The sequence below is a fragment of the Enterococcus sp. R12 genome (assembly GCF_058135755.1).
Genome location: NZ_CM176874.1, coordinates 288357 through 346027 on the forward strand (window position 1 = coordinate 288357; position 57671 = coordinate 346027).

General features: G+C 44.6%; 51 protein-coding genes (2 of these 51 cut by a window edge). 43 read left to right on the forward strand and 8 right to left on the reverse strand.

Going from position 1 to position 57671, the window contains the following annotated elements; genetic code table 11:
• The 7 genes from opp4B to ftsY all read left to right on the forward strand — a co-directional run.
• Positions 1-271 carry the final stretch of an oligopeptide ABC transporter permease gene (opp4B, locus tag ACTW1R_RS01415; protein ID WP_005227132.1) on the forward strand. Its footprint begins 686 nt before the window's first position, so the window shows 271 of its 957 coding nt (coding positions 687-957); its start codon lies off the left edge, out of view; its stop codon occupies positions 269-271.
• A gap of 63 nt (positions 272-334) precedes the next feature.
• The gene (locus ACTW1R_RS01420; RefSeq protein ID WP_376716971.1) at positions 335-1204 is read left to right on the forward strand and encodes an ABC transporter permease; all 870 of its coding nucleotides are present in this window, start codon (positions 335-337) and stop codon (positions 1202-1204) included.
• 16 nt (positions 1205-1220) lie between these two features.
• Positions 1221-3008: an oligopeptide ABC transporter substrate-binding protein gene (locus ACTW1R_RS01425; protein WP_087626784.1), complete on the forward strand. Its 1788-nt coding sequence runs from the start codon at positions 1221-1223 to the stop codon at positions 3006-3008.
• 213 nt (positions 3009-3221) lie between these two features.
• Positions 3222-3914: a ribonuclease III gene (rnc, locus tag ACTW1R_RS01430; RefSeq protein WP_005227136.1), complete on the forward strand. Its 693-nt coding sequence runs from the start codon at positions 3222-3224 to the stop codon at positions 3912-3914.
• A gap of 15 nt (positions 3915-3929) precedes the next feature.
• Positions 3930-7508, forward strand: coding sequence for a chromosome segregation protein SMC (gene smc / locus ACTW1R_RS01435; protein WP_270276555.1), 3579 nt, complete (start codon positions 3930-3932; stop codon positions 7506-7508).
• A 12-nt stretch (positions 7509-7520) separates the two neighbouring features.
• Positions 7521-8339: a Cof-type HAD-IIB family hydrolase gene (locus tag ACTW1R_RS01440; RefSeq protein ID WP_271814238.1), complete on the forward strand. Its 819-nt coding sequence runs from the start codon at positions 7521-7523 to the stop codon at positions 8337-8339.
• A 1-nt stretch (position 8340) separates the two neighbouring features.
• Complete coding sequence (gene ftsY / locus ACTW1R_RS01445) at positions 8341-9630, forward strand: signal recognition particle-docking protein FtsY (protein WP_271814239.1); 1290 nt, start codon at positions 8341-8343, stop codon at positions 9628-9630.
• Between the two features lie 281 nt (positions 9631-9911).
• Here the strand turns inward: ftsY and ACTW1R_RS01450 are convergent, their stop codons facing one another.
• Positions 9912-10280, reverse strand: a complete 369-nt coding sequence (locus ACTW1R_RS01450; protein ID WP_005227140.1) for a BlaI/MecI/CopY family transcriptional regulator — start codon at positions 10278-10280, stop codon at positions 9912-9914.
• A 246-nt stretch (positions 10281-10526) separates the two neighbouring features.
• On the opposite strand from ACTW1R_RS01450, the gene gshAB reads away from it, so the two are divergent.
• Both gshAB and ACTW1R_RS01460 read left to right on the forward strand, forming a co-directional pair.
• Complete coding sequence (gshAB, locus tag ACTW1R_RS01455) at positions 10527-12791, forward strand: bifunctional glutamate--cysteine ligase GshA/glutathione synthetase GshB (protein WP_271814241.1); 2265 nt, start codon at positions 10527-10529, stop codon at positions 12789-12791.
• A gap of 903 nt (positions 12792-13694) precedes the next feature.
• A complete protein-coding gene (locus tag ACTW1R_RS01460) occupies positions 13695-15341 on the forward strand; it encodes a LysM peptidoglycan-binding domain-containing protein (RefSeq protein ID WP_271814702.1) in 1647 nt (548 codons plus the stop codon).
• A 220-nt stretch (positions 15342-15561) separates the two neighbouring features.
• On the opposite strand, the gene ACTW1R_RS01465 is transcribed toward ACTW1R_RS01460, so the two are convergent.
• Both ACTW1R_RS01465 and ACTW1R_RS01470 read right to left on the reverse strand, forming a co-directional pair.
• Positions 15562-15981 carry a hypothetical protein gene (locus tag ACTW1R_RS01465; RefSeq protein WP_010748629.1) on the reverse strand — a complete coding sequence of 140 codons (420 nt, stop codon included), beginning with the start codon at positions 15979-15981 and terminating at the stop codon, positions 15562-15564.
• Between the two features lie 14 nt (positions 15982-15995).
• Positions 15996-16448, reverse strand: coding sequence for a YueI family protein (locus ACTW1R_RS01470; protein ID WP_010748630.1), 453 nt, complete (start codon positions 16446-16448; stop codon positions 15996-15998).
• A gap of 107 nt (positions 16449-16555) precedes the next feature.
• On the opposite strand from ACTW1R_RS01470, the gene ACTW1R_RS01475 reads away from it, so the two are divergent.
• From ACTW1R_RS01475 to ACTW1R_RS01500, 6 genes are all read left to right on the forward strand, one after another.
• A complete protein-coding gene (locus ACTW1R_RS01475; protein ID WP_005227144.1) occupies positions 16556-17125 on the forward strand; it encodes a GNAT family N-acetyltransferase in 570 nt (189 codons plus the stop codon).
• A gap of 15 nt (positions 17126-17140) precedes the next feature.
• Positions 17141-17518 carry an iron-sulfur cluster biosynthesis family protein gene (locus tag ACTW1R_RS01480; protein ID WP_271814700.1) on the forward strand — a complete coding sequence of 126 codons (378 nt, stop codon included), beginning with the start codon at positions 17141-17143 and terminating at the stop codon, positions 17516-17518.
• 1 nt (position 17519) lies between these two features.
• On the forward strand, positions 17520-18413 hold the full coding sequence (locus tag ACTW1R_RS01485; RefSeq protein ID WP_005227146.1) for a metallophosphoesterase: 894 nt from the start codon (positions 17520-17522) through the stop codon (positions 18411-18413).
• A gap of 85 nt (positions 18414-18498) precedes the next feature.
• Positions 18499-18720 (forward strand): DUF2829 domain-containing protein, encoded by a 222-nt coding sequence (locus tag ACTW1R_RS01490; RefSeq protein ID WP_005227147.1) that lies wholly within the window; start codon positions 18499-18501, stop codon positions 18718-18720.
• Positions 18717-19466, forward strand: a complete 750-nt coding sequence (locus tag ACTW1R_RS01495; protein ID WP_489927378.1) for a 3-oxoacyl-ACP reductase — start codon at positions 18717-18719, stop codon at positions 19464-19466. The genes ACTW1R_RS01490 and ACTW1R_RS01495 overlap by 4 nt, the downstream gene beginning before the upstream one ends.
• A gap of 30 nt (positions 19467-19496) precedes the next feature.
• Positions 19497-20063, forward strand: coding sequence for a nucleotidyltransferase family protein (locus tag ACTW1R_RS01500; RefSeq protein WP_271814696.1), 567 nt, complete (start codon positions 19497-19499; stop codon positions 20061-20063).
• A 90-nt stretch (positions 20064-20153) separates the two neighbouring features.
• Here ACTW1R_RS01500 and ACTW1R_RS01505 read toward each other — a convergent pair whose 3' ends face one another.
• The 4 genes from ACTW1R_RS01505 to acnA form a co-directional block, all read right to left on the reverse strand.
• Positions 20154-20693 (reverse strand): biotin transporter BioY, encoded by a 540-nt coding sequence (locus ACTW1R_RS01505; RefSeq protein WP_005227150.1) that lies wholly within the window; start codon positions 20691-20693, stop codon positions 20154-20156.
• Between the two features lie 105 nt (positions 20694-20798).
• Entirely contained in the window at positions 20799-21653 is an 855-nt protein-coding gene (locus ACTW1R_RS01510) for a helix-turn-helix domain-containing protein (protein WP_271814694.1), read from the reverse strand.
• A 104-nt stretch (positions 21654-21757) separates the two neighbouring features.
• Positions 21758-23008 (reverse strand): NADP-dependent isocitrate dehydrogenase, encoded by a 1251-nt coding sequence (icd, locus tag ACTW1R_RS01515; RefSeq protein ID WP_016609201.1) that lies wholly within the window; start codon positions 23006-23008, stop codon positions 21758-21760.
• Complete coding sequence (acnA, locus tag ACTW1R_RS01520; RefSeq protein WP_271814693.1) at positions 23001-25697, reverse strand: aconitate hydratase AcnA; 2697 nt, start codon at positions 25695-25697, stop codon at positions 23001-23003. Before acnA ends, icd begins: the two co-directional genes overlap by 8 nt.
• A gap of 235 nt (positions 25698-25932) precedes the next feature.
• Here acnA and ACTW1R_RS01525 point away from each other — a divergent pair, with 235 nt between their 5' ends.
• The 4 genes from ACTW1R_RS01525 (at position 25933) to spx (ending at position 30174) form a co-directional block, all read left to right on the forward strand.
• Positions 25933-27294, forward strand: a complete 1362-nt coding sequence (locus tag ACTW1R_RS01525) for a citrate/2-methylcitrate synthase (protein ID WP_170927486.1) — start codon at positions 25933-25935, stop codon at positions 27292-27294.
• Positions 27295-27528: 234 nt separating this feature from the next.
• Positions 27529-28986 carry a peptidoglycan DD-metalloendopeptidase family protein gene (locus ACTW1R_RS01530; protein WP_311903428.1) on the forward strand — a complete coding sequence of 486 codons (1458 nt, stop codon included), beginning with the start codon at positions 27529-27531 and terminating at the stop codon, positions 28984-28986.
• Positions 28987-29272: 286 nt separating this feature from the next.
• On the forward strand, positions 29273-29674 hold the full coding sequence (locus ACTW1R_RS01535; protein ID WP_271814690.1) for an Asp23/Gls24 family envelope stress response protein: 402 nt from the start codon (positions 29273-29275) through the stop codon (positions 29672-29674).
• Between the two features lie 50 nt (positions 29675-29724).
• Positions 29725-30174 (forward strand): transcriptional regulator Spx, encoded by a 450-nt coding sequence (gene spx / locus ACTW1R_RS01540; RefSeq protein WP_010748641.1) that lies wholly within the window; start codon positions 29725-29727, stop codon positions 30172-30174.
• Between the two features lie 147 nt (positions 30175-30321).
• Here spx and rpsD read toward each other — a convergent pair whose 3' ends face one another.
• A complete protein-coding gene (gene rpsD / locus ACTW1R_RS01545) occupies positions 30322-30933 on the reverse strand; it encodes a 30S ribosomal protein S4 (RefSeq protein ID WP_005227158.1) in 612 nt (203 codons plus the stop codon).
• 367 nt (positions 30934-31300) lie between these two features.
• Here rpsD and ACTW1R_RS01550 point away from each other — a divergent pair, with 367 nt between their 5' ends.
• The 24 genes from ACTW1R_RS01550 to ACTW1R_RS01665 all read left to right on the forward strand — a co-directional run.
• On the forward strand, positions 31301-32098 hold the full coding sequence (locus ACTW1R_RS01550) for a formate/nitrite transporter family protein (RefSeq protein ID WP_005227159.1): 798 nt from the start codon (positions 31301-31303) through the stop codon (positions 32096-32098).
• A gap of 217 nt (positions 32099-32315) precedes the next feature.
• Positions 32316-33092: a Cof-type HAD-IIB family hydrolase gene (locus ACTW1R_RS01555; protein ID WP_005227160.1), complete on the forward strand. Its 777-nt coding sequence runs from the start codon at positions 32316-32318 to the stop codon at positions 33090-33092.
• Between the two features lie 118 nt (positions 33093-33210).
• A complete protein-coding gene (locus tag ACTW1R_RS01560; RefSeq protein WP_008376307.1) occupies positions 33211-33633 on the forward strand; it encodes a methylglyoxal synthase in 423 nt (140 codons plus the stop codon).
• 37 nt (positions 33634-33670) lie between these two features.
• Positions 33671-34906 carry a peptidase T gene (pepT, locus tag ACTW1R_RS01565; protein WP_005227162.1) on the forward strand — a complete coding sequence of 412 codons (1236 nt, stop codon included), beginning with the start codon at positions 33671-33673 and terminating at the stop codon, positions 34904-34906.
• Positions 34907-35056: 150 nt separating this feature from the next.
• Positions 35057-35854 carry a TIGR00282 family metallophosphoesterase gene (locus tag ACTW1R_RS01570; RefSeq protein ID WP_010748642.1) on the forward strand — a complete coding sequence of 266 codons (798 nt, stop codon included), beginning with the start codon at positions 35057-35059 and terminating at the stop codon, positions 35852-35854.
• A gap of 7 nt (positions 35855-35861) precedes the next feature.
• The gene (locus tag ACTW1R_RS01575; RefSeq protein WP_010748643.1) at positions 35862-36251 is read left to right on the forward strand and encodes a YlbF family regulator; all 390 of its coding nucleotides are present in this window, start codon (positions 35862-35864) and stop codon (positions 36249-36251) included.
• Positions 36235-38787 carry a DNA mismatch repair protein MutS gene (gene mutS / locus ACTW1R_RS01580; protein WP_010748644.1) on the forward strand — a complete coding sequence of 851 codons (2553 nt, stop codon included), beginning with the start codon at positions 36235-36237 and terminating at the stop codon, positions 38785-38787. The genes ACTW1R_RS01575 and mutS overlap by 17 nt, the downstream gene beginning before the upstream one ends.
• 15 nt (positions 38788-38802) lie before the next feature.
• Positions 38803-40911 (forward strand): DNA mismatch repair endonuclease MutL, encoded by a 2109-nt coding sequence (gene mutL, locus ACTW1R_RS01585; protein ID WP_271814688.1) that lies wholly within the window; start codon positions 38803-38805, stop codon positions 40909-40911.
• Positions 40908-41468, forward strand: a complete 561-nt coding sequence (locus ACTW1R_RS01590) for a Maf family protein (protein WP_195960999.1) — start codon at positions 40908-40910, stop codon at positions 41466-41468. The genes mutL and ACTW1R_RS01590 overlap by 4 nt, the downstream gene beginning before the upstream one ends.
• 2 nt (positions 41469-41470) lie before the next feature.
• Positions 41471-41869 carry a GFA family protein gene (locus tag ACTW1R_RS01595; RefSeq protein ID WP_015508833.1) on the forward strand — a complete coding sequence of 133 codons (399 nt, stop codon included), beginning with the start codon at positions 41471-41473 and terminating at the stop codon, positions 41867-41869.
• Between the two features lie 88 nt (positions 41870-41957).
• Complete coding sequence (gene msrB / locus ACTW1R_RS01600; protein ID WP_008376288.1) at positions 41958-42389, forward strand: peptide-methionine (R)-S-oxide reductase MsrB; 432 nt, start codon at positions 41958-41960, stop codon at positions 42387-42389.
• Positions 42390-42570: 181 nt separating this feature from the next.
• Positions 42571-43161: a Holliday junction branch migration protein RuvA gene (gene ruvA, locus ACTW1R_RS01605; RefSeq protein ID WP_005232405.1), complete on the forward strand. Its 591-nt coding sequence runs from the start codon at positions 42571-42573 to the stop codon at positions 43159-43161.
• 14 nt (positions 43162-43175) lie between these two features.
• Positions 43176-44177 carry a Holliday junction branch migration DNA helicase RuvB gene (gene ruvB, locus ACTW1R_RS01610; protein WP_271814684.1) on the forward strand — a complete coding sequence of 334 codons (1002 nt, stop codon included), beginning with the start codon at positions 43176-43178 and terminating at the stop codon, positions 44175-44177.
• 352 nt (positions 44178-44529) lie between these two features.
• Positions 44530-45441: an ABC transporter permease gene (locus ACTW1R_RS01615; protein ID WP_005232388.1), complete on the forward strand. Its 912-nt coding sequence runs from the start codon at positions 44530-44532 to the stop codon at positions 45439-45441.
• A gap of 11 nt (positions 45442-45452) precedes the next feature.
• Complete coding sequence (locus tag ACTW1R_RS01620; RefSeq protein WP_005227173.1) at positions 45453-46334, forward strand: carbohydrate ABC transporter permease; 882 nt, start codon at positions 45453-45455, stop codon at positions 46332-46334.
• A gap of 14 nt (positions 46335-46348) precedes the next feature.
• Entirely contained in the window at positions 46349-47950 is a 1602-nt protein-coding gene (locus ACTW1R_RS01625; protein ID WP_005227174.1) for a type 2 periplasmic-binding domain-containing protein, read from the forward strand.
• A 298-nt stretch (positions 47951-48248) separates the two neighbouring features.
• On the forward strand, positions 48249-48851 hold the full coding sequence (locus ACTW1R_RS01630; protein ID WP_060792405.1) for a DUF624 domain-containing protein: 603 nt from the start codon (positions 48249-48251) through the stop codon (positions 48849-48851).
• On the forward strand, positions 48844-49764 hold the full coding sequence (locus ACTW1R_RS01635; RefSeq protein WP_142973145.1) for an acetylxylan esterase: 921 nt from the start codon (positions 48844-48846) through the stop codon (positions 49762-49764). Before ACTW1R_RS01630 ends, ACTW1R_RS01635 begins: the two co-directional genes overlap by 8 nt.
• Positions 49755-50534 (forward strand): endonuclease/exonuclease/phosphatase family protein, encoded by a 780-nt coding sequence (locus tag ACTW1R_RS01640; protein WP_081357390.1) that lies wholly within the window; start codon positions 49755-49757, stop codon positions 50532-50534. Before ACTW1R_RS01635 ends, ACTW1R_RS01640 begins: the two co-directional genes overlap by 10 nt.
• Positions 50535-50540: 6 nt before the next feature.
• Entirely contained in the window at positions 50541-52691 is a 2151-nt protein-coding gene (locus tag ACTW1R_RS01645; RefSeq protein WP_142973144.1) for a glycoside hydrolase family 3 N-terminal domain-containing protein, read from the forward strand.
• A 15-nt stretch (positions 52692-52706) separates the two neighbouring features.
• Complete coding sequence (locus ACTW1R_RS01650; protein WP_271814680.1) at positions 52707-55997, forward strand: GH36-type glycosyl hydrolase domain-containing protein; 3291 nt, start codon at positions 52707-52709, stop codon at positions 55995-55997.
• A 13-nt stretch (positions 55998-56010) separates the two neighbouring features.
• Entirely contained in the window at positions 56011-56970 is a 960-nt protein-coding gene (locus ACTW1R_RS01655; protein ID WP_015508838.1) for a LacI family DNA-binding transcriptional regulator, read from the forward strand.
• A gap of 34 nt (positions 56971-57004) precedes the next feature.
• A complete protein-coding gene (locus ACTW1R_RS01660; protein WP_164890381.1) occupies positions 57005-57169 on the forward strand; it encodes a hypothetical protein in 165 nt (54 codons plus the stop codon).
• 258 nt (positions 57170-57427) lie between these two features.
• Positions 57428-57671 carry the 5' portion of a hypothetical protein gene (locus ACTW1R_RS01665; RefSeq protein ID WP_008376271.1) on the forward strand. It continues 14 nt past the right edge of the window, so the window shows 244 of its 258 coding nt (coding positions 1-244); the start codon lies at positions 57428-57430; its stop codon lies beyond the right edge, outside the window.

Consider the following 57671-nt stretch of genomic DNA (forward strand, 5'->3'; position numbering starts at 1 on the left):
AGTCTTCTCACGTCACGTTTTCCGTAATGCGTCGTTGCCGATCGCATCACAAATGGGCTACGAGATCACTTCATTGATCGCAGGTTCTGTGGTCATTGAGAAAATCTTCGCTTACCCAGGTGTCGGAAAACTGTTTATCGATAGTATCGTCCAACGGGACTATGCCGTGATCACTTCACTGACATTGATCTTAGGACTAGCGACCTTGATCGGTACGCTGCTATCAGATATCATCATGAGTATTGTCGATCCAAGAATCAGAATCCAGTAATAGGAGGGGATAAATGTGTCTGAAAAGAAAGAAAAAGTACTAAAACAAGAGAGCATCCCGCCTATGGGATTAAAAATGATTTTTCGCGAATTCTTAAAAGATAAAATGGCGATCTTTTCATTAGTTTTGTTAGTCGCAGTTTTATTGTTCGTGTTTATCGGCTCAGCAGTTATCGACCAATCACAAGTGATGCGTGTCAGCATCCTTGATAAATACGCTGTACCCGGCGCGATTTCGCCAAACGGCGGCATCTACCTTTTAGGGGCGGATGAAGGTGGCCGTGATGTTTGGGGACAATTGATCATCGGTGCGCGTAACTCAATCTTGATTGGTTTTTCAATCACGATCATTACGTCGATCGTTGGGGTCGGACTAGGGATCATCTCAGGTTACTATGGTGGCATCATTGATAACATTTTGATGCGTATCGTTGACTTTGTTATGATTTTGCCGATCATGTTGATCATTATCGTTATCGTATCGATCGTACCTCGTTATAACGTTTGGACCTTTATATGGGTCATGAGTGCCTTTTACTGGGTCGGAAAAGCAAGGCTCTTCCGAAGTAAGACCCTGTCAGAAGGCCGTCGCGACTATGTTAGTGCATCGAAAACCCTCGGAACCAATGACTTCGTCATCATGTTCCGCGAAATCATGCCGAACCTTAGCTCATTGATCATCACCAACTTAACAATGAACTTTGCAGCGAATATCGGTATTGAAACGACACTAACATTCTTAGGTTTTGGTCTGCCGACCAATGTTCCAAGTTTGGGAACACTGATCGGATATGCCAGCAGCGGTGATGTGCTGGTCAACAGACAGTGGATCTGGTTACCCGCATCAATTCTAATTTTAGTCTTGATGTTGAGTATCAATTACGTTGGTCAAGCATTTAAGCGTTCAGCGGATGCGCGTCAACGACTAGGATAAACAAGGAGGATACAGGATGAAGAAAAATATTTTTGGTATGGTCACTCTTTTGTCAGTGTTAGCATTGGCAGCTTGTGGCAGCAACGGCGGCGGAACCGATTCTTCTGGTGGCGGCAGCAATGCAGCAAACGATACGGAAGATGTAAGCAACTTCCCAATCGAAGTTAGCAATGATGCAGAGGCAATCGAAGGTGGTACTTTGGATGTTGCAGTAGTGATGGATACGCAATTCCAAGGGTTGTTCCAAACAGAATTTTATCAAGATAACTATGATGCACAATTTATGTTGCCAAGTAATGAAAGTTTATTCGTCAATGACGCTGATTTCAAAATTGTTGACGGCGGGGCTGCAAACCTTGAGCTAGATGAAGACAACAACACAGCAACAATTACTTTACGCGACAACCTGAAATGGTCTGATGGCGAAGATGTTACGGCAGATGATATCATCTTCACTTACGAAGTAATTGGTAACAAAGATTATACTGGTATTCGTTATGATAGTAACTTTACTAACATTGTTGGTATGGAAGATTACCATGATGGTAAAGCTGATACTATTTCTGGTATCACCAAAGAAAGTGACAAAGTCGTTAAAATCGAATACAAAGAAGTTCACCCTGGTATGATGCAAGCAGGTGGTGGTATTTGGGCTTCAGCATTACCAAAACACGCCTTTGAAGGAATCGAAGTCAAAGATATGGAATCAAGCGATCAAGTTCGTAAAAATCCAATCGTCTTCGGACCTTATGTAATGTCAAATATCGTAGCTGGTGAATCCGTAGAGTACGTTCCAAACGAATACTATTATGGAGATAAGCCAAAACTAGATAAATTATCATTTAAAGCAGTTCCAACTTCATCTATTGTTGAAGCGATGAACGCAAAACAATATGATATGGCTTTATCAATGCCGACAGATACGTATCCTACTTATAAAGATACTGACGGTTATCAAATCTTAGGCCGAACAGATACTGCTTACACTTATTTAGGTTTCAAATTAGGTAAATGGAATGCCGATGAAGGAAAAGTTGAATACAATCCTGATTCAAAAATGGCTGACAAGTCATTGCGTCAAGCAATGGGTTATGCATTAGATAATGATGCTGTCGGAAGCCGTTTCTACAATGGCTTGCGTACAAATGCAACGACATTGATCCCACCAGTATTTGGCTCATTACACAATACAGATGTTGAAGGTTATACTTTAAACATCGACAAAGCAAATCAATTACTTGATGATGCTGGCTACAAAGATGTCGATGGCGACGGTATGCGTGAAGACAAAAATGGTGAGAAATTAACCATTAACTTTGCTTCAATGTCAGGTGGCGAAACAGCACAACCATTAGCAGATTACTACATCCAACAATGGAATGAAATCGGACTTGATGTACAATACACAACAGGTCGCTTGATCGACTTCCAAGCATTCTATGACAAATTGGAAAATGATGATCCTGAGATTGATGTTTATCAAGGTGCATGGAATACTGGTTATGACCCATCACCAATGGGCTTGTATGGACCTAACTCTGCGTTCAACTACACTCGTTTTGAATCAGAAGAAAATACGAAATTGCTAGAAGCAATCGATTCAAAAGATTCGTTTGACGAAGCAAAACGTAAAGAAGCATTTGATGCATGGCAAGAATATGCTGCTGATGAAGCGTTTGTTATCCCAACACTTTACCGTAGTGCGGTGTTACCTGTATCAAATCGCGTCAAAGACTTCACATGGGCTTATGATGTGAATTACAATCCTTGGGCAACAATTTCAGTTACAGCTGAATCTCGTTAATCAATAATCGATGAAAAGACGTCCTTTCCAGGACGTCTTTTTTTCCTGTTTTTTTGCGGGTATCTGAGGAAAACAGGCTTTTTTATACAGGAGAAGATTAAGTAAATAAAATTTTATTACAGTCTTTCCAAGAATTTGGAGGAAACATTTCATAATTCGGCAAAAACCAGTATAATAGGGAAGTGTCGATAAACTAATGAAGGAATGTGACAAATGAATACACAATTAACGAAAGAACTAAAAGAAAAGTTTGATATTGTGTTCCATGATGTAGATCTGCTTGAACAAGCGTTTACGCATTCATCTTATGTGAATGAGCACCGCAACTTGCACTTGTCAGATAACGAACGTTTAGAGTTTTTGGGCGATGCTGTCTTAGAGTTGATCGTTTCACGGTATTTGTATCGTGAATTGCCAGATCTGCCCGAAGGTAAGCTGACGAAGCTACGGGCGGCAATCGTTCGCGAAGACAGTTTATCCATGTTTGCCAAAGATTGCCGATTCGATGAATACATTCGTCTAGGCAAAGGGGAAGAAAACTCTGGCGGTCGTAAACGACCTTCTTTGCTTTGTGATCTATTTGAAGCCTTTTTAGGTGCGTTATACTTGGACCAAGGACTGGAAAGTGTCAGCGGCTTTTTGACGAAAGTTGTCTTTCCAAAAGTAAAAGCAGGTGCTTTTTCCCATGAGATGGATCACAAGACCCGCTTGCAAGAAGTCTTGCAGCGTGGCGGCGATGTTTCCATCAATTATCGTTTGATCAAAGAAGCAGGCCCCGCCCATGAACGGATTTTTTGGACGGAAGTCTATTGCGATGATACCTTGATCGGAAAAGGACAAGGAAAATCGAAGAAATTATCAGAACAGGACGCCGCTGCGAATGCCTTGGCGGATCTTGAACAGTAAGAGAGGACTGGCGGAGTGTATTTAAAACGAATAGAGATTGCCGGCTTTAAATCCTTTGCCGACCGCACAGTCATTGATTTCGAACATCGAGTGACTGCAGTCGTCGGACCAAATGGCAGTGGCAAGAGCAATATTACCGAAGCGATTCGTTGGGTTTTAGGAGAACAATCTGCCAAAAATCTACGTGGTGGCAAAATGCCTGATGTTATTTTTGCAGGTTCTGACACCCGCAGAGCGCTAAATATAGCGGAAGTGACGATCGTTTTAGACAATAGCGATCATTACTTGCCGATGGATTACAGTGAGATCAGCGTGACTCGCCGCTTGAGAAGAACCGGCGAAAGCGACTTTTTCTTAAATAAACAAGCTTGCCGTTTAAAGGATATCCAAGAGTTGTTTATGGACTCTGGGTTGGGGAAAGAATCATTTTCGATCATTTCCCAAGGCAAGGTAGAAGCAATTTTCAGCAGCAAACCAGAAGACCGTCGTGGGATTTTTGAAGAAGCGGCGGGGGTATTGAAATACAAACAGCGGAAAAAGAAAGCCGAGCAAAAATTGTTTGAAACTGAAGACAATTTAAGCCGTCTACAAGATATCATTTATGAACTAGAAGATCAGTTGGTGCCTCTGGCAGCCCAAAGTGAAGCAGCCAACCGCTTTTTAGCGTTAAAAGAAAAATTGACGACGGTCGATGTGGCGTATGCGGTCTTAGAGATCACGAAAGCAAAAGAAGCGTGGGAGACAGCCAAAGCTCAACTGAGTACCTTTAACCAAGAACTGGCGCAGATTTCCGAAAAGATCAACCAAGGGGAACTGTCGCTACATTCTTTGCGGCAACAACGTACTGCTTTTGATGAAACGTTGGAGCGTTTGAATCAGCAGCTTTTAGAGGTCACCGAAGGACTGAAGCAAGCCGAAGGGCAAAAAGAAGTCTTGGATGAACGTTCAAAGCATACGCAAAAAAGCTCTGCCGAATACCAAGAAACTTTAGAGGAAGTCACAGAGCGGGTCACACTTTTAAATGAAGAAAAAACGGAACTGATCGGCTTGCTTTCACAAAAGAATCGTAGTGTGCAGGAAGTTGAAGCAGCGATGCTGGCGTGTCAGCAAGAGCAGGAAAAGTACCAACGTTCAGCAAAAGAAATCATTGAAGAATTGCGCAGCCAATATGTCGAAGCCATGCAGGAGCAGGCAACGATCGGAAACGAATTGAAATACTTGGAGCGGCAATACCAACAAGAAGCCGCGAAAAATCAAACGGCGCTAAGCAAGCAGACGCAAATGAATACGTCGTTGAAAGAAAAGACGACGGAAGCGCAAATCGTGGAAGAGCAGCTGACGCAGGCTAAAGCGATTTTAGAAGAACAACGCAAGCAATACATCCATCTTCAAGAAAAAGCTCAGACCAACAAAAAACGCTTTGATGAAGAACAAAAGAAAATGTATCAGTTAATGAGTCAAGTGCAGCAGGTACGAGCGAAACAGCGCAGTCTGCAAGACATTCAAGAAAATTATAGCGGCTTTTATCAAGGCGTTCGCTTGATTTTGAAAAACAAACAGCAGATCAGCGGTATCGTTGGCGCAGTAGCGGAGTTGATCGATGTGCCGCAAGACTATACCGTGGCGATCGAGACCGCATTAGGCGCCGCTGCACAGCATGTCGTCGTTGAAAATGAGCGGGATGCGCGAGCAGCCATCACGTATTTGAAAGAAAATCGCGGGGGTCGTGCAACCTTCCTACCGCTGACGACCATCAAAGCCCGTCATTTGCCAGATTATGCCCGCAATCAAGCCAAGCAAGTGTCTGGATTTATCGGCGTTGCCAGCGAATTGGTCCAGTCGCCCGAACACGTCCAAACCATTACGGATAACTTGTTAGGCAGTATCTTGATTGCCGAAGACTTGCAAAGTGCCAATGCGTTAGCACGGGCATTGAACTATAGCTATCGGGTCGTTTCCTTAGAAGGGGATGTCATGAATGCTGGCGGTTCCATGACGGGTGGCGCAACGAAGAAAAATGCCGGTAGTTTGTTTAGCCAAAGCAACGAGCTGCAACAATTGACAGCACAAGCGGCGCAACTGGATGAGCGGCTTTTAAAAACGGAAAAGCAAGTCCAGCATTTTGAAGCAGCGACTAAAGAAGCACAAGCAGCACTAGAAGAATTGCGGGCGCAAGGAGAACAGGCTCGCATGACGGAGCATGAGCTGCAAAGCCGCTTACAAAATCTTGAGAATGACCTGAGCCGCTTGAAGCAAGAGCAGCAAGTGTTTGATTTTGAACATCGCGAAGTGCAAGCCTTCTTTGAGGAATATGATGAGAAGAAGACGAGCTTGGAAGAACAGCAAAAGAATATTGCGGCGCAATTGGCGAAAATCGACCAAGATATTCATCAAATGAATGCCGAAGAAGACTTGATCGAGGAAAAACGCCAAACCTTAGCACAAGAAAGTGCGCGCTTGCAGGCAGCTTTCGCAGTTCAAAAAGAACAAGTGGCGCATTTGCAGCAAAAAATTGCCGCTACGAATCAAGCATTAGAAGAAAACGAAGCGCGTCAACTCTCCTTAGAACGGCAGTTAGCTGCCTTGACAAGCAACGTCAGCGATCATGAGTTTTCAGAAGAAAGCATTCTTCAGCGAATTGAAGCCTTCACAAAAACCAAGCAGCAGGTAACAGCGGAATTGACGGTGATTCGTGAACAACGTCAAGTCGTTCAACAAGAAATCGGCGCATTAGACGAAGCCCTGAGTGCTGAAAACTTAACGCAAAAAGAAAAGCTGTCAGAAAAAACCGAAGTTGAGATCGAAAAAAATCGCGCAGAATTGGTGATGGATAATCGTTTGTTGTATTTACAAGAAGAATACAATCTCACCTTTGAAAAGGCAGCGCAAGATTTCCCTGAAATTGAGGATGCAGAACAAGCCAAAGTCGACATTCAGGAACTAAAACAAGCGATCGAGCAAATTGGTCCAGTCAATTTAAATGCGATCGAACAATATGAACAAGTCAATCAACGGCATTTGTTCTTGACGAGTCAGCGAGACGATCTGCTGTCGGCTAAAGCACAGCTGTTTGATACGATGTCTGAAATGGATGAAGAAGTCAAAACCCGTTTCGGCGAAGTCTTCGATGCGATTCGTCTGCAATTCAAACAAGTATTTCCTAATATGTTTGGCGGCGGTCATGCGGAATTAGTCTTAACAGATCCGAAAGATTTATTGAACACTGGGATTGAGATCGAAGCCCAACCACCGGGCAAGAAATTGCAAAACCTCAGCTTGCTATCAGGGGGCGAACGGGCGCTGACAGCGATTGCGTTATTGTTTTCCATTATTCAAGTTCGTCCAGTACCGTTTTGTGTGCTTGACGAAGTGGAAGCAGCATTGGATGAAGCCAATGTCTCTCGTTTCGGTCATTACTTGAGTGCTTTCCAAAATGATACACAGTTTATCGTCGTAACTCACCGCAAAGGAACGATGGAGGCAGCAGACGTGTTGTATGGTGTGACCATGCAAGAATCTGGAGTGTCGAAGACCGTGTCCGTGCGCTTAGAAGAAGTGCGTGAAGGCGGTAGTTTTGCAGCAGATCAAGCATAGAGGAGGAATGATATGATTAAACTGATTGCGATCGATTTAGACGGAACGTTATTGAATGACAAAAAAGAAGTGACTCCTCGCAACAAAGAGGTACTTGCTCGTGCCAAAGCACAAGGCGTAAAAATCGTCATTTGTACGGGACGTCCATTACGGGCGATCCGTCCCTATTTAGAAGAATTATCGCTGAAAGAACCCGGCGACTATAGCATCACCTTTAACGGCGGTTTGGTTCAAAAAAATGAGACTGGCGAGATCATTGAAAAAGCAGCGATGCAGCTGGCAGATATCCATGAATTGGTTTCAGTAGTGGAAGACTTGAATTTGCCTCTAGACGTGGTATCCGAAGAGATCGTCTTGAGTTTACCCACTTCAGCAGCGCATCCATCGATTTATGGCTCGTTAAATCCTTTATTGGATTGTCGTCCTTTTGCCGTAGCTGATCTTGATGAATCGATGCTCTATAATAAAGCGGTGATCGCCTACCATCAGGAAGTCTTGGATCCTAAGATCCCTGAGATTTCCTCAGAGATCCGCGAGAAATATGAAATCATCAAAAGCCGGAATAACCTGTTGGAATTTATGCCTAAAGGAATCACCAAAGCTTATGGTATCAGCCTATTGGCGCAAGATTTAGGGATCAAGCAAGAAGAAGTGATGGCGATCGGTGATGAAGAAAATGACTTGCCGATGATTCGCTATGCAGGGATTGGCGTAGCGATGGCCAATGCCGTGCCAATCATTAAAGAGGCGGCTGACGTTGTCACCGTTTCAAACCAAGAAGACGGTGTGGCAGCAGTGATTGAAGAATATGTCTTAAAAGGAGGTGCGTAAGATGGGATTTTTTGACAAAATCAAAAAAGCGCTGATTGGAGAAACCAAAGAAGCAGAGCAAGAAACCGACAAACCGTTAGTCGATGCTGACTCACCAGAGGCACAGCGTTCAGAAGAAAGCCAGCCAGCACAAACTCCTGCTGAACAAGGCGCTTCAGAACCAGTGGCACCTGCAGAAACCGCCGACTCCAGTGATTTGGAGGCAGAGCAAGAAACTGCTGAAGTGTCCCTGCAGCAAGAAGCAACGACAGCGAATAAAGAAGAAGCACCAAGTATTCCAAAAGGAGTGGCTAAGGATATACCATCAGAGGAAGTACCAGCTTCTGAACCAATCCTTCAACCAGCGCCAGAAACGGAAAGCGTGCAGGATAAATACACCAAAGGATTGACGAAATCACGGAAAACCTTTGGGCAACGGATGAACGAATTGTTTGCCAACTTCCGTACGGTGGACGAAGACTTCTTCGAAGAAGTGGAAGAAACGCTGATCGGCGCAGACGTCGGCTTTGATGCGGCGATGAAAATCGCGGATGCATTGAGGCAAGAAGTCAAACTACGTAATGTGAAGAAAACGGCAGATGTCCAAAATGTCATCATCGAAAAATTGGTTGACCTATATGGGGAAGCGGGTGTCGGTGAAGTCAACGAGTTGAATATGCAGTCAGGGCTGACCGTCATTTTATTTGTTGGCGTGAACGGTGTTGGAAAAACCACCAGTATCGGGAAATTAGCCCACCAATTCAAAGCCGAAGGCAAGAAAGTCTTATTGGCTGCAGCGGATACTTTCCGTGCCGGTGCCATCGATCAATTAGTGGTCTGGGGTGAACGGGCTGGTGTTGAAGTCGTTCGTGGCAATGCAGGAGGCGATCCAGCAGCAGTCGTGTTTGATGCGATGGAGCGCGCAAAACGAGAAAATGCTGACGTTTTATTAGTAGATACAGCGGGTCGTTTGCAAAACAAAGTCAATTTGATGAACGAACTAGAAAAAATCAAACGGATCATTCAACGAGTGGACCCAACGGCCCCTCATGAAGTCCTGCTCGTGTTGGATGCAACAACAGGTCAAAACGCGATGAATCAAGCAAAACAATTTAAAGAAACGACGGATGTTTCTGGCCTCGTCTTAACCAAACTTGATGGAACAGCCAAAGGGGGGATCGTCTTGGCGATCCGTAACGAGCTGCGGCTGCCCGTCAAATTAGTGGGACTCGGAGAAGGCATCAATGATTTAGAACCATTTGATCCAAATGAATTTGTCGTTGGCTTATTCAAAGGCTTGATCAAAGAATAAAAAAACAGAGCCCTGTGTTAGGTGATACACCTACACATGGCTCTCCTTTATTGTTGCTTTTGTGAGATCAAAGGGAAGAGAAAACGGGTCGTCGTCTCTTTCCACGAGCTTGACTTGTGACGTAAAGCTGAGAACACTTGGCGTGGCAAATGTGGGTACAGCGATGCACGACTTTGCCAAAAACCAGGAAAAGCAGTTTGAAGACTTCGTTTTCTTCTGCACTGTCTAAAAACTTTGGGAAGTATCAGGCAGAATACAACGAGTTCAACGGTAGGGAAAGATTATTTCTTAAGTTCCCCTTGGCGCTCAGTGATCATTTTTTCCAAGTTGTTCAATGTATCGATATCTTTATTGGTTTCGATAAAGTTCGTAATCAAATTCAATAAAGATTGATCAGACAATTCTGCTGCTAAGAAGTCTTCTTGGGTCACATTCGGAGAATACAACCGAGTCAAAACAGTACCGCTGTAGCCGATATCCGCTACTTTCAATAAGTCGTGGTTTTTTAGTTTACGTACGACTGCTTGAATGGTATTCTTGCTTAGATCTTGCTGTTGGACAGCAATGTCATTTGCAGAAAGAGGTTTGTCTGAATTCCAAAAGATATTCATGATTTGACGTTCGCGTTTGGTAAGATTAAGTGGCTTCATTCACTATTCTTCCTTTCAAAAAAGAGTAATATGGACATAATAATTTACTGTTCTATAAGCAGTATACTTTATTTTGAAGGTAAATATCAAATTTATTCAAGTATTTTATAAATTCTTGGTAATTTTAGTAAGAGATATTACAAGTGAGGAGCAAATTTCTGCATTTTTCACCAGTTTTCACTATAATAGATGGAAAGAAATAGCATTTGAGAAAAAAATTAGTAGAAGAACATAGAGGGCAGTCGAATGAAAATAAAAACATTGTTATCACATAAAGAGCTTTTTCCCTATTTATTGAAAGGACGCTACGGGATTGAGCGTGAAGCGCAGCGGGTGCGGCTCGATGGGACGTTTGCAGGTACCGATCATCCTAAAACGTTAGGCAATCGGCGCTTCCATCCGTATATCCAAACGGATTTTTCCGAAAACCAACTGGAACTGATTACGCCCGTCGCTGATTCCGTGGATGAATTGTTCCGTTTTTTAGGGGCTATTCATGATGTAGCGTATCGTTCGATGTCAGCAGAAGAAATGCTCTGGCCATTGAGTATGCCACCGGCTTTACCAGAAAAAGAAGAAGACATCGTCATTGCTAAATTAGACCAATTTGAAGATGTGCTCTACCGCCGCTATTTAGCTAAAACATATGGTCGCCGCAAGCAAATGGTCAGTGGGATTCATTTCAATTTCGAATTTGCGGAAGACTTTTTGCAACAGCTGTATGCTTTGTCTGAAACGAAGGAAAGCTTCCAGACGTTTAAAACGGCACTTTATTTGAAAGTAACTCGCAATTATTTGCACTATCGCTGGTTTTTGACGTATTTCTTTGGGGCGACTCCTGCTTCAGAAGCCAATTATTTTACGACAGAAAACGGACCGCAAGAACCAGTCCGCAGTATTCGCAATAGCCGCTATGGGTACACGAATCACGAAGACGTCAAGGTATCTTACGCTTCGTTAGAGACCTATCTTGCAGATATTGCCAAATTAGTGGAGACGGGAAAGCTTTCAGAAGAAAAAGAATTTTATGCGCCAGTGCGTCTACGTGGGGGAAAACGGGTCGCAGATTTAGCCTCAGCGGGTATCCGTTATATTGAGTTAAGAAATATTGACATCGATCCCTTTGCCCGCTATGGGATTTCCAAAGAGCAAGTCGCATTCTTGCATTTCTTCTTATTGTTTTTAAGTACAAAAGAAGAAGGCAGCGATGCGGATGCGTGGATCGAAGAGGGCAATCAGAAAAATGATCAGGTCGCATTAGAACATCCGCTTGCACCTTTGACTTATCAGCAAGAAGCGCAAGCGCTGATTACTGAAATGATGGACTTTGCCCAAGCCCTTGAGCTGCCGCATCCACCATTTTTGGATCTGCTTTCAGAAATGCTGGCTGAACCAGAAAGAACCTTCGCGGGACGTCTTTTCTCAGCAAGTCAAGCAACCAGTCAAGCCCAGACAGCAACAGTGCTGGGACAAAAGTATCATCAAGCTGCTTGGGAAAAACCATATCAATTAGCTGGCTTTCGAGCAATGGAATTGTCGACCCAGATCCTCTTGTTCGATGCGATCCAAAAAGGAATCGAAGTGTCGGTACTGGATGAAACGGATCAATTCTTGAAATTAGCCGTGAAAGACCACATCGAATATGTTAAAAATGCCAATATGACCAGTAAGGATCAGTACATCGTCCCATTGATCATGGCGAATAAAACGGTCACTAAAAAAATCTTAGCCGAAAATGGCTTTCATGTACCAAGTGGCGCTGAGTTCGCTTCGGCAGAAGAAGCGATCGCGTTTTATCCTCAGATTGCCCACAGCGGGTTTGTGGTAAAACCGAAAACCACCAACTATGGGATCGGTATCTCGATTTTCAAAGAAGGTGCCTCTTTAGCGGATTATCAAGCGGCGGTCGCCATTGCCTTTGCGGAAGATGATTCGATCCTCGTTGAGACTTTTTTGTCAGGGACGGAATATCGGTTCTTCGTGATCGATGGGCGAGTCGATGCGATTTTACTACGTATCCCTGCCAATGTCGTGGGTGACGGCAAGCGCACGATCACGGAACTCGTCGCAGAGAAAAATCTCGATCCATTGCGCGGCACCCATCATCGGACCCCATTAGAGCTGATCCAATTAGGGGAACTGGAACAACTGATGTTAAAAGAGCAAGGGTATCAAGTGGATTCAGTACCCGAAGAGGGGCAGATCGTTTATTTGCGAGAAAACTCGAATATCAGTACTGGCGGTGATTCTATCGATGTGACGGATGACTTCAACGATGATTACAAACAAGTAGCAGTCGATGCGGTAGCCGCATTACAAGCATCTATCAGCGGAATCGATCTGATTATTCCAGATAAAACCAAGCCAGCCAATGAACCGGGGGCTTATGGAATCATTGAAGCCAATTTCAACCCAGCGATGCATATGCACGTTTATCCATACAGCGGGAAAGGCCGACGCTTAACTATGTCTGTTTTACGCCTGTTGTTCCCTGAAGTCTTCGAGAGCTGATGGAAGTACAAAAAGCAAAGAACTGCACACTTTGGAAGGAGAGTTCCTTTCAAAGTGTGCAGTTTTTTTTATATCGTTGTTTGATTCCTGATCTGACAGTTAGCACAATAGTTAATTCCCTCTTTTTTTGTCTTTATTTATCAAAAAATATTTATTTTAATATGAATACTGGAAAAATAATTGTATTTTTGGTAATCTAAAGAGAGGAAGTTCTAGTTTTTTTATACACGATTAAATAACTATCGTTTTTTGAAGAGTCGCTAAATTAGGTCAACATGTATAAAAAGATATGAACATAGATATTGTCTTTCAACTATGCTTTTACATATAACAAAATGGTTGGCATCAAAAAAGCGGCAAAGGCAGACGGGTTCTCTTAACTTTGTTATTGACAAAAGAAGCGCAAAGATTGTTTTCAATTGAATCAAAAATGAAAGTTCATCATCGGAAACGGAGTTGAATCGATACTCAATGTTCAAGTTATTTGGAAGTAAGGCAGGTATTATAGCCGAAACTGATTGTGGTTCGATGGGTGACTCCTAAACATAGGCGCATTGCTTTAAGAATTTGTGGAACGGTCCTTTGGCAGCATCTTATAGGTACACAAAGGATATGGATGATTTTTTCCGATCCCTGCGAATGTTTGACAGTGCTTTGTCGGTTCTTCATTCAGTGTGCAGGCTTTTTTCGTAGGCTTAAATCAATGGTTTTAGTGCTTCTAACCGAGGAATCACTTTTTCTTTAGCCGCTCTTTTCTGTCTTTCAACGGGCTATGATTCACAAGAGCCCTTCTGCGTAGATAAGTATACTAAATTTATTATACAGATCCATCCTGAAATTTTAATCAGGTTATGGTGTGTAATAAGTTGAATATAATAGCATTACAAAAAAGGAGAGTACGGAATGAAAAAATTTAATGGTAAGATTGTTAAAACGTTGGCATTACTAGCAACAATTTTTACGGCTGGTGCGTTATCAAATCAAGTTTCGGCATCAGAAGAAACAGCATCCCCTATTTCTGCAAGCGTATGGGTTGCCAGAACACCCGAACAAATCAAAGCTGATATTACTGGGAATGAATATACGATTGTTTGGGGTGATACACTTAGCGCCATCAGTAAAGCGACAAATATTACGATCGAACGTCTAGCACAATGGAATAATATTTACAATATTGACTTGATTTATGCTGGCAACAAATTAGTGTTCGATGGAAATGTGGTTTCTCTAAAGGATGCAGAGGGGAATGCGATTAGTCAAGCAGTGATTCAAGATACTGACAAAATTGATCCGACCAAACCAATTGGGGGAGGAAGCAATACAAATCCTGGAAACAGTAATAATGGATCAAATGTCTCTACAAAACCGACACCTCCAGCAACAGATAACGGATCAGGAGACGGATCCACAAAACCAACGCCGCCTGCAACAGATAATGGATCAGGAGATGGCTCCACAAAGCCAACACCACCAGCAACGGATAATGGTTCAGGTGGAGATAATGGTTCCACTAATCCACCAGCTGATCGAGAGTTTGAAGTGACAGTCGTTGCAGAAAATGAAGAAATTACACGCCTCCGTGTCGGACCATTCTTAACTACCGATGAAGTGGCGGCATGGCTGCTTGAAAACTATGTTGGCTTAGTTTCAGACCTACAAATCTATCTAGAAGGAAACTATATCTATATTGAGTTCAATATTCCGACACCTGATAATGGAGGCGCGACTGACCGTGAAATTGTAGTTGAAGTTGTCTATGAGAATTCATATTATACTCGTCTACGTGTCGGACCATTCCTAAGTAACGAGGAAGCTACTGCTTGGAAGCATGAAAATTATCCAGAAGTAGTTAAGGGGCATGAAGTTCATTTTGTAGGTGATTATATCTATATTGAATTTGGTGTTGGTAATAAAGATAACGGTGGAGCAATTGATCGTGAAATTACGATTACCGTTGTCTATGAAAATTCATATTATACACAACTGCGGGTCGGTCCATTCTTAAACACAACAGAAGCCTCCGCATGGCTGCGTGAGAATTACCCTGATGTAGTCAAGGGCTACGCTGTTTATCCAGAAGGTGATTACATTTACATTGAGTTTGGTACATCAAGCCATGGAACTGGCGGCGATAACGGAACCGACGGCGGTGGTACAGACGTAGACGGCGGCGATAACGGAACCGATGGTGGTGGTACAGATGTAGACGGCGGCGATAATGGAACCGATGGTGGTGGTACAGATGTAGATAGCGGCGATAATGAGACCGACGGTGGCGGTACAGACGTAGACGGTGGCGATAACGGAACCGATGGTGGCGGTACAGATGTAGATGGCGGAGAAGATGGCTCTGGCGATGGCGAAACAGATGTGAATATTCCAGTCAATCTGGGCAATAGCGGCATTTTTGCAGCTACTAGTGCAGAAGCGAGTGCAAGTGCATATTCTTTATGGGCTGAAGGGAAGTTTTTAGAGTTTACACGCTTTGTTATTCGGCCAGCGCTAAATGCAAATGGAGATCCAATTGGTTTTACAGTTGATTTTTACTAAATAAAAAAAGTTAAGTTGATTCTTTGATGTTTCATATAAATTAATAAGAATACAACTTAAAACTAATAAAAACCAGTCAGAAACTGCCTCTGACTGGTTTTTCTTTGAAGAAATCATGAGAAATACGTTAACGTCCTGCTTTATGGTTCGCTTCATTAGCAATCTATTATATCCAGTACTTTCTATCTGCAGGAAGTATCGTGAACCTTTCTTTATCTTCTTATCCTTCAAAAGCAGCGATCTCAATCGTTTGTTTTGTTTCTTCCACCTTGAGACCCGTTCGGGCTTCCCACCATTGTTTCATTTCTTTTTCATACGTGGTAGGAAAACGTTGGATCAAGGTTAATAACGGTACGCCTTGAATCGAGGCGTAGGGAAAGTTTAAAACCAGATTGTACTTCAGTTCCGACAGGAGGCTATAATATTGAAACATCATAAAGTTCATTTCATTCTTATCCTCCAGCAGGAGTACTTTCGGAGCGCGATCCAGCATAAAACCCAAGCTGCGCATCATGAACAATACGCCATCTAGATGGCTGGATTCGATCGTGGGTGCCGTTTTTAACAAATCGATATGCAGATCCAAAGCATCAAGCAGTTCTTTCTTTAATGAAAGGTAGGGCGGTGTTGATTGTTCCATGATAGTTCCTCCTTTTAATGGAAAAGACGTTTCCAAAATGACGTTTTCTCTGGTTGTTCCTGCTCTTTATCCGATGGAGCGGCAGCTGCAGGGAATTTTTTTTCGATATCGATGACGTCTTCATTGACGGCTTCTTTCCCAGCAATCAGCAAGCCGATACTGTCTGGACCGGCATCTTGGGCATCGGAGACGATCCGAAATTCCATCTGTTGCTTGGTCAGTAAAGTGATGTAATCGGTCTGGATCGATTCTGGCAATTTTCCATTAAGCAGCACGAGCGCTCCTTGATAATCTGGTAAGGCGTTCAAGAGCGTTTTCTGGTTGTCCTTCTTCTTCATTTCTGTTACTGTCATACTAAGATAACACCGTTCACGAAACGTGCCTAAATACTTGCGCTGTTCATCTGGGTTGACGCGAGGCGTCCCATACATTCCTGTATCAAGGCGTTTTTCTAATTCGTCTGACATTGAAGTATCCTCCTCAAAGCGTTTACTTATGCTTATTATAGCATATCCAGCAAATAGCAAAAGAGGGGTGCGATCGTGAGAGAGTATTGACAGAAAGTAGGGATCCTATGACAACAAAAGAACGACATTTGCTATTGTTAGCAGAAAATCAACGGTTGGAGACACCGAGGCTGCTCTTGCGTCCTGTTTCCTTGGCAGATGCAGCGGACATGTTTGCCTATGCAAATGATGAAGAAACGACGACCTTCGTCTTTGCTAGACATGGGTCGGTTGAAGAAACAAAACTGCGTATTGCCGAGTATTTTGTTGCTGCACCCTTAGGAAAATTTGCGATCGAAGAAAAAGACTCAGGCAAAATGATCGGGACCATCGATTTGCGGGTAGAATCAGAAAAAGAGATCGCTGAACTCGGTTATACATTAAGTCGCGATTATTGGGGGCAAGGGATCATGCCAGAAGCGGCAATGGCATTGCTGCATTTCGGTTTTGAAACACTCGAATTGATTCGAATTTTTGCTCGACATGATGCCCGAAATCCCAAGTCTGGACGGGTCATGGAGAAAATTGGGATGAAATTGGAAGCAACAATCCCAGCTGCCCGCAAATCGGGTGAAGAAATCATCGATGAAGTCACGCGCGGCATCACCCTGGAGGAATGGAAAAAACGTATCATGTAAAGGAGGGCTCTCGTCATGGAACTGAACATTGAGCCAGCAGCAATTGAAAAAATAACCCCTTATGTGCAGCCAGATGATCGTCTCTATTTGGATTTTGAAGACGGCGTCGGTCCGTTTCCTGCAACGGAGATCACCTGCCGTTTGGACATCCATTTTCGCCTGATCATCGTGCCGCAAAGCTATCCAGAAGAAGGATTGGCGATCTACGACACCCCTTTAACGACACCCTTAGGCACGATTTGGTTGAAGCAAGGGGCTCAGGTGTATTTAGAAGAACAGATTCGGATGCAGGTGGAACCGACCTATCAACGGTTGCAATTGGTGGGAAATAGCGGGATCTTAGCTAACGATGTCCAATTGTTACGGATCGAAAAGCAGACGGCGGGCCGCTGAGATGGGCACGCTGGCGGTTATTAGCGACTTGCACGTCGATATCAACCAATTATTTGATCCCCATCTGCAGCTGATCGCTGATTATTTGCAGCAAAATCAGGTGACCCATCTACATCTGGCAGGAGATGTGGCGAATAAAAAACAACGGCTATTAGACGTGGTCGCATTTTTTCAAAGTCGACAGGTGCCAACGACCTTTCACTGGGGCAATCATGAAATGGTGGACTTGACGGAACAAGAGATCGAGGCTTTCGATGATCCCGCCTTTCTTAATTTTCAGACGTATCGCTTATCAGAAAAAACACTGCTGTTGGGAATCAATGGCTGGTATGACTACCAATATTCTGATCTGACCAGTGAAGCTGAGATCTTGCGGCTGAAAAATTTGTTTTGGTATGACCGCATGATTCAACGAAAGGGATCGGATAAGGGGATCAGCCAAGCCATCAATGAGCGTTTAGCGGAAACATTGGCCCATTTGCCGCAAGACCAAGAAATTCTTCTTTCTACGCATTTTGTGCCCCAAGAAGCGTTTATTGTGCGGCAGACCGGCAAGTACGCCCGCTGGAACCACCTAAATGCGTTTTTGGGGTCGCCTGATTTTGGCGCAGTGATCGATCAGTACGCCAATGTGCGGGCAGTCGTCTTTGGGCATACCCATCGACGCTTTGAGAAAAAAGAACTTGCGGGAACCAGCTACTATTGCCGTCCCTTCGGCTACTATTATGAATGGCAGTTGACCCGACGCTTCGTTTTGGAAAATCACTTAGCAGAAGCATATTCTCCAACGAAAGTTCGGACGCTGCTGCGAAACCATCATGAGACATTTGAGGACTATAAAACGGCGCATCTTGTAGAGGAATTGGCGCAAGCGATCACGCTGCTGCCGTATTAGCGCAGCAAACGAGTCCTGCTTGTTTTCGTGATTGAATTTCCAAGCAATTTAAACCATTAGAAGAAACACACAAAGGAGAAAAATCATGACATTTGAAGAAATCTTACCAGAATTAAAAGCCGGCAAAAAAATCATTCGTGAAGGTTGGGGCGGCTTTGAACTTTATGTGACATTCGTTGAAGGCGAAGTGTACGACAATGCCCCAGTCACCCCTTACTTTTTGATCAAAACAGCGGATGAGGGATTCTCGAGTTTCGCACCGACTGTTTGCGACATTCTTGCGGAAGATTGGAAAATCGTGGAATGACGGCATCGTGGATCGATGACAAAACGATTGTGTTTGTCACAGGGGCTGCTTCAGGCATCGGTAAAGCGCAAGCAGAGGCGTTTCTTGCAGAAGGCGCTCAAGTATTTGGTGTTGACTGCCAATCGTTTCCTGATTCGCTTTTAGCCCAGCCCCGCTTTTTCGGCACATGTTGTGACTTAGCGGTGAAAGAAAATTGTCTTGCAGCGGTCCAAGCTTGTGTGACGCACTTTGGCGGTATCACAGTCTTGTTAAATACAGCAGGAAAACTTGACGGCTATCATACGATTGCTGAGACGACGTCAATGGAGTGGGAGGAGATATTTCAAACCAATGTCTCCAGCATGTTTTATTTAACGAAAGAAATTTTGCCGCTGATGCAAACCAATGGCGGCGGAACGATCATCAATATGGCGTCGATCGCTGGAATGGTCGCAGGTGGTGGCGGGATCGCCTATACAACCGCAAAACACGCGATCGTCGGGTTTACCAAACAGTTGGCATTAGATGTTGCAGATCAAGGGATCTCGGTGAAGGGCATCGCGCCAGGTGCGATTCAAACGCTGATGAATGCGGCTGATTTTGCGGGTGACGGGAAAATGGCGCAATGGGTGGCAGAAGAGACGCCAGTCAAGCGTTGGGCGCAACCAGAAGAAGTTGCAGCGCTGACCCTTTTTCTTGCCAGTCCGCAAGCTAGTTACTTGCAGGGGGCGATCGTGCCCATCGACGGTGGTTGGACCTTGAAATAACTAGCCTGAACCCATTAGAGGAGGACGCCAATGAAGGAACAAGCGATCCAGAACTTGTTTGCAAAAAATCGTGAATGTCGACAACTGCTTACGATCATTGAAGCGTTGCAGCTGTCGGATTGCTGGCTGTGTGCTGGGTACCTGCGGAATTATTTATGGGAGTTTCTCAGTGGGAAAATAGCGGAGGTGCCAATAACCGATATTGATGTCGTGTTTTATGATCCGACTGTAAGCATAGAAGAAACAGCAGCGATCGAAGCGCAACTGCGCCGTTCGTTTCCCGAATTTCCTTGGGAGGTTCGAAACCAAGCGTTGATGTACCAACATAATTTTGCCGAGGAGCCGCCTTATACAAGCACCTTCGATGCTTTAACGAAGTTTCCAGAGCGTTGTACAGCGGTAGCGGCACGAATGAATCAAGGCAAGCTTGAATTGATGGCGCCTTTTGGTTGGCAGGATATTTGCAGTTTTCGGGTGCGTCCAACACCGCATTTTGCCCAAAATGAACAGTATCTTGCGGTTTATCGACAACGCCAAGCGATGAAGCAGTGGCAGAAAATTTGGCCGCAGCTCTCGATTGAAGAGGGGAAGAAATAAAAAAGAACACTCGCGTGATGCGGCGATTTTCAAAAGTTAGACGAAAAAGCTAACTGATGGGAATCGCTGCATATGACGCGAGTGTTTTTATTAACGTAAAGCCAATGGTTGCGCCAAGCGGTTTCTTAAAAAGATGCCTAGATAAGCTGCGGCAACGGCTTTGATGATCCCAGGGATAATAAACAGAACAAAGCCACCGTTAAAGGCAGCCGGCCATGCCATGCCCGTGCTCCACTTCAGCCACAATGTACCAAACAACAAAGTTGCCAGCGCACCGACAATATTGCCGATCACTGCTCCTGTGTAGCGAAACGCTGTTTTTTCTACGATCAATCCAGTAAGCAATCCATTAAAGAGGAAGCCGACTAAATAGCCACCAGTTGGTCCTAACAAAACACCGACACCGCTGGAAAAACCAGCGAAAACGGGCAAACCAATCAATCCTAACAGCAAGTAGATGATGATCGCCATCGTTCCTGTTCGCGTGCCGAGGAAAGTCACCGCCAACCCGATCGCAAAGGTTTGTCCTGTCAATGGGATCAAACCTAATGGAATCGTCAGTTGGGAAAGACCAGCAATAATGATCGCAAATAAAGCGGCATGGATTTGTTCACGTAATGATAATTTCATCGAATCCTTCTCTCTAATAATAATTTCGTTAACCTAAAATTAATTTATTTGGTTAACGAAATTATAAACGGTGGTTTACCAAAAGTAAAGAAGAATCTTGTTTTTTTAGTGTCCTTTTTTTAAAAGGACAATCAAGTTCTTTGAGGAGAGGAAAGGGGCGATCTCTTCCAGCTCATCTGTTGAGAAGGGCAGTGCTTGAACGAGCCGGCAGATCGTTGCTTCTGTTAGAAACGGCAGCAGTTCTTCGATTTCATCATAAGCCAAGCGTTCTGCTGCGGCAACGCTTGGCTGTTCCAGGGCGGTCAGCAGGAGTTCATCCAGATACGGCGCAGGTAAAAAGGGCAGCAGTTCTTCAATCTCAGAAAAGCGGAAGTCAGGATTTTCAAGCCAGCCTTTGATTTCTCCCGCCAAAAAGTTGGGGGGTAAAAAGGGCGCCGCCTCTTCCCAAAAAGCCATGGAATAGTGCTTGCCTTTCAGGAGCTCTTCTACTTGGGGCTTTTTCAAAAACGGCAGGAGTTCTTCCAGTACCTCTTCTGGGATATTCTCGGCACCATTTAGCAGGTGCTGCAAGTCTGCGCTGGTCAAATGAGGTGCTAGCCTAGGCAATAAGTCTAAATCTAAAGAAGTTTCTTGAAACGGTTCTTCTTGAATCAACGCTGACAATTCTTGCGGTTTGATCAGCGGAGCTAGTTCGGCGATTTCTTCTGGCTGTGCGGTTCCCGCTTGATAATGTTGCACCGCAGCTGCTGGCTTCCCTAACAGCTCATCGATGGATAGGTCTAAAATCGCTGCTAGCTGCGGCAATTTTTCAATGTCCGGCAGTGAGTTGCCCCGCTCCCAATTACTGACCGCCTGATAGCTGACAAGTAACTGGTCGGCCAAGTTGCTTTGGGTCAGATTTTTTTCTTTGCGTTTGGCAGCGATCTGCTGACCGATTTTTCTCATGTTGAATTCACTCATAAATGAATTCCCCCTTTCATGCTCTAAGTATAGTTTCTCAAAAGGTGAAAACGCAATCAAGCTGTGATTGAGCAGGCAAATGCCGACTCAATCACAGCTTGAGTTTACGAATGGATCAACTGAAGGAGGTGTTCACCAAACGCTTGTGTCGTTAAACAGACCGCTTCTGGCATCAACTGCGCGAAGTCGGCAGTGACGTGTTGACTTTGCAAGGCTTGTTCAATGGCTTGTGTTAGGATTTGAGCTGCTTCTGGCCAGTTCAAATGTTCTAAAAGCATGCACGCTGACAGCAGCAGCGAACAGGGATTGGCTTTGCCAAGTCCTGCGATATCCGGTGCTGTTCCGTGGGTAGCTTCAAAGATGGCTGCCCCAGTAGCGTAGTTGATATTGGCACCGGGGGCGATCCCGATGCCGCCGACTTGTGCAGCAAGTGCATCAGAAATGTAGTCGCCGTTCAAATTACAAGTGGCAATGACGTCGAATTTTTCTGGATACAAAAGGATCTGTTGTAAAAAGTTGTCTGCGATCACGTCGTTAACAACGATTTTCCCAGCCGCTTTTGCCGAGGCAAGGGCGGCTTCGGCTGCCTTTGAGCCGTTTTCTGCTTTGATTTTGTTGTATTGATTCATTGTAAAACACTGGTCGGCGTATGTGGTCTCTGCAAGCTGATAGCCCCAGTTTTTAAAGCCGCCTTCTGTAAATTTCATGATATTGCCTTTATGCACCAGTGTCACCGTGGGCCGCTTTTGAGCGATCGCATACTCAATGGCAGCAGCGATCAAGCGCTGACTGCCTTCTAAAGAGATCGGCTTGATGCCGATAGCGGCAGTTTTAGGAAAACGAATCGCCTTGACAGCAAAGTCTGCTTGCAATGTCTGGATCAGACGCTGCGTTGCGTCGTCGTCTTTGGCAAATTCGATGCCAGCATAAACATCTTCAGTATTTTCTCGAAAGATCACCATATCGGTTTTTTCTGGCTGCTTTAAAGGCGAAGGGACCCCTGTAAAATAGCGAACAGGTCTGACACAGGCATAAAGATCCAGCGTTTGCCGCAAGGTGACATTCAAGGAGCGAAAGCCCTCGCCAATTGGGGTAGTCAACGGTCCTTTTAAGGCGTATTGTTGAGCCTTGATCGTATCGATGGTTGCTTGCGGCAGCCATTCCCCCGTCTGTTCAAAGGCGGCTTCTCCAGCTAAAACTTCCAGCCATTCGATGCGGCGTTGATTGTCATAGGCTTTATTTACAGCGGCATCAATCACAGGTTGCGCAGCCTGCCAAATCTCGGCACCGATGCCGTCTCCTGCAATGTAAGGAATGGTGATCGTCGTTGCTTCATGGGTTGTTTGGTTAGGCATGGGCAGTTCCTCCTAATTCAGCTTTTTTTCGAATGACCATCGGTAAAATTCCTTGATGCTTCCAATAGCGAATATCTGCAGGGGCATCAAAGCGCAGGCGGGTCATAAAGGAGACAGTCCCTCCGTCGATCCGTTGCGCACTGACTTCGATCAGCTGCTTGACCACTGGCTCTTCTGGCAAAGCGATCGAGAATGTTTCGCTGCCGTCCAAATCAAACGATGCGGCACTTTCACCAGCAAGATATTCAAGCGGAATGATCCCCATCATGACCAAGTTGCTGCGATGGATTCGTTCGAAGCTTTCTGCTAAGACGACTTTAACGCCTAATAATTGTGTTCCTTTGGCGGCCCAGTCGCGAGAAGAACCCATGCCATAATCTTTACCAGCTAAAATGATACAGCTTTGACCAGCTTTTTGGTAATTCATAGCTGCGTCAAATATCGACAGGGTTTCCCCAGTTGGAAAATAATGCGTGACACTGCCAGTACTGCCAGGCACTAGCTGGTTTTGCAGACGGATGTTGCCGAAAGTCCCCCGCATCATAATCTGATGATTGCCGCGTCGCGAACCAAAGGAGTTGAATTCACGATACGGAACTTCTTTTTCTTGTAAAAATTTTCCAGCTGCAGAATCCATACTGATGCTGCCAGCAGGAGAAATATGGTCAGTGGTGACGGAATCACCCAATTTTGCCAAGACTTTCAGATCAGCTAAGACATCTGGTTTAGGCAACTCTTTGGTCAATGTTTCAAAGTAGGGCGGATGAGCGATGTAGGTGGATTGTTCCTCCCATTCATAACATGCGCTCGTGGTGGTTTCGATCGCATTCCAGCGTTCATTGGCATCAAAAAGATGCTCATAGGCAGCGCGAAATGCTTCTGGTCCGACGTACTCTTGAACGTAAGCATTGACTTCTTCATTGCTAGGCCAAATATCAGACAAATACACCGGCTCGTCATTGACGATAGCTAACGGTTCTTTTGTGAGATCTTTGCGAATGCTGCCAGCGATGGCATAGGCAACAACTAATGGCGGTGAAGCCAAATAATTGGCTTTGATCTGTGGATGGATTCTTCCTTCAAAATTTCGATTGCCTGACAGAACCGATGCCACCAGTAGATTTTCTGCCTCAATTGCTTCAGCGACCTGCGCTTCTAAAGGACCTGAATTTCCGATACAGGTGGTACAACCGTAGCCCACTAAATAAAAGCCGAGTTGCTCTAAATACGGCAGCAAACCACTGTTTTGCAAATAGGTGGTCACGATCTGGGAGCCAGGTGCAAGGGAGGTTTTGACCGTACGAGAGACTGTCAGACCTTTTTCAATGGCTTTTTTAGCCAATAAGCCTGCCGAGAGCATGACGAAGGGATTGCTAGTATTCGTACAGCTAGTGATCGCCGCCAAGACGATATCGCCGGTCACTAATTTGTCAGGTGCAGCATCTGGCCAGGTAACGCTGGCTGCTTTTTGCCATTCGTCCTCTGAAAGACCAAAGCCCTTGGGACCGACGGCAGCCGTGACCGATTGTTCAAAATCCTGACGGACTGCTGGAAGCAAAATCCGATCTTGCGGGCGCTTAGGGCCCGCTAATGCTGGCTGAACTTCTGCTAGATCGATGGTGATCGTCTTAGTATAGGTCGGCACGATCGTTTCATCATAAAAGAAATGGTTGGCTTTGGCGTAAGCGGCAACGAGTTCGATCAGCTCGCTGGAGCGACCGGTCGTTGCTAAGTAGTTCAAGGTCTCTTGATCAATCGGGCAAAAACCGCAAGTCGCACCATATTCGGGAGCCATGTTTGCTAACGTTGCTCGATCAGCTAAACTTAAATGACGATAGCCAGGACCGAAGTATTCGACAAATTTTCCGACCACTTTTTCGATCCGCAGCACTTCAGTTACTTTTAGTGCTAAATCGGTGGCGGTGGTACCTGCAGGCATCTCGTTGATAAATTTCACCCCGATGACTTCAGGCGTAGGGAAGAAAGAAGGTTCGCCAAGAATCGCAGCTTCCGCTTCAATACCGCCAACCCCCCAACCGAGAACCCCCAAGCCGTTGATCATCGTGGTGTGAGAATCGGTTCCTTGCAATGTATCAGGAAACAGCAGTCGTTGATCTTCGTGTGTTTTTTGCAAGATCACATCAGACAACGATTCGATGTTGACTTGATGAATGATCCCTGTTTCAGGTGGAACGACTTCGAAATTGTCGAAAGAACCTTGCGCCCATTTCAAGAATTGATAGCGTTCTGCATTGCGTTCAAATTCCCGCTCCGTATTAAAAGCGATCGCCCCAGGAGTACCGGCTTGATCGACTTGCACAGAGTGGTCGACGACGAGTGTGACGGGAATCTCAGGATTGATGTCTTCTGCGGCACCGCCTAAAGCGACCATCGCATCCCGCATGGCAGCCAAATCAACGACTGCGGGTACCCCAGTAAAGTCTTGCAAAACGACCCGCTCTGGTTTGAATGGCACGACACCAGTAGGGGTTTCTGCCTGCCAGTTCGCTAAAAATGGTAAATAATCCTCTGTAATTTCCTCGTCTTGATGACGAGCAACACTTTCCAATAAAACTCGAATGGAGTAGGGCAAGCGAGATAAATCAGCCCCTAAGTCTTGGGTGATTTTCGCTAAGTCAATATACGTGTATTGCGTATCATTGACGGTGAGTTGAGATTGCCACTTCATAAGAATCCTCCTTTTTACGAAGATAAACGTACTTATTAGGAATAATTATACGTTGATAATTTAAAAAATCAATTAAATTTATGAAAAATATTTCATTTTCTCAACATCGTGCTATAATGTGTGAAAGTTTGTTAAAAAGCAACGATTTTATAGGATGACTATTTTAACGATGTTTGTATACGGTTAAATAACATTGTAATCGATAGTTTGTAGAAAGATTGGAGGTAACATCACCGTGGAAAGATTAGAAAAGAAAGAGAAGATGTCCTATCTTGCATCGCAATGTCAGAAATACAATTTGATAGATGTGAATCTTTATTCAGAATATGATGTGAAACGTGGACTGAGGGATTTAAATGGCACGGGGGTCTTAGCAGGGCTTACGACGATCTCAACCATTTATCCTGAAAAAATCATTGCTGGCAAGCCAATTGAAGCTTGTGGCGAGTTGCGTTATCGCGGAATTGACATCAACGAGTTAGTTGCAGGGTTCGTCAATGAAAAACGCTTTGGCTTTGAAGAGATTGCATATTTATTACTTTTCGGCGAACTGCCAAACAAAACAGAACTTGCGGCCTTTCATTGCCTATTAGCAGAAAAACGTACATTGCCGACCAATTTTGTTCGTGACGTCATTATGAAAGCACCTTCTTCTGATATCATGAATAGCTTATCTCGCAGTATCTTGACACTGGCAAGTTACGATCCACAAGCAGATGACATCAGCATTGAAAATGTATTGGAACAAAGTCTGATGCTGATCAGTGTCTTTCCGCTCTTGGCAATCTACGGCTATCATGCCTACAATCATTACAATCAAGGGGAGAGTATGTATATCCACCGTCCGACCGAAGAGTTGAGTACAGCTGAAACGATTTTGACTATGCTACGTCCAACGAAAGAATATAGCTTCCAAGAAGCCCAAACATTGGATATGGCACTGGTTTTGCATATGGAACATGGCGGCGGGAATAATTCGACCTTTACGACACGAGTCGTTACCTCCAGTGGGACGGATACCTATTCAACGATTGCTGCAGCGCTAGGTTCTTTGAAAGGGCCTAAACACGGTGGTGCTAATATCAAAGTGACGGAAATGATGGGAGATTTGAAGCGCAACGTTGCTGATCTTACCGATGAACAGGCGATCCGCAGCTATTTGGAAGCAGTCTTAGATAAAGAAGCGTTTGACCGTAAAGGATTGATTTATGGCATGGGCCACGCGGTATACAGCGACAACGATCCACGTGCGGCGATTTTTAAAAATTATGTGGCAAAATTGGCCCAAGAAAAAGGATCAGAAGCTTGGCAAGAATATCAATTGTATACGATGGTCGAACGTATTGCTCCTCAAGTCATCAATGAAAAGCGCAAAATCTACAAAGGAGTCAGTGCCAATATCGACTTTTTCAGCGGGTTTGTTTATAACATGTTGGATCTGCCAGAAGAACTGTATACACCAATGTTTGCTATCGCGCGGATCGTCGGCTGGTCCGCCCATCGGATCGAAGAACTGGTCAACGCACAAAAAATCATGCGTCCCGCCTACAAAGAAGTGTCAAACGATCGGGAATATATCGATATAGAGTCAAGATAGATCAAAACAGCAGGGAGGAAGCTCGCTGCTGTTTTTGTTTTGGACACTCGAAAAGAGAAGGATTGAGCCGTTTTTTGCGTATTTTTACTAGAGAGCAAATGAATGGCTTGGATCATTCATTCGTTAGAAAAATCAAGTTTTTCTCGTTTTTCATATAGGAATGCAAAAATTGATTACAAAGTTTCTTGCATTTTTTGTATGATAGAGGGAGGAATAAAGGAGGAAAGTTCACGAATGAAAATAAAAAAATGGATGGCGATTGCCATTATTACCAGTCAATTTTCAACAATGCTGCCAGCATCGGCTGCGGCATCTGTTTTGACGAACGAGTCTACTGCAGGTCAAAATACAGCTGAGTCAACGGTTCCGGGAGTGAACGGGCCAACCATGGGCTTGGTCCCTGAAGATGCCGCAACGGTACCAGGAGAAAACGGCGAAGTAGTTCCAGGAGAGTCAACACCTGCTCCTGAACAGCCAACACCAGAACCTTTGCCAGAACCAGAACCAACCCCGACACCAGAACCAACACCAGAACCAGAAGAGCCGACACCAAATCCTGATCCTGAGCCGAATCCAGAACCAGAACCAACACCTGAGCCGGTGCCAGAACCAGAAGAACCAGCACCAAATCCAGCACCAAATCCAGCACCAAATCCAGAACCAGAACCAGAGACAACACCAAATCCAGAGCCAGAATCAACACCAAGCCAGCCTTCGCCTGACATCAAAGAAGTACCGAATGTACCAGAGTTGACGGTAACGCCGCCGCAAGAAGATGAGCCAGCAAAATTTGAAGTCACGCCAGTCAAAGAAACGTGGGACTTTATTATGGAGATTGGAGAAGATGCTCGTAAAGTTGGACAAGAAGAAGATCTTTACGCATCGGTCATGATTGCCCAAGCGATTTTAGAGTCTGGCAGCGGAAGAAGCCGTCTGAGCCAGGAGCCTTTTTATAACTTATTTGGTATTAAGGGACTTTATGAAGGGAATGGGATTTCCTTCCAAACACAAGAAGACGATGGTTCTGGTAATTTATACACAGTTCATGCCACTTTTCGCCAATATGACAGCATCGAATCTTCTTTGAAAGATTATGCGAAATTGTTGAAAGAAGGATTGGACCACAATCCGAATTTTTATAAAGGTGTTTGGAAATCAGAAACGGAATCTTATGAAGACGCCACGGAATATCTGACCGGACGTTATGCATCAGATACACAATACAATGAGAAGCTGAATGCGCTGATCGAAGCGTATGCCCTGACGAGTTATGACAAAGAGAAACCAGAATTACCGACAGGCAGCGAAAAGATGATCTATCCTGTCAGCAATCCAGTTGTCTCCTCTGTCTTTGGTCCACGAGGCAATGGGTTTCATCGTGGAGTGGACTTCGCCGCACCGCAAGGAACGCCAATCATGGCTAGTCTTTCAGGAACAGTGATCCGCTCAGAATATCATTCTTCATGGGGAAATTATGTTGCCATCGAGCACAAAGATGGGCTGACGACATTGTATGCCCACAATCATCGCAATTTAGTGGAAGTCGGTCAAACGGTCGAACAAGGCGAGGTGATTGCTTCTATGGGAAGTACGGGGAACAGTACAGGCCCGCACTTGCATTTTGAAGTCAGTCTTTCACCAAGTTTAGCGCGACACCAACTGATTGATCCGTTGGAAGTTTTGTCAAAATAACACGAAAAAAAGAGAGCGTTGTAGATGCTTTCTTTTTTTTTGTCAAGAAAAACGAATCATTTCAGGAAAATTATGCTTTGAGATTTTTTTAGCGCATTCATTTTATCTTGCACGATAAATTTATTCCAAAAACAAGTGTTTTTCTTTGTAAAAAAAACAAAAAGAATTTATGCTAGAAAGGTAGGGAAAAAAATTCCCAAGAGGAATGTCCACTTTAGACAAGGTCGTGTATGCGACTTTGCGATGTCTCTAGTATCCTTTCTTATTTAACCAAGGAGTGTGAAAAATGACTGACGATCAGCAAACAACGAATGTGTCTAATGAAGCAGCGCAAGCAAGTACACTGTCCTTTGAAGAGAAAGTCATTGAAACAATTGTTGGTGTCGCTTTGCAGTCAATTGATGGCTTGATTAGTGTAAATGGCAGATTTCTTTCAGATATGACCGAAAACCTTGAAGAACAGCCGCAAGTCGCTTCTGGCATTGATGTGGAAGTTGGCAAAGAAGAGGTTGCAGTTGATTTGGAAGTAATCGTGGCTTACGGCAAAGATATCCCCAAACTCTTTGCGCAAGTCCAAGAGGTGGTCTTAGAAGAAATTAGCCGCTTGACTTCTTTGAAAATCAAAGAGATCAATATTCGAATCGCCGATATCGTCAAACAGGAAACGATCGATCAAATCGAAGGTTGAGCACCAAACAAAAAATCGAAGTACATCAAAGAGAAAGGAAGAATGAACAAATGATATCACTATATACAACACCCAGCTGTACGTCATGTCGTAAAGCCCGTGCATGGTTGACCGAAAATGAACTACCATTTAAAGAGAGAAACATTTTTAGCGATCCATTAAATAGTGATGAACTAATGGAGATTCTTTCTTTAACGAAAAATGGAACGGAAGACATTATATCTACTCGTTCGAAAGTGTACCAAAAGCTAGACATTGATTTAGAAGAGTTGAAGCTAGAAGAGCTGCTTTCATTGATCGAAAAATACCCGAACTTATTGAAACGACCAATTATCTTAGATGAGAACAAGCTCCAAGTGGGGTACAATGAAGAAGACATTCGTAAATTCGTGCCACGAAACTTACGAAAGATCATTTTCAAACGTCGCCAAACAGAGCTGCTCATGTTTAATTATCGCCAAAAGCAAGAAGAAGGCGAATCTGTTGCGAACTTTATCTAAAATAGGAACAAAACCGGCAAATGAATACAGCGATGTATCATTGTCGGTTTTTTTGTATTTTTTTAAGGGTCTTCTTAAAGGGATCCGTAAATCCGTTGAGTCCACAAAAAAACACGATTCCCAAAAGGAATCGTGTCGGTTGAAATCTTAAAGTTTTTGGTTGTAGAATTCAACGACTAGTGCTTCGTCAACTTCTGCAGACAATTCATCACGCTCAGGTAAACGAGTTAATGAACCTTCTAATTTTTCGCTATCAAAGCTTACAAATGACGCGCGGCCAGCTGTTGCTTCAACTGCTTCTTTGATTGTTGAGATGTTTTGTGATTTTTCACGAACGCTGATGACTTGTCCAACTTCAACGTGGTATGAAGGGATATCAACGCGTTTGCCATCAACTAAAACGTGACCGTGGTTTACTAATTGACGTGCTTGACGACGAGTAGTTGCTAAACCTAGACGGTAAACAACGTTATCTAAGCGTTGTTCTAGCAAGATCATGAAGTTAACACCGTGTTTACCTTCTTTGATTTTGCTTGCTTTGATAAACAATGTACGGAATTGACGTTCGTTCATGCCATACATATGACGCAATTTTTGTTTTTCAGTTAATTGCATGCCGTATTCTGATTTTTTGCCACGGCTGTTTGGTCCGTGTTGACCTGGAGCGTAAGGGCGACGTGCCAATTCTTTTCCAGTTTCTGATAAAGAAATTCCTAAACGACGAGAAATTTTCCATGATGGTCCTGTATAACGAGACATAATTTAGTTCCTCCAATAAAATAGTTTGGAGTAAAATAATCCGTTGAAAAACTCACATTCGTGCAGTTCGTTCTTCAATCTTCACCTTTGCAGCCGCGGTTACGCAATTGCACCCGAGGGGCAACGAACTGGTGACGAGCTGTTATTTTCCTGCTGCATTATTTTACACAAGGAATAGTATACGACAAACTAGGGGCAAAAGTCAAGATGGAGCTGGCTTTGGATTTGATGAAAACAAAGCTTGAAATTTTTCATTAATTACTTATATTTTCAAATATCTCTTTACAAATCAGCATTTCGTCATTAGAATATGGAAGTATTGTGCAAATTATAACGAAGTAAAATTTTTCATAAAAGGAGTAGAAAAATGAATCCAGTATCCCCATTATTTGAGAAGATCGATTCATCCATAGAAAAGAAAATCGATTTGATCAAGAGTAGTTATTTGCGTTACGCTGTACGTGCGATGATGGCTTGTTTATTCTTGACCCTCGGAACAGCTATTGCTTTTGCGATCGCTATGAAAGGTGAATCAATGGTTCACGGGTTAGGAAAAATTTTGTATGCATTTATGTTTAGCTGGTCTTTAGTCATGATTCTTTATATGAACGCAGAATTAGGAACATCGAATATGTTGTATATGACTGTTGGGGTTTACCGTAAACGTCTAAGTATTCCTTTGGCATTGAAAATTTTGCTTACGTGTGTCTTGTTCAACTTGATCGGCGGGGTGATCTTCGGCTCGATCGTTGCGCTAACGGGACCTTTTCAAGGGCTGACCGCAGACAACTTTATGCTGACCTCGATCACTGCAAAATTAGAAAAATCCACTATCCAAATTTTAGTGGAAGCGATGTTCGCTAATATCGTGGTAAACACAGCCGTGTTGGTAAGCATGCGGATGAAAGACGATGCTGGAAAAGTCGCAGCAATCATTTTCATCATCTTCATCTTTGCTTTCTTAGGCTTCGAACACGTCATCGCTAACTTCCCAGCGTTTACCTTAGCTTTCTGGGCTTCAGGCGGACACTTGGCAGGCATGACTGTCGGCAGTGTGATCCATAATTTAGTTTTTGCCTTTATCGGTAACTATATCGGCGGTGGCTTGGTCATGGGACTTGGCTATGCATGGTTGAACAACTCAAAATCGACCTATGTCGACTAATCAGAACCTACAAAAAGAAGCAGCGATGCTTCTTTTTTTCTTTTCTCTAACATTTCTCCAGGAAGAAGCTATCATCCCTTAACGGAGCGTTGAAATCAGCGGTCATTTGTGTTAAGAATAAGTATGTACGGTTTTTCTTGCTGTTTTTTGTAAAAATGACCGCAACCAAGACCAAAATCTTAGTTACTTCTTAATAGAAAGCGAGCCTTAACCTTTTATGAATCGGAAATTCTTTGCCTTTGATATTGATGGAACCTTGCTTGACTCGAACAAACAGCCACTAGACAGTACGCTAAAAGCCCTTGACCTTCTGCGAGATGCTGGCCATTTCGTGACCGTTGCCACTGGGCGCAGTCGTTTTCACGCCCAAGACATTATTCGTTCATTGTCCTTTGATAATTACATTTTATGTAATGGGGCAGCCGCCTTTCTTTCGCATCAGCAGGTGTATAAAAATTTGCTCGATGAAACGCAATTGGCTGCTTTCGTGGCAGAAGCCCAAGAGCTTGGGATCGACACGGCCTTTGTCGGGATGGATACAGCGAAACGAGCGTCTTCGTTGGATATTGCTAAAATGGAAGCAGCGATGCATTCCTTTGGTGCCCAACTTCCTGAGTTGGACATGGACTTTCCTGAAGAAAAAGAAGTCTATCAAGCATTGGCTTTTTACGGAAAAGAGTATGAGCATTTCTTTGACGAGAAATACAGCAAACTGCGTTTTGTACGTTGGCATGAAAACAGTGTGGATGTCGTTCCAAAAGAAGGCTCCAAAGCAGCAACGATCCTGTGTGTCGCAGAACAATTAGGGATAGCGCAAGAAGATGTGATCTGTTTTGGTGATGGCCAAAACGATCGTGAAATGCTGACTGCCGCAGGTGTCGGTGTGGCAATGGGCAATGCGGTCCCTGAGATCCAACAAGTCGCAGATATGGTGACCGCTAGCAATGATGAAGATGGCATCTGGTTAGCCTTGAAAGAATTACAACTGATTTAAAAAGGAATCCTTTAGACATAGCACAGTCGATTTGCGGCATCTGTGCTATGTTTTTTTGTTTTTTCTCGGTCGCAAAGAAAATAAATTGGTACAATAGAAAAAAGGGGGAATGCAGCAAATGAAAATCGCATTGATTGCTCATGATCGAAAAAAGGATGTAATGGTAAAATTAGTGACTGCCTATCGAGAAATTTTAGCGCAGCATGAACTTTTCGCAACAGGAACTACGGGGAAGAGGATCGAAGAAGCAACCCAGTTGCCTGTCCACCGCTACAAATCAGGGCCGTTGGGAGGAGACCAGCAAATTGGCGCCATGATTTCGCAAGATGACTTGGACATGGTGATCTTTTTGCGTGATCCTTTAGCCGCACAACCCCATGAACCAGATGTAACGGCATTGATTCGCTTGTCAGACGTGTACGAGATTCCTTTAGCCACCAATATGGGAACGGCAGAGATCTTGCTGCGCGGCTTAGCAGCTGGCTTTGCTGATTTTCGACAAGTGATCCACGAAACGGACAATCGTCCCCTGTCGTTATAAAGATAGTAGAAGAATTGAAGAAAAAGGACGTGCAGAATTGAAAGCAATCTTAAAGGATTTTTTGACCTATGCAAAAATGAATACTCGCTCGGATGCCACGAGTCAGACCATCCCAACGACGCAGGGACAAGTTGAGTTGGCTCTTTTATTGAAAGATCAGTTGATCGAGATGGGATTAGCGGATGTTGCTTACTATGAAAAGAATAGTTTTGTGATCGGACGTCTACCTGGTAATCCTGAAAAAACGGCGATTGGCTTTATTGCCCATGTAGATACGGCAGATTTCGAAGCTGAAAATATTCAACCGCAGATCCATGAAAATTACGATGGCAAGGATGTTTGTTTAAATAAAGAAAAAGCCATTTATATGACAACTGCTGAATTTCCTAATCTCAAAGACTATGTCGGCGAAACGTTGATCACAACGGATGGAACGACCCTGCTGGGTGCAGATGATAAAGCTGGTATCGCAGAGATCATTGATGCGCTGCGGATCTTACAAACGATGGATGCGCATAAGCGTGGCGATGTCTGGGTCGCTTTTGGTCCTGACGAAGAGATCGGGACTGGCGCTGATCGCTTTGATGCGGCGGATTTTCCAGTAGCATTTGCTTACACGATGGACAGTGGTCGCGTGGGCCATATGGAGTATGAAACCTTTAATGCGGCTCGTATCGATATAACGATCGACGGTACGAGTGTGCATCCTGGAACTGCCTATGGTCGTTTGGTCAACGCCTTGAAAATCGCGCATCAAATCGATGATGCCTTACCAGCAGAGGAAGTTCCTGAACGCACCCGCGGGTATGAAGGCTTCTACCTGCTGCACAATTTGACGGGACATATTGGTCGAGCAGAAGTTTCTTATATCATTCGTGATCACGATCATACGCTTTTTGAACAGCGAAAAGCCAACATCGTGGGGATCATTGATGAACTGAACACAGCCTATGGGCAAGAACGTATCACCTATACGCTGTATGACCAATATTACAATATGGGGGATTTGATCAAGAAAGATCCCCGCAGTATCGAAGCTGCCCGAGCAGGGATGCAAGCGATTGGCGTGACGCCGATCGAAGCACCGTTTCGTGGCGGGACCGACGGATCGAAAATCACCTATAAAGGGATCCCAACACCGAACTTATTTGTCGGCGGTGAAAACTTCCATGGCCAGTATGAATTTATTACCGTGGAAGCGATGGAAAAAGCCCGTGATTTGATCGTGGCGATCGTAGAACATGTAGGACAAGAGGACACCACTGTTTCCTAAGAGAATTAAGCGACACGCTAGACTGATGCGAAAGAGTCTAGCGTGTTTTTTTGTTCTGCTGCAGGGAAGAACCGCAAGTGAAAGAACCTTTTTTTTCTGGACCAAAACCCTTATAATAGAAAAGAAGCTAAAAGAGAAGAGGAAAAATGTGTGCGGGTATTATTCATTGGAGATGTAGTTGGTTCATTAGGAAGAGAAACGATCACGGAGTACCTTCCAAAATTAAAAAAGGCGTATCGGCCACAGGTGACGATCGCAAACGGCGAGAATGCTGCGGCGGGTCGTGGGATCACTGGTAAAATCTATAAGAAATTTTTGCAAGATGGTGTCGATGTCGTGACACTAGGCAATCATACATGGGACAACCGTGACATTTTTGAATTTATTGGCGATGCGAAGAAAATGATTCGTCCAGCCAATTTTCCAGAGGGAACACCGGGCGTCGGCATGGTATTTGTGAAAGTCAACACCATTGAATTAGCGGTAATCAACATGCAAGCTCGCTCGTTCATGGTAGACCTTGATGATCCGTTTCGCAAAATGGATGAACTGGTTGCGATTGCCCGCAAACGTACACCGTTTATCTTTGTGGATTTTCATGGGGAGACCACCAGCGAAAAACAAGCGATGGGCTGGTATTTGGATGGCCGTGTTTCGGCAGTCGTCGGCACGCATACCCACGTCCAGACCAATGATGCGCGGATTTTGCCCCAAGGAACGGCTTATTTGTCAGATGTCGGCATGACTGGTCCTTATGATGGGATCTTGGGGATGAAACGCGAACCAGTCATTGAAAAATTTTTGACGGCGTTGCCGCAACGGTTTGAAGTGATTGAAAAAGGCCGCAGTATTTTGTCGGCTTGCTTGCTTGAGATTGATGAAGCCACTGGTAAAGCAAAATCGATCCGTCCGATCCAAATCAGTGAAGATCGCCCGTTTACAGAATAGGAGAAGCATGGAAGAGCAATTAGCCAAGGAACCACACGTTGCCCAAGAGCTGGCTGCTTTGCAAAGGCTCTTGTCTGATCATCCGATCGTTCAAGAATTTCAAGAAATTCAAGCACGAGCCTTGCAAAACCAAGGGCTATTGGAGCTGGAAGAAGCGCTGAAGCAAGCGCAAAAAGAGATCGTTCAATTTGAGCATTATGAGAAACCCGAAGCAAAAAAAGCTGCCGAGCAGCGTTATGCGTCATTGACAAACGAATACGAGCAGCATCCTTTGGTGGTTGCTTATCGCCAAGCGTTACTGCAAGCAGATGAATTGCTGCAATATGTCACGACGGAGATCCAAAAGAAAATGAATAAAGCCATCGAGGAGGATGAAACCAATGCCTCAAAAAACTAAAAATACCCCGATGATGGAACAGTATTTAAGCATCAAGGCTCAGTACCAAGATGCTTTTTTATTCTATCGTTTAGGGGATTTCTATGAATTATTTAATGAGGATGCTGTCAAGGCAGCACAAATTTTAGAACTGACGTTAACCAGCCGCAACAAAAATGCGGAGGAACCGATCCCTATGTGTGGGGTGCCTTACCACGCTGCCAGCAATTACATCGACACCTTGATCGAGCAAGGCTACAAAGTAGCGATTTGTGAGCAAGTGGAAGATCCAAAAACCACCAAAGGAATGGTCAAACGCGAAGTCGTTCAACTGATCACGCCGGGAACGGTGATGGACAGCAAAGGCCTATCCGCCAAAGAAAACAACTTTTTGACAGCTGTTTTGCAGCAAGGGGAGCGTTTTGGCTTTGCCTATGTCGATCTAAGTACCGGTGAATTAAAAGCAGCGCAATTGGAAGATGAAGAAGCTGTCGTCAATGAGGCCGCCGCTCTGCAAACGAAAGAAGTCGTTTTGTGCAGCGAGATCCCTGAGTCATTGCAAACAACACTGACCAATCGCTTGAATGTCGTGTTTTCTAAGCAAGAAACGTTGGAAGAAAATGCCGAATTTCAATTTTTAACAGAACCTCTCTCCCAAGAGTTAGAAAAAGTAGTCACAGGGAAGTTGCTAAGTTATTTGGCGATCACCCAAAAACGCAGTTTAGCGCATATTCAACAAGCCGTGGAATATCAGCCCGATCATGCCTTGAAAATGGATCATTATTCCAAATTCAACTTAGAATTGACGCAGTCGATTCGAACTGGCAAAAAACAAGGGACTCTTTTGTGGTTGTTGGACGAGACAAAAACCGCAATGGGTGGCCGTTTGTTAAAGCAATGGTTGGACCGTCCCTTGATCCAGCCAAAGAAAATCACTGCCCGCCAAGAAATGGTCCAATCGTTACTGGACAGTTTCTTTGAGCGAGCAGATCTGCAAGAAGCGTTGACGAAAGTCTATGACATGGAACGCTTAGTCGGACGGGTCGCCTTCGGAAATGTCAATGGCCGCGATTTGCTGCAGTTGAAATCTTCTTTGGAGCAAGTGCCTTTGATCGCGCAATTGCTGCAAGGCATCAACCGTGGCGAGTGGAATGACTTGCTGCTGGAATTAACGCCCCTAGATGATTTGGTTGCACTGATCGAAGCTGCGATCGATGAAGATGCCCCGTTACAGATCACGGAAGGCAACATTATAAAAGATGGGTTCCATCAACAATTAGATGAATACCGTACAGCGATGCGTAACGGCAAGCAATGGCTGGCGGAATTAGAAGCCAACGAACGCCAAGCGACGGGAGTCAAAAACCTGAAAGTTGGGTTCAACCGCGTCTTTGGCTATTACATTGAGATCACGAAAGCCAATCTAGTGAATTTAGATACCTCTCGCTACGAGCGCAAGCAAACGTTAGCCAATGCGGAACGGTTTATTTCCCCCGAGTTGAAAAAACTGGAGACTTTGATTTTAGAAGCCGAAGAGAAATCGGTGGATTTGGAATACCGCCTGTTTCTTGACGTCCGTGAAGAAGTGAAAAAGAGTATCACCCGTCTACAAAAGTTAGCCAAAGCCGTCAGTGCGGTCGATGTCTTACAAAGTTTCGCCACAGTTTCGGAACGCTACCAATACGTGCGGCCGACAGTAGCGAAAAAACGAGCGGTATCGATCATCGACGGCCGTCATCCTGTAGTGGAAAAAGTCCTTGGTCACCAAGAGTACATTCCGAATAGTATCGTGATGGATGAAGAAACAGAGATCTTGTTGATCACAGGCCCAAATATGTCTGGGAAAAGTACGTACATGCGGCAGTTTGCCTTGCTAGTCATTATGGCGCAGATCGGCTGTTTCGTACCCGCACAATCTGCAGAGATGCCGATTTTTGATCGGATCTTTACTCGCATCGGTGCCAGCGATGACCTGATCGCCGGTCAAAGCACGTTTATGGTGGAGATGATGGAAGCCAACCAAGCGCTGCGTCATGCAACGCCTAACAGCTTGATTTTGTTTGATGAGTTAGGGCGTGGGACTGCGACCTATGATGGGATGGCATTGGCACAAGCCATCATTGAATATATCCACAAAGAAGTTCATGCCAAAACACTTTTCTCCACCCATTATCATGAGCTGACGGTTTTAGATGAGGAATTGGCGCACTTGCGTAATGTCCATGTTGGTGCCGTTGAAAAAGAAGGCGAAGTCGTCTTCTTGCATAAGATGATGGAAGGGCCCGCAGATAAAAGCTATGGGATCCATGTAGCCAAAATCGCTGGACTGCCAAGTGCACTCTTACAGCGCGCAGCCACGATCTTAAAAGCGCTGGAAGAACATGAACCGACGGTACAGCCAAAACCCGTCGTCGAAGAAAGTCAGCAGTTGTCGTTGTTTAGTGAAGTATCTACGGAAGAAATCGGCGTCATCGATCAATTGAAGAAATTGAATCTGTTGGAAATGACCCCGATGGATGCTCTGAATACATTGTACGAGCTGCAAAAACGAATTTAGAAAGAAGGTCAGCAGATGGGAAAGATCCAAGAGTTATCCGAACGTCTGGCGAACCAAATCGCGGCAGGAGAAGTCGTTGAGCGACCGGCTTCTGTCGTCAAAGAATTAGTTGAAAACGCCGTGGATGCCGGCAGTACCCAAATCGATATTTTTATTGAAGAAGCGGGCTTGCGTAAAATCCAAGTCATCGATAATGGCGAAGGAATTGCAGAAGAGGATGTCTTGACTGCCTTTAAACGCCACGCCACCAGTAAAATCCACAATCGGGATGACTTGTTTCGAATACGTACCCTCGGGTTTCGCGGGGAAGCTTTGCCTAGTATTGCTTCGGTTTCAATCCTCTCGATTGAAACGGCAGTCAAAGGCGCCCAACAAGGCTCCTTTGTGCGCTTAAAAGGCGGCGCTGTTGAAGAGCATCTGCCTGCCAACTTGCGGCAAGGAACCAAGATCACTGTGGAAAACCTCTTTTACAATACACCGGCACGTTTGAAATATGTCAAGACGCTGCAAACGGAACTAGCGAACATCGGCGATATCGTCAATCGGATCGCCCTGAGCCACCCAGAAGTGGCTTTTCGTCTCGTTCATGAAGGCAATAAGATGTTGAGCACCACTGGAAGTGGGCAGTTAAAACAAACCATCGCAGGGATCTACGGGGTGGAAACCGCCAAAAAAATGATCGCGATCGATACTGAGGACCTCGACTTTAAAGTCACTGGCTTTGTGTCACTGCCAGAAGTCACCCGAGCCAGCCGCAACTATTTATCCACGATCATCAATGGTCGTTATATTCGCAACTTCGCTTTGAATAAAGCGATCGTTGCTGGTTACGGATCAAAATTGATGGTCGGTCGTTTTCCATTAGCTGTCCTTGAAATCAAAATGGACCCCTTATTAGTCGATGTCAACGTTCATCCGACTAAACAAGAAGTTCGTTTGTCAAAAGAAGAAGAATTGACCAAGCTAATCAGTAAAGCCATCAATGAGGCGCTGCGGGAAATCAATTTGATTCCTAACGCGGCTGACAATCTGCGTTTTAAGAAAAAAGTTGCCGATCAGCCAAAAGCCCAGCAGCTTGGCTTGGAACTGGAGTCAGCAGGAAATTCGACTTCTGGGTTGTCTTATAATCGCGAAACAGGGAAATTTGAGGTGCAGGGCAACACTTATCAACAGACTGTGGATAACTCTGTGGAAAAACCTGTGGAGGAAGGTGGAAAACTTCCAGAAATGCCACAGGAATCTAGCGAAAACCTGTTGGAAGAAACCGAGGAAACCTTTCGCAGTTTGGAAGAGACGCTGCCAAATAAGCCTGTCCGAAAACCATTTGTGGAAGGCCAGACGGAAACAAAAGCGTCGCTGCCAGAAGCGCCAGTCTTTCTCCCAGATGAGACGCCAGAGCTTACGGCGCAAGATCTGCAAAGTCAAGCGACTCTGCATCCTGAAATGCATGGGGATGACCGCAACTACCTAAAAACGGTCGAACGGTTGCTGGAAGAAGAACCAGCGAAGGAGCGTTTTCCCCAATTGGATTATTTTGGGCAGATGCATGGGACCTATTTGTTTGCCCAAAGCGAGGCGGGGCTTTATATCGTCGACCAGCATGCGGCGCAAGAACGAATCAAATACGAGTATTACCGCGAAAAAATCGGCGAAGTGACCAATGACCTGCAAGAATTGTTGGTGCCGATCGTTTTGGATTATCCCAACAGCGATGCACTGCAATTACAAGAACAAAGCGACAAGCTGGCAGAAGTCGGGATTCATCTGGAATCTTTTGGGACCAATAGTTTCATCGTCCGAGCGCACCCGACGTGGTACCCTAGCGGTGAAGAAGAAGCCATCATCCGCGAGATGATCGATATGTTATTGACGACAGGAAGTGTCAGTGTCAAAAAGTTTCGTGAAGCAACCGCGATCATGATGAGCTGCAAACGATCCATCAAAGCCAATCACTATTTGAATGAAGCACAAGCTAGGATCTTGTTGCAAGATTTAGCGAAATGCGAGAATCCCTTCAACTGTCCCCATGGTCGTCCGGTGCTGATCCATTTCACCAACAGCGACATGGAGCGGATGTTCAAACGGATTCAAGATCCTCATCGAGCAAGGAGTGGGATGGAATGATTATTTTGGCTTCACAGTCGCCGCGGCGCAAAGAATTATTAGCAGAGTTAGTCTCGGAATTTGCGGTCATACCAGCAGATATCGACGAGTCGGTCCGACCAAACGAAGCTGCGATCCCTTATGTCCAACGGATGGCAGCAGAAAAAGCGGCGGCTATTGCGCAAACCTATCCTGAAGATCTGGTGATCGCGAGCGATACGACGGTCGTGGTGGGTGAAGAAATCTTAGGAAAGCCAGTCGACCGTAAAGATGCTCGGTCGATGTTGCGAAAAATGAGCGGACATACCCATTGGGTGCATACCGCCGTCTTTTTGCAAAAAGGCAAACAGCAACGCCAAGCAGTGGTTTCGACGGAAGTTGTGTTTCGTCCTTTGACGGATCAAGAGATCGACAAGTATCTTGCCTTAGATGAGTACCAAGACAAAGCGGGCGCCTATGGGATCCAAGGGGCAGCCAAAATATTTGTCTCATCGATAAACGGCGATTTTTATACGATCGTAGGATTTCCTGTCGCTACGGTCTATCAGTTGTTGCAAGAGTTTACGGAGGAGGAATAAGGATGGATGTTTCTGGTAGTTGTCTTTGCGGCAAAGTCACGATCAACTTGACGGGAGTTGCGAAAGAAATCACGGTTTGTCATTGTAGTCTCTGCCAGAAATTTCATGGCGGACCGATGTTTGCTCTTGCGCCATGCGCTGAGGACCAGATAGCTCTTCAAGGAGCGAAGTGGCTGCGACGTTACGATTCTTCTGAGTGGGCACAGCGAGGATTCTGCAGTCAATGCGGCTCGAGCCTGTTCTTTTACCTCAAAGAAGCACACACCTATTTTTTTGCGGCTGGGTTGTTTGGCAACTTGCCAGAAGCTGTCTTAACCGAAGAAATCTATACAAAAGACCAACCGCATTTCTACCACTTTGCGGAACCAACGACTCGTTGGCAAAAGCTGCAAAACCCTTAAACAATTTGAGCAAGTCATTTTACATTCGCTAAGAAAAAAGGCATGATAGAGCATACAGGATGAGTCTAGAGGAAAAGCAGGTGAAAAAATGACAGATAAAAAAGAATTAAAAGAAAAATTGTCGCCGATCGAATATGCGGTGACCCAAGAAAATGCAACCGAACGCCCCTTTACTGGCGAGTATGATGATTTTTATGAAAAAGGGATCTATGTTGATATCGTCAACGGAGAACCATTGTTTGCTTCTACTGATAAATATGACGCAGGTTGTGGCTGGCCGTCCTTTTCGAAACCGATCAGTCGCCAAGATATTCAAGAAAAAGCCGATTTTTCTCACGGCATGCATCGGGTAGAAGTCCGCAGCAAAGAAGCTGACTCTCATTTAGGACATGTTTTTTCAGACGGTCCTCAGGACAAAGGCGGTTTGCGCTATTGTATCAACTCGGCAGCATTGAAGTTCATCCCTTTAGCAGAAATGGATGAAAAAGGCTATGGCGAATTCAAATCACTCGTTGAGTAAGTATTAGGAACTGTGTGCGAAAAAAAGACGCAGCAGCATGTCTCGTTTGAAAAAATGCGACTGAAACAACGGTTTTTCCTCCGTTTGTTTCCTGCTAAGCCTTTTCCTTCGTTCACAGTCCTTTTTTTGCCCTCTCGTCTGTGCTACAATAAAGGGAACATATGTACAGAAAGGAAAGCACATGTACGAATATATCATAGGAAAAGTAACGGATATCTTTCCGGCGTATATCGTCGTTGAGACCCATGGCATCGGCTATCAGATCGCTTTTGGCAATCCGTATTCATTTAGCGGCAAGTTGAACCAAGAAGTAAAAATCTATCTGCACCAAGTGATTCGTGAAGATGCTCATAGTCTCTACGGCTTTGCCACGATCGAAGGCAAGCAGTTGTTTTTAAAATTGATCAGTGTCTCAGGTATTGGACCAAAGAGTGCGTTAGCAATCATGGCCAATGAAGACCATACAGGGTTGATCACGGCAGTCGAAAATGGGGACGTCAATTATTTGACTAAGTTCCCAGGTGTCGGTAAAAAGACGGCGCAGCAAATGATCCTAGACTTGAAAGGCAAAGTGGCTGAACTGGTTGGAGAAGAAGCGATCGTTCCTCTAAGCGTAGCAACGACTGCTTTAGATGAAGCGATGGAAGCCTTGAAAGCATTGGGTTATAGCGAAAAAGAAGTCAAGAAAGCCGAAAAACAATTAGCGGCGAATACCACAAAATCGACGGATGAGTACTTGCGGGAAGCTCTCCGATTGATGATGAAAAAGTAAGGAGCAAGTAGACGATGGATGAACGAATTGTTTCGCCAGAAAGCACAGAACAAGAAGAGATCATCGAAAAATCCTTGCGTCCGCAAACCCTTGCGCAATATATCGGACAAGACAAAGTCAAGCAGGAGCTTTCGATTTATATCCAAGCGGCGAAAAATCGAGAAGAAGCGTTGGATCATGTCCTCTTATATGGTCCGCCAGGCTTAGGGAAAACAACGATGGCAATGGTGATCGCCAACGAGATGCAGGTCCAAATCAAGACGACCAGCGGTCCTGCGATCGAAAAACCAGGGGATTTGATTGCAATCTTGAATGAGCTGCAGCCGGGGGATGTTCTGTTTATCGATGAGATCCATCGCTTGCCTCGTGTCGCCGAAGAAATGCTTTATTCGGCAATGGAAGATTTTTATGTGGATATCATGGTGGGGCAAGGGACAACGGCTCACCCAGTTCATTTTCCGCTCCCGCCGTTTACCTTAGTCGGCGCAACGACGCGGGCGGGGATGCTCTCGGCGCCACTACGGGATCGTTTCGGGATCATTTCTCATATGCAATATTATGAAGACCATGATTTAAAAGAGATCGTGCAGCGGACTGCGTCGATCTTTGAAACGGATATCGTGGAAGAAGGGGCGATCGAAATCGCCCGCCGATCCCGAGGCACTCCACGGATCGCCAACCGGTTGCTTAAACGAGTTCGCGATTATGCGCAAGTGCAAGCGGATGGGTTGATCGATCGCACCGTTGCTGACCAGGCATTGGCGCTTTTGGCAGTCGATCATGCTGGCTTGGATTATATCGATCAGAAATTGATCCGCACGATGATCGAATTGTATCAAGGCGGCCCGGTGGGAATAAGTACGATCGCTGTCAATATCGGAGAAGAAACCGAAACAGTGGAAGATATGTACGAACCGTTTTTGATCCAAAAAGGTTTTTTGAAACGCACCTCGCGTGGGCGGATCGCAACGCCGTTAGCCTATGACCATTTTGGCTATCCCAAAAGAAGTGAATAGAACGAATCAGCAATCAACGATGATTGCTGCTTTTTTGCGCTTTTGGTGAAACGTTTCTTTTTATTTTTTAATGATTTCTGTGAATTAATCGATGTTGAAAAAATACAATATTTGTGAAATTTGATTAAAAGGAAATGTTTGTAAAAATGATTTCTTCTGAAAAAGCTGATATGAAAGCTTTTTTATTTGTGAGGAACCCAACGAAATTTGTGAAAAAAGAAAAGCTGAAAAAAATAATTGGAAAGGCTTGCATTTTCGATTGGCAGCGGATATAATCTTTTTGTAGAAACGTTTCACCAAAATGTGGAGATATACGTAGTGTTGCGAGGATAGAAAGAAGGAGATTTTGTGTATGAGTAAACTGCAAAAGTTTTATAGTCAACGGCAGCTTCACTGGATGGTTTTTCCCGGCGTGGCATTTATGATCGTATTTAATTATATTCCGATCTACGGAATTATAATCGCTTTCAAAAACTATACGGTGATTGACACGATTTCATCAGCACCATGGGTCGGGTTAGAGAATTTCCGTATCATTATGAATGACAGTTTTTTCTGGGAAGCGGTTAGAAATACGTTAGCCATCAGCTTATTGAAATTAGGTTTAGGTTTTGCGATCCCGATTGTGTTAGCCATTATGATTTTTGAAATGCAAGATGGCCGCTTGAAGAAATTTATTCAAACGGTTTCATACATTCCCCATTTTTTCTCATGGATCGTGCTAGGTGGGATGATGATTTCTTGGCTGTCAACGAACGGCTTTATCAACCAAGTGCTGATGTCCGTAGGATTGATGGACAAAGGGGTCAATCATCTATTGGATCCAAGCAAATATTGGTGGATCGCGGTCCTTTCTGATCTATGGAAAGAAGTCGGCTGGGGAACGATCCTTTACTTGGCAGGTATGTCGCGGATCGATCCAACGTTTTATGAAGCCGCACGAATCGATGGTGCCAGCAAGCTAAGACAGATTCGTTCGATCACATTGCCATTACTGACACCGATCATCTCCTTAAACTTGATTCTGAATGTGAGCGGTATCTTAGGGTCAAACCTAGATCAAACATTAGTTTTAATGAATTCACAGAACCAAAACCGTTCAGAAGTCATCAACTCCTTCGTTTATAAAATGGGGTTGACGCAAGGTGATTTCTCTTATGCAACTGCTGTCGGCTTGGGGATCGCGGTCATTTCCGTCATCTTATTGGTGATCACGGATCGAGTGACCCGCAAGTTGAACAACGGCAATTCAGTTATCTTATAGGAGGAAAAAACATGATCAAAAGAAAAGCAAAAGAAAACACGTGGTTTTACTTCTTCAATACCGTGATCTTGATTTTATTCTCATTGATGATCATCGTACCGATTTGGAATATCTTGGTTTCCTCCGTGTCTTCTAGTTCTGGATTAGCGGGCAACGGCCTCGTGTTATGGCCCAAAGGCTTTACCTGGGAAAACTATCGGAAAGTTTTTTCCGACGCAAGTATCCCCCGTGCCTTCTTGATCTCAGTGTTAAAAACGGTTCTTGGGGCTGCGACCCATACCTTGTTTTGTGCGATCGTGGCTTACGGATTGAGTAAATCACGCTTGGTCGGCCGCAACATTTATACAACGATGGGGGTCATCACCATGTACTTCAGTGGTGGGATGATTCCAACGTACTTGCTGATTCGCTCGCTAGGATTACTGGATTCTTTCTGGGTCTACATTATTCCAGCTTTGTTCAGCTACTATGATGTCGTGATTTTAATGAACTTTTTCCGTGAGATTCCGCCTTCACTCGAAGAATCGGCGAAGATCGACGGTGCAAGTGAATTCCAAATCTTCTATAAAATCTTCTTACCATTAACGAAACCGGCATTGGCAACCATCATCTTGTTCAACGGGGTTGGCCAATGGAACGATTTTATGACAACAAAACTGTATATCACAAAAGAGTATCTCTATCCGCTGCAAATGAAGATTTATGAAATCATCGTCCAATCCAACTTGAGTACGATGACTGAAAGCGGTAGTACCGACTTTATCGTCCAAGCAACGACCCGTGGGGTTCAGTTGGCTACGATCGTCATCACGACAGTGCCAATTTTAATTATATATCCATTGCTTCAAAAACACTTTATCGGCGGTATGATGGCCGGTGCAGTAAAAGAATAGAAAGAGGGATAGACATGAAAAAAGTAGTAGGCGGTTTATTGGCAGCATCAGCATTACTCAGCTTAGCAGCATGTGGCGGCAGCTCAGACAATGCCAGCAGTTCGGATTTTTCTATCAAAGATCGGTATGAGTTAGATGAAAAGACACCAGCATGGAAACTCGATACCAAAGAAGAACCAACCAAGATCACATGGTACATCAATTCAGACTGGACAGCTTTGCCATTTGGTGAAGATGTGACGACAGCCCAAATCAAAAAAGATTTGAACATTGATATTGAATTTATTTCAGGGGATGATTCGAAATTAAACGCTTTGATTTCAAGTGGTGATATGCCTGATATCGTGACGTTGATGGATAAAACCAGCCAAGCAGCCACAAAAGCTGATAGCTGGGCATACTCATTGAACGATTTAGCGGAACAATACGATCCGTATTTGATGAATGTCGTGACCGAAGATACCTTCAAATGGTTTGCTTTAGATGATGGCAAAACTTATGGCTATCCAAACTATTCCAACACAGCAGCAGACTACGAAAGCGGCAATATTCCCGTCAACGACAACTTTGTGATCCGTGAAGATGTCTATGAAGCATTAGGCAAACCAGATGTTTCGACGCCAGAAAACTATGTGAAAGTCATGAAAGAAATCAGCGAGAAATTCCCTGATTTGACACCAATGGGCTTCACAACGATCGGCGAAACAGCAGGACCATTCTTAGATAAATTGCAAGATTTCTTAGGTGTTCCATTAGAAGATGAAGATGGTGCGTTCTACGACCGTAATTTAGATGAAGAATATATCTCATGGTTGAAAACCTTCAATCAAGTGTATCGTGACGGCAACATCAGTGATGACAGCTTTACCGATGACGGTCCAACCTATGATGAAAAAGTAAAACAAGGGGACTATGCAACGATCTTAGTCGCAGGAACGAGCGGACAAGGTGGGAACTTCACTGAATTCATGAAAAACTCTGACACACGCTACATCGCAATCGATGGCCCTGCCAGCACGTCTGGTCGTGAAGCAACCTTGAACCAAACAGGAATCTCTGGCTGGTTGATCAACTACATCACAAAAGATGCGGCGGATCCAGCAAAAGTAACCCAACTCTTCACGTACTTGATCGATGAACCAGGACAAATTTTGACAAAATTCGGTGTTGAAGGCGTGACGTATGAATACAACGATGAAGGCAAAATCGATTACTTGCCAGAAATCAAAGAAATGGAACAAACCGACAACGAAGGCTACAACAAAAAATATGGTATCAGCCGTTTCAACTACTTTAACAATGACCGTGTCAATGCACTGAAAGTCAAAACCGAAAATGCGTTGACTCAAATGCAAGAGTGGGGCGAAGGCAAATTGTATCCACACTTTGTGATCGAAAATACGGATCCAGATGCTGGAACTGCTGAAGCACGTTCAAACACAGCCATCAAAACCAAAATCAACAGCACGATCATCTCATTGATCCGTTCAAAAGATGAAGGAACATTTGACAGCACACTAACCGACTTTGAAAGCTTCTTAGATTCAAACAACTGGGATGCAATCAAAGACATTAAAACTGAAAAAATGGCCGAAAACCGCGAACGACTAAAATAACCCCCATAGGAGAGGAAAGGAAGCCAAAAAAAAGACCTTTCCTCTCCTTTGCTTTGAAACACAGGTTTTGCGCGTACTTTGCGCAAAATCTGATGTTTCAAAGTACTAGGCGACCGCAGGGAGCGTAGTGACCGTACAAAGAATCACTGCGATTGGCTCACGTAGTGAGACATGCAAGCTGCAAGCTGCAACCCAGAAAACTGTACGTTGAGAAACGACCCAAATTCACAAGAAGGCAAGAAACAAGTTTACGTAGCACCCGCAGCACAAATCAGCAAGTTTTGATTGGAGGATCATAATGAATCGACTATTTTCTTATGAAGGATGGTACTATCGGGTCTTTGCTTTTTTAGCAGATATGATCATTGTTAGTTTTCTCTTTATGATTCCAGCAATGACGCTGATTCTCGCAGGACCAGCATTGATCGCGCTGTATCAGACGATCGATCAATTGTACAAGGAACGGGATGTCCCGATTTGGCAGCGATACAAGCAAGCATTCTTAAGCAACCTCAAACGTGGGCTCTTCTTAGAAGGTCTTGTTATTGCGTATGTCGCAGTCTTTGCTGGGTTGATCTATTCCTTGATGATGATTACACCTTACTTTGGCGTTTTAGCCGTGATCCTCGTTAGCTTGGCTGCGCTGTATCTCGTCGTGTTCGTTCTCTTGTACAGCTTGTTTGCCCAATCATTGCAAGAAACAGCAAAAGAAACGGCCTATGCGGTTCTTAGCAGTACGGCGAATGCGATCATTTTATTGGTGGTCCCCATTCTTGTCTTTGTATTGTGCAGCAAAGTGAACCTATTCTTATTTGTTTGTTTAGGGATCTCAGGCTCAGCCTTTGTCCAAGTGTTGTTTTTCAATAAAGTATTAGCGAAGGGGGAAGAGACAAATGACTGAATCCACAGCGACGGATCGATCCTATTTTTGGGCTTCGGTCCAACAAGAACTTGACGCCCTTCCGCTAGCCTTTGAAAGAACCAAACAAGCGCCTTTGCTGAAAGGGATCGATTGTTTTACGATTTCTTTTCAAAGTCTTGGTAATGAAACGATCTATGGGCATCTGCTGCTGCCAGAACAAGCGGCAGATTGTCCAATCTTGATTGATTTTTTAGGCTATATGAATCATGTGCAAGAACCGTTCCAATTTGCTCATTGGTTATTGATCGGCTGCGGCTGTCTTGTCATCGACAATCGCGGACAAGGGGGACGCACGCAAGATCAGGTTCCCTATGAAACCACGCAGCATGAAGCACCTTTTGGACGCGGCATCTTGAAAAAAGAAGATTTTTATATGAAGCGATTGGTCGCAGATAGTTTGCGCACACTAGAAGTCCTTCAACAGATACCGGAAATCGATCCGCAGCGCATTATTTTAAGAGGCGGCTCACAAGGAGGCGGCATCGCCTTATTGGTCAACGCATTAACGAACGTCCCGATTTTTGCGACGTTTGCCGATGTGCCAAGCCACTCCAATCTTGTCCATCGGATCGAACAAAAAACAGGAAGTTACCAGGTGATTCAAGAGTATATCGAACAATTTCCAGAAACGCGGGAAACGATCTATCAAGTCATGAGTTATTTTGATTTGAAGTATTTTGCTCATCAGATAACTGGTCCTGTTTATACATCGGTCGGCAGTGCTGATCCCATCTGTCCCATGGAAGATTTCTTCGTTTCCTATAAAAAGATTCCTGGACCGAAAGAATTGCGTATTTACTTAAATAAAGGGCATGGCGGCGGCGAAGCGAAACAAATCCGACGTGAGATGCAGCAAATCACAAAATTACTCAAAGGAAATGAATGCAGATGAAAGCAGCAACCTACAATCTACGAGTCGATACCGACTATGACCAAGAATGGCAATGGCACTATCGATCGGAGGCGGTCTGCTCCTTGATCGATTACTACGACTGGGATGTTCTGGCGATCCAAGAAGCTCGTCCCAGCCAATTTGCAGATTTAGCAAAGTTAGCGCAGTATGCTTCCGTCACGGCTGAACGTGACGGTGATGGCTTAGGTGAAGGCATCGGACTGTATTATCAAAAAGAGGCTTTCGAGTTATTAGCTTCAGGTTCGTTTTGGTTGTCATTGACACCGACTGAACCAAGTATTCATCCAGAAGCTGCGTATTCACGCTTATGTGTTTGGGCAGTTTTGCAGGAAAAAAAGAATCCGCCGTTTCTTGCTATCACGACTCATTTAGATAATATTTCAGAAATGGCTCGTTTTGAAGGGATGAAAGTGATCCTTGAGCAGCTGGCAGATCAGATCGAACGCTATCCTGTATTGCTGATGGGCGACTTGAATGCGGAGCCAACGGAGCGGGTGCATCGGTACTTAGAGCAGCATTTTCAAAATGCCAAAGAACATGGACAGAAGCCCCATCATGGGCCAAAAGGCTCCTATCAAAACTTTATTTATACGTTACCATGGCAAGAACTAGAAGAAATTGATTATATCTATACGAAAGGCTTCACGGTGGTCAAAACCGCCTGTCTAACGGATTCTTATGATCGTCGTTTTCCCTCCGATCATTTCCCTTTAGAAGCAGAAGTCCAATTTGAAGAAAGCAAAGGATGAATAAAAATGGAACAGCAGAAATTAACCGAACTACTTTCAGAAATGACCTTAGACGAAAAAATCGATCAGTTGTTGCAACTGGCAGCGGCTTTTTATTCAGATAAAGCAGAAGAGAAAACAGGTCCGATGGGCGACTTAGGACTGACACAAGAAAACATCAACAATGCGGGAACAACGCTAGGTGTTTCTGGTGCAAAAGAAGCGATCCGCGTCCAAAAAGAGTATATCGCCAATAACCGCTTGAATATCCCGACGATATTGATGGCGGACATCATTCACGGCTTTCGGACGATTTTCCCGATTCCATTAGGATTAGGTAGTTCATGGGATTTGGCAGCAGCGGAGAAAATGGCGGAAGTATCTGCCAAAGAAGCAGCTGTTTCTGGCTTGCATGTGACCTTTTCACCGATGGTGGACTTAGTAAGAGACCCACGCTGGGGCCGTGTCATGGAATCGACGGGGGAAGATCCTTACTTGAACAGTCGCTTCGCTGAAGCCTTCGTCAAAGGCTATCAAGGGGATGATCTGCGAACGGATTTCAACCGCGTGGCTGCTTGCGTCAAACATTTTGCGGCTTACGGTGCGGCTATCGGTGGTCGCGATTACAACACGGTCAATATGTCAGAACGCCAACTGCGAGAAAGTTATTTGCCAGGCTATAAAGCAGCCCTTGATGCTGGTGCCAAGCTGGTGATGACCTCCTTTAATACGGTAGACGGCATTCCAGCCACGGCCAATCGCTGGCTTTTCCGCGATGTTTTGCGAGAAGAATTCGGGTTTGAAGGCGTTGTGATCTCTGACTGGGCAGCAATCAAAGAAGTGATCGCTCATGGCGCAGCGGAGGATGAAAAACATGCCGCTGAACTAGCCATCAAAGCTGGAGTCGATATCGAGATGATGACGACTTGCTACACCGATAACTTGAAAGAGTTGATCGCAGAAGGCACCGTTGAGGAAGCCTTAGTCGATGAAGCGGTGCTAAGAATCTTGACTTTAAAAAATGAGCTGGGGCTATTTGAAAATCCATACCGCGGCGCTGATGAAGCCGCTGAAGCAGCCACTGTTTTGTCTCAAGAACACCGAGAGATCGCCAGCGATATCGCAAAGAAATCAATGGTGTTGTTGAAAAATGAAGGTGTCCTGCCGTTGCAGAAAACCGAAAAAGTCGCGATCGTGGGCCCAGGTGCTCACTCCCGTGATCTATTAGGTGCTTGGTCTTGGCAAGGGAAACAAGAAGAAGTAGTGACTTTAGTGGAGGGTGCCCAAGCCTTGGGTGCGGATCTTTTGATCGGTCAAGAGCCCTTTGATTATTTTGCACCGTCTGAAGCGGCGATCCAAGAAGCGATCGAATTAGTGAAGGCAGCCGATAAAGTGGTCCTAGCGCTAGGAGAGCAGGAATGGATGAGCGGCGAAGCTGCCAGCCGCAGCGACATTCGTTTGCCGCAAGCCCAATTGTCCTTGGTTGAAACCTTGAAAGAATACAACGAGCAAGTGATCGTAACTCTTTATAACGGTCGTCCTCTTGATTTGCAAGGTGTGGATGCAGCCAAAGCGATCGTCGAGGCTTGGTTCCCTGGAACCGAAGGCGGAAACGCACTTGCTCAGATCCTGTGGGGAGAATACAATCCAAGCGGTCGCTTGAGCATGTCATTCCCAGAAACCGTTGGACAAGTTCCTGTGTATTACAACGTTGACAATACCGGTCGTCCTTATGAAAGTGCACCGGATGAAAAATATGTCTCAAAATATTTGGATGTCTCCAATTATGCCAAATATCCATTTGGGTTTGGCTTGAGTTATAGCCCAGTTGCGTATTCTGCGGTGACGTTGGATCAGCCGACTATGACCAAAGATCAAACGGTCACGGCTTCCATCACTGTTACGAACCAAGGAACAGCAGCGGTCTGGGAAACGGTCCAATGCTACATTCGCGATTTAGTCGGTGAAGTGGTTCGCCCAGTGAAAGAACTGAAAGGCTTTAAGAAAATTTGGCTAGAGGCTGGCGAATCAGCAACCGTTCAATTTGAGATCACGGAAGAACTGCTGCGCTATGTCCACAGCAACCAACAATTAAGCAGTGATCCAGGGAAATTCCACATCATGATTGGTGGGAACAGCCGAGACACCCAACAAACAACCCTGCAATTAGTTAGGTAAGATAGGAAGGTTTCTATGACGAAAAAAATAGTGATGAATAACGCAAATACGACCGTGACGTTTTTACCAAACGGTGATTTATATGAGATCCAAAGTCACGGTGTGATGATCAATCAGTTGAACGGAAATGCGCTAGATGGTAGTTTGAATCAAATCTATCTACGTCTGCGTGAGGCGGGGGAGTTGTCCTCTATTCCCTTGATCGGTTCAAATGCTAACAGTGCCTTTGTCTACTCAGAAAAACAGCTGACTTGGACTGGGACGTATCAGTCCATCGATTACCAAGTTGATTTCCAATTGGCACAAGATTGCTGGTTCTGGCGGGTTCAATTGAGTGGTTCTGGGGAAGCGGAACTAGTTTACGGACAAGATCTTGGTAATGCCGCCAAAGGTGCTGTTCAATCCAATGAAGCCTATGTTTCGCAATATATCGACCATCATGTTAGCCATGATAAGGGTCGCATCGTGCTTTCTTCGCGCCAAAATCAACCACAAAATGGTCAATTTCCATTAGTGGAACAGGGCAGCTTCCAAGCCTTAAAAGGCTTCTCGACGGATGGCTATCAATTTTTCGGTCGCAGCTACAAAGAAACGAATCAACCAGCTGCACTTAGCCAAGAAACGTTAGCCAATGAAGTGTATCAATACGAATTTGCCTATACGGCACTGCAAACGCAATGGTTGACGGTAAGTGAGACGCCTACGGAAATCGTTTTTTACGCAGCGGTCAAAGCCAATCAAGCGACGGCAGTCAATGAACCGCAGTTTGCACTTGAAACGCTGAAAGAAACGTATCAAGCCTTGTCCTTTGACTCGTTGCAAGCAACGGCGCAGCCACGAAAAAACTTCGGTCGACCGCTCACAGGGCTGACATTTTCCACAGAAGAAATCAACGAGCGGTTCCCGCAGCAAGAAGCAGTGGAAATCGTTGATAAGCAGCTTTATTCCTTTTTTACCCCTGACTATCACCATGTCGTGTTGAAGGAAAAAGAAGCACAGATGGAACGCTCCCATGGACATATTTTGATGAGCGGACAAGAGTTGATCGTCGATCAACCCATTTTGAGCACGACTGTTTACATGACGGGGATGTTTAACTCCCAAATCGTATTAGGCAATACGAACATGAATAAATTGTTGAGTAATAGCCGCAACTCATTGAATCTGTTCAAACGTTCTGGTCAGCGGATCTATCTAAAAGACGGCGATCAATGGCGGATTTTAACGATGCCATCTGCTTTTGAAATGGGCTTGAATTCGGCGACGTGGTACTACAAAACAGCGGATGATGTCATTCAAGTAACGACCTTCACGAAAGCAAACGGACGCACGATCGCAACCACCATCACCAGTGAAGCAGGACGTGCCTACACCTGGGCCATCACTAATCAATTTGTGATGGGGATCGATGAAGCCACACCAACTGCTACTGTTACGAAAGACCAGCAATTGCTCACCATCAAAGGAACAGCGGATTCACCGATTGCGGAAACTTATCCAGAATTGACGTATTATCTCCATGCAGCTCAACCTTTTGAACTGACCGATGAAGCAATCTTCAATGTGGCCGCTGCTGATAGCACGACCGTATTGACCTTTGCAGAACAGCCGACGGTTTCCTTCGTGATCCAAGGCACACTGACTGGTGAACCCTTTGTTTCCGAAACGTTAGATCGCCAGCAAGAAGACACTGCCTATACGGCCTTTGTCGATGATTTGTTGAATCAGTTTGAATTGAAACATTCGCAGGCGGACGTTACATCCTTCAATCACTTGGCACGTTGGTACACCCACAATATGCTTGTTCATTACTTGTCTCCTCATGGTCTTGAACAGTACGGTGGTGCTGCTTGGGGGACTCGAGACGTTTCCCAAGGACCGACTGAGTATTTCTTAGCACTTAATCGTCCTGAAATGGTGGCGTCCATCATCGAGCATTTGTTTGAAAATCAATTTGCAGATGACGGCAACTGGCCACAATGGTTTATGTTTGATCGCTATGAGAAACAAAAAGCCGATGAGAGCCACGGAGATGTGATCGTCTGGCCAATGAAAGTCGTTAGTGACTATCTCGAAAAAACCAAAGATTTCGCGATTTTGGAAAAAGAACTGCCTTATACGGATCGCGCAACCTTCCTGAAAACCAAGACCAAAGCTTCGTTGTTTGATCATTTGAAAAAAGAAGTGGCGTATATCGAAGCGAACTTCTTGGAAGGAACGTACCTGTCTTGTTATGGCGATGGCGATTGGGATGACACCTTGCAGCCAAATAACAGTAAGTTGAAGAAACAAATGGCCAGCAGCTGGACCGTTGCCTTGACCTATGAAGTATTGAAAAAATTAGCCAGCCAGTTGCAGTCATTTGACCCAGAGTATGCCAAACATTTAACAGAACTGTCTAAGGGCATCAAACACGACTTTGAAAAATACATGTTAGCTGATGGCACGTTGCCAGGATTTGTCTATATGGAAGATAGCGAGCACGTGGAACTGATGGTCCATCCGACTGACAAGAAAACTGGTATCCAATACCGCTTGCTGCCGATGCAACAAAGCATGATCGGTGAGCTGTTATCTCCCGAACAAGCCGATCATCATGTGGCGATCATCAAGGAGCATTTGCAATTTCCAGATGGGGTGCGCTTGATGAATCGTCCAGCGACTTATGTGGGTGGTGTCAGCACCAATTTCAAGCGAGCAGAACAAGCAGCCAACTTTGGACGAGAAATCGGTTTGCAGTACGTTCACGCCCACATCCGCTTTACCGAAGCGATGGCGAAATTAGGTCGAGAAGAAGAGACTTGGCAAGCGCTAGGGGTCATCAATCCGATCCAGATCGCTCAACGGGTCGAAAACGCGGAGATCCGTCAAGCAAATGCGTATTTCAGCAGTTCTGATGGCGATTTCAAAACAAGGGTTGAAGCCCAAGAAAATTTTGGTAAACTTAAGGAGGCAGCAGTCGGCGTCAAAGGCGGCTGGCGCATCTATTCTAGTGGACCGGGGATCTATATGAATCAGTTGATCAGCAATGTGTTAGGCATTCGTACCTTTGTTGATCACGTTGAACTTGATCCTGTCTTGCCAGCGGAGCTAGCAGGGTTGACACTGACGTATCGACTCTTTGATCGGCCGGTCGAAATCGTCTATCATTCGGCAAGTACGCCGAAAGTATTAATCAACGGCGAAGAAATGTCCACTGAGTTTGCGGAAAATCGCTACCGTCAAGGTGCGCTTGTCCTGAAGAAAGCAGTACTTTGCGCCAAATTAAACGAAAACCAAACCAATACGATCGATATTTATCGTTAAGAAAGGAGAAGCCATGGTAGGAATCAAAGATATTGCCCAAAAAGCGGGTGTCTCCATATCCACCGTTTCGTATGCATTGAATGGCAGTCCAAAAGTGACCGAGGAAACCCGCGCGCGGATTCAAGCGATCGCAAACGAATTGAACTATGTTCCGAACATGGCTGCTCGCACACTGAAACGCAGACAAACCAACATCATCGGTGTTTATCTCGCCGATTATGCGGGAAGTTTTTATGGGGAATTGCTAGATGGCATCAAGAAAGGGCTGGAACTTTTCGGCTATGAAATGATCGTCTGCAGCGGCAAGAAATCACACTTGTTTATTCCTGAGCGGATGGTGGACGGTGCCATCATTTTGGATTGGACGTTTCCAGCAAAGGAAATCGAGCAATACGCCCAACGAGGGCATCAAATCGTCGTGTTAGACCGCGTCTTGTCTCATGAAAACATCCATCAAGTCTTGTTAGACAATAAAGGAGGGGCTGCGCTGGCGATCGATCGCTTGATCGCTGGACAAAGCCAAAAAGTCTTCCTCTTAGCAGGGCCAGAAAAAGGCTACGACAGTCGGGAGCGCTTGGAAGCCAGCACGAAAGAATTGACGCGCTTTGGTATTCCTTATGAAGTCATTCCTGGTGACTTCACGGAACCTTCTGGTTATCGAGCGGCAAAACAGCTCTTAGCAAATGATCCCCAGTTTCCCATTGATATCTTTGCCTTCAATGATGAAATGGCGATCGGTGTCTACAAATATGTCCGCGAGACCGACTATCGCATCGGAAAAGAGATCCGCATCATCGGGTTTGATAACACGGAATTAGGCGCTTTTGTGCAGCCGCGCTTAGCGACGATCTCCTATTCGAAACATCGATGGGGCATGGTGGCAGCTGAGAAAATCGTACAATCGATCCAAGGGGATCCAGTGGCGGACGAGCATATTTATACCACTTTTGTGGATGGCGGATCATTTATTTAATTGATCCATTAAAGAAAAAAGAGTTGAAAAAGGAATGGTGAAATGGGAAGGATTTTATCTTACAGAACATACCAAAGCAATTGATGGAGAAAGAACTATTGAAAGAAGTAAACCAATTCAAAAGTTCCAGATGGATGTTAATGAGATCGCCGAAACTTTAAATCAGGCAACACTCAAGAACAAATCAGTAGCTATCTAAATTGAAGCGCATGATCGAGATGGGAATTACTTTCCTGATATAGTTGGCCATATTTAGGGGGCATGATGAACTAGAAATATATGTTGGTGGTAATAAGGTTGGCTATGATAAAATTAGGAATATTAAAATAGCCAACATAACCAAGTGGTCGGACAAAAGTAACCTCTTATAAAAAGTACTCACAAATTATTAAATTATATTAGCGATAATTATTTAAAGCTAGCTTTCTGATATAATAGTTTGTAAAGGAGTGCTAAGATGATTAACTTTTTAAAAGGTTTAAAAATAAGAATCCTATATATATATTCAATGATTTCGCTACTTATAGGTGTCTATTTAAGTGTAAATTGGATTCCTGTAAGCGTTGAAGGACTAAGCAAATCCCAAAAACAGGAGCTTTTAAGAGAAGGATCAATCAACTGGGAACTTGGTGTAGTTTTTAAGGTATTAGCCCTGATACTTTTCTTGGGTGCACTAGTAAAATCCATTATATATATCTTAA

What these genes read in the sequence shown, in the direction of transcription:
- ACTW1R_RS01420 (WP_376716971.1), top strand. Translation starts at nt 335, where the DNA reads ATGGGATTAAAAATGATTTTTCGCGAATTCTTAAAAGATAAAATGGCG.
- ACTW1R_RS01425 (WP_087626784.1), top strand. Translation starts at nt 1,221, where the DNA reads ATGAAGAAAAATATTTTTGGTATGGTCACTCTTTTGTCAGTGTTAGCA.
- rnc (WP_005227136.1), top strand. Translation starts at nt 3,222, where the DNA reads ATGAATACACAATTAACGAAAGAACTAAAAGAAAAGTTTGATATTGTG.
- ACTW1R_RS01440 (WP_271814238.1), top strand. Translation starts at nt 7,521, where the DNA reads ATGATTAAACTGATTGCGATCGATTTAGACGGAACGTTATTGAATGAC.
- ftsY (WP_271814239.1), top strand. Translation starts at nt 8,341, where the DNA reads ATGGGATTTTTTGACAAAATCAAAAAAGCGCTGATTGGAGAAACCAAA.
- ACTW1R_RS01450 (WP_005227140.1), bottom strand. Translation starts at nt 10,280, where the DNA reads ATGAAGCCACTTAATCTTACCAAACGCGAACGTCAAATCATGAATATC.
- gshAB (WP_271814241.1), top strand. Translation starts at nt 10,527, where the DNA reads ATGAAAATAAAAACATTGTTATCACATAAAGAGCTTTTTCCCTATTTA.
- ACTW1R_RS01460 (WP_271814702.1), top strand. Translation starts at nt 13,695, where the DNA reads ATGAAAAAATTTAATGGTAAGATTGTTAAAACGTTGGCATTACTAGCA.
- ACTW1R_RS01465 (WP_010748629.1), bottom strand. Translation starts at nt 15,981, where the DNA reads ATGGAACAATCAACACCGCCCTACCTTTCATTAAAGAAAGAACTGCTT.
- ACTW1R_RS01470 (WP_010748630.1), bottom strand. Translation starts at nt 16,448, where the DNA reads ATGTCAGACGAATTAGAAAAACGCCTTGATACAGGAATGTATGGGACG.
- ACTW1R_RS01475 (WP_005227144.1), top strand. Translation starts at nt 16,556, where the DNA reads ATGACAACAAAAGAACGACATTTGCTATTGTTAGCAGAAAATCAACGG.
- ACTW1R_RS01480 (WP_271814700.1), top strand. Translation starts at nt 17,141, where the DNA reads ATGGAACTGAACATTGAGCCAGCAGCAATTGAAAAAATAACCCCTTAT.
- ACTW1R_RS01485 (WP_005227146.1), top strand. Translation starts at nt 17,520, where the DNA reads ATGGGCACGCTGGCGGTTATTAGCGACTTGCACGTCGATATCAACCAA.
- ACTW1R_RS01490 (WP_005227147.1), top strand. Translation starts at nt 18,499, where the DNA reads ATGACATTTGAAGAAATCTTACCAGAATTAAAAGCCGGCAAAAAAATC.
- ACTW1R_RS01495 (WP_489927378.1), top strand. Translation starts at nt 18,717, where the DNA reads ATGACGGCATCGTGGATCGATGACAAAACGATTGTGTTTGTCACAGGG.
- ACTW1R_RS01500 (WP_271814696.1), top strand. Translation starts at nt 19,497, where the DNA reads ATGAAGGAACAAGCGATCCAGAACTTGTTTGCAAAAAATCGTGAATGT.
- ACTW1R_RS01505 (WP_005227150.1), bottom strand. Translation starts at nt 20,693, where the DNA reads ATGAAATTATCATTACGTGAACAAATCCATGCCGCTTTATTTGCGATC.
- ACTW1R_RS01510 (WP_271814694.1), bottom strand. Translation starts at nt 21,653, where the DNA reads ATGAGTGAATTCAACATGAGAAAAATCGGTCAGCAGATCGCTGCCAAA.
- icd (WP_016609201.1), bottom strand. Translation starts at nt 23,008, where the DNA reads ATGCCTAACCAAACAACCCATGAAGCAACGACGATCACCATTCCTTAC.
- acnA (WP_271814693.1), bottom strand. Translation starts at nt 25,697, where the DNA reads ATGAAGTGGCAATCTCAACTCACCGTCAATGATACGCAATACACGTAT.
- ACTW1R_RS01530 (WP_311903428.1), top strand. Translation starts at nt 27,529, where the DNA reads ATGAAAATAAAAAAATGGATGGCGATTGCCATTATTACCAGTCAATTT.
- ACTW1R_RS01535 (WP_271814690.1), top strand. Translation starts at nt 29,273, where the DNA reads ATGACTGACGATCAGCAAACAACGAATGTGTCTAATGAAGCAGCGCAA.
- spx (WP_010748641.1), top strand. Translation starts at nt 29,725, where the DNA reads ATGATATCACTATATACAACACCCAGCTGTACGTCATGTCGTAAAGCC.
- rpsD (WP_005227158.1), bottom strand. Translation starts at nt 30,933, where the DNA reads ATGTCTCGTTATACAGGACCATCATGGAAAATTTCTCGTCGTTTAGGA.
- ACTW1R_RS01550 (WP_005227159.1), top strand. Translation starts at nt 31,301, where the DNA reads ATGAATCCAGTATCCCCATTATTTGAGAAGATCGATTCATCCATAGAA.
- ACTW1R_RS01555 (WP_005227160.1), top strand. Translation starts at nt 32,316, where the DNA reads ATGAATCGGAAATTCTTTGCCTTTGATATTGATGGAACCTTGCTTGAC.
- ACTW1R_RS01560 (WP_008376307.1), top strand. Translation starts at nt 33,211, where the DNA reads ATGAAAATCGCATTGATTGCTCATGATCGAAAAAAGGATGTAATGGTA.
- ACTW1R_RS01575 (WP_010748643.1), top strand. Translation starts at nt 35,862, where the DNA reads ATGGAAGAGCAATTAGCCAAGGAACCACACGTTGCCCAAGAGCTGGCT.
- mutS (WP_010748644.1), top strand. Translation starts at nt 36,235, where the DNA reads ATGCCTCAAAAAACTAAAAATACCCCGATGATGGAACAGTATTTAAGC.
- mutL (WP_271814688.1), top strand. Translation starts at nt 38,803, where the DNA reads ATGGGAAAGATCCAAGAGTTATCCGAACGTCTGGCGAACCAAATCGCG.
- ACTW1R_RS01590 (WP_195960999.1), top strand. Translation starts at nt 40,908, where the DNA reads ATGATTATTTTGGCTTCACAGTCGCCGCGGCGCAAAGAATTATTAGCA.
- ACTW1R_RS01595 (WP_015508833.1), top strand. Translation starts at nt 41,471, where the DNA reads ATGGATGTTTCTGGTAGTTGTCTTTGCGGCAAAGTCACGATCAACTTG.
- msrB (WP_008376288.1), top strand. Translation starts at nt 41,958, where the DNA reads ATGACAGATAAAAAAGAATTAAAAGAAAAATTGTCGCCGATCGAATAT.
- ruvA (WP_005232405.1), top strand. Translation starts at nt 42,571, where the DNA reads ATGTACGAATATATCATAGGAAAAGTAACGGATATCTTTCCGGCGTAT.
- ruvB (WP_271814684.1), top strand. Translation starts at nt 43,176, where the DNA reads ATGGATGAACGAATTGTTTCGCCAGAAAGCACAGAACAAGAAGAGATC.
- ACTW1R_RS01615 (WP_005232388.1), top strand. Translation starts at nt 44,530, where the DNA reads ATGAGTAAACTGCAAAAGTTTTATAGTCAACGGCAGCTTCACTGGATG.
- ACTW1R_RS01620 (WP_005227173.1), top strand. Translation starts at nt 45,453, where the DNA reads ATGATCAAAAGAAAAGCAAAAGAAAACACGTGGTTTTACTTCTTCAAT.
- ACTW1R_RS01625 (WP_005227174.1), top strand. Translation starts at nt 46,349, where the DNA reads ATGAAAAAAGTAGTAGGCGGTTTATTGGCAGCATCAGCATTACTCAGC.
- ACTW1R_RS01630 (WP_060792405.1), top strand. Translation starts at nt 48,249, where the DNA reads ATGAATCGACTATTTTCTTATGAAGGATGGTACTATCGGGTCTTTGCT.
- ACTW1R_RS01635 (WP_142973145.1), top strand. Translation starts at nt 48,844, where the DNA reads ATGACTGAATCCACAGCGACGGATCGATCCTATTTTTGGGCTTCGGTC.
- ACTW1R_RS01640 (WP_081357390.1), top strand. Translation starts at nt 49,755, where the DNA reads ATGCAGATGAAAGCAGCAACCTACAATCTACGAGTCGATACCGACTAT.
- ACTW1R_RS01645 (WP_142973144.1), top strand. Translation starts at nt 50,541, where the DNA reads ATGGAACAGCAGAAATTAACCGAACTACTTTCAGAAATGACCTTAGAC.
- ACTW1R_RS01650 (WP_271814680.1), top strand. Translation starts at nt 52,707, where the DNA reads ATGACGAAAAAAATAGTGATGAATAACGCAAATACGACCGTGACGTTT.
- ACTW1R_RS01655 (WP_015508838.1), top strand. Translation starts at nt 56,011, where the DNA reads ATGGTAGGAATCAAAGATATTGCCCAAAAAGCGGGTGTCTCCATATCC.
- ACTW1R_RS01660 (WP_164890381.1), top strand. Translation starts at nt 57,005, where the DNA reads ATGGTGAAATGGGAAGGATTTTATCTTACAGAACATACCAAAGCAATT.